The sequence below is a fragment of the Pseudomonas sp. lyk4-R2A-8 genome, assembly GCF_030209095.1.
Lineage (GTDB): Bacteria > Pseudomonadota > Gammaproteobacteria > Pseudomonadales > Pseudomonadaceae > Aquipseudomonas > Aquipseudomonas quebecensis.
The window spans coordinates 1-55146 of record NZ_JARVSS010000021.1 but is presented as its reverse complement, the minus strand read 5'-3'; the positions used below and the strand labels follow the sequence as shown (position 1 = coordinate 55146).

58 protein-coding genes, 1 tRNA gene and 1 pseudogene (1 of these 60 only partly in view) are annotated in these 55146 nt (G+C 61.1%); 33 read left to right on the top strand and 27 right to left on the bottom strand.

From position 1 onward, the window contains the following. Positions 1 to 1731 carry the 3' portion of a xanthine dehydrogenase family protein molybdopterin-binding subunit gene (locus tag QRN10_RS19490; RefSeq protein ID WP_285428932.1) on the top strand. 507 nt of this gene lie to the left of the window's left edge, so 1731 of the gene's 2238 nt are visible here — the last part of the coding sequence; its start codon lies beyond the left edge, outside the window; it ends in the stop codon at positions 1729 to 1731. Positions 1732 to 1747: 16 nt separating this feature from the next. After that, a complete protein-coding gene (locus tag QRN10_RS19485; protein WP_285428931.1) occupies positions 1748 to 3091 on the top strand; it encodes a c-type cytochrome in 1344 nt (447 codons plus the stop codon). Between the two features lie 76 nt (positions 3092 to 3167). Here QRN10_RS19485 and QRN10_RS19480 read toward each other — a convergent pair whose 3' ends face one another. Further along, complete coding sequence (locus QRN10_RS19480) at positions 3168 to 3659, bottom strand: CinA family protein (protein ID WP_253506585.1); 492 nt, start codon at positions 3657 to 3659, stop codon at positions 3168 to 3170. Positions 3660 to 3750: 91 nt separating this feature from the next. After that, a complete protein-coding gene (locus QRN10_RS19475) occupies positions 3751 to 3972 on the bottom strand; it encodes a PLD nuclease N-terminal domain-containing protein (protein ID WP_181080784.1) in 222 nt (73 codons plus the stop codon). Between the two features lie 344 nt (positions 3973 to 4316). Here QRN10_RS19475 and QRN10_RS19470 point away from each other — a divergent pair. The 3 genes and pseudogenes from QRN10_RS19470 to QRN10_RS19460 form a co-directional block, all read left to right on the top strand. Beyond that, positions 4317 to 4469, top strand: a pseudogene (locus QRN10_RS19470) (con-10 family general stress protein); the annotation flags it as partial. Between the two features lie 165 nt (positions 4470 to 4634). After that, positions 4635 to 4985, top strand: a complete 351-nt coding sequence (locus QRN10_RS19465; RefSeq protein WP_181080782.1) for a con-10 family general stress protein — start codon at positions 4635 to 4637, stop codon at positions 4983 to 4985. Positions 4986 to 5117: 132 nt separating this feature from the next. Beyond that, entirely contained in the window at positions 5118 to 5990 is an 873-nt protein-coding gene (locus QRN10_RS19460; protein ID WP_285428930.1) for a manganese catalase family protein, read from the top strand. Between the two features lie 21 nt (positions 5991 to 6011). Here the strand turns inward: QRN10_RS19460 and QRN10_RS19455 are convergent, their stop codons facing one another. Next, positions 6012 to 6587, bottom strand: coding sequence for a TetR family transcriptional regulator (locus QRN10_RS19455; RefSeq protein ID WP_285428929.1), 576 nt, complete (start codon positions 6585 to 6587; stop codon positions 6012 to 6014). 136 nt (positions 6588 to 6723) lie between these two features. On the opposite strand from QRN10_RS19455, the gene QRN10_RS19450 reads away from it, so the two are divergent. After that, a complete protein-coding gene (locus QRN10_RS19450; RefSeq protein WP_285428928.1) occupies positions 6724 to 7512 on the top strand; it encodes an SDR family NAD(P)-dependent oxidoreductase in 789 nt (262 codons plus the stop codon). A gap of 21 nt (positions 7513 to 7533) precedes the next feature. On the opposite strand, the gene QRN10_RS19445 is transcribed toward QRN10_RS19450, so the two are convergent. Both QRN10_RS19445 and QRN10_RS19440 read right to left on the bottom strand, forming a co-directional pair. Next, complete coding sequence (locus QRN10_RS19445; protein WP_253506567.1) at positions 7534 to 7815, bottom strand: hypothetical protein; 282 nt, start codon at positions 7813 to 7815, stop codon at positions 7534 to 7536. 44 nt (positions 7816 to 7859) lie between these two features. Beyond that, positions 7860 to 8009 carry a hypothetical protein gene (locus QRN10_RS19440; protein ID WP_181080777.1) on the bottom strand — a complete coding sequence of 50 codons (150 nt, stop codon included), beginning with the start codon at positions 8007 to 8009 and terminating at the stop codon, positions 7860 to 7862. Here QRN10_RS19440 and QRN10_RS19435 point away from each other — a divergent pair. Together QRN10_RS19435 and QRN10_RS19430 are read left to right on the top strand one after the other, a co-directional pair. Next, on the top strand, positions 8008 to 8163 hold the full coding sequence (locus tag QRN10_RS19435; RefSeq protein ID WP_181080776.1) for a hypothetical protein: 156 nt from the start codon (positions 8008 to 8010) through the stop codon (positions 8161 to 8163). The two genes, QRN10_RS19440 and QRN10_RS19435, sit on opposite strands and share 2 nt — an antisense overlap. 57 nt (positions 8164 to 8220) lie before the next feature. After that, positions 8221 to 8457, top strand: coding sequence for a hypothetical protein (locus QRN10_RS19430; RefSeq protein ID WP_181080775.1), 237 nt, complete (start codon positions 8221 to 8223; stop codon positions 8455 to 8457). A gap of 10 nt (positions 8458 to 8467) precedes the next feature. Here the strand turns inward: QRN10_RS19430 and QRN10_RS19425 are convergent, their stop codons facing one another. After that, positions 8468 to 8713: a hypothetical protein gene (locus tag QRN10_RS19425; RefSeq protein ID WP_253506557.1), complete on the bottom strand. Its 246-nt coding sequence runs from the start codon at positions 8711 to 8713 to the stop codon at positions 8468 to 8470. Positions 8714 to 8759: 46 nt separating this feature from the next. Beyond that, complete coding sequence (locus QRN10_RS19420; RefSeq protein ID WP_285428927.1) at positions 8760 to 9692, bottom strand: ZIP family metal transporter; 933 nt, start codon at positions 9690 to 9692, stop codon at positions 8760 to 8762. 215 nt (positions 9693 to 9907) lie between these two features. Between QRN10_RS19420 and QRN10_RS19415 the strand changes: the two genes are divergently transcribed. The 3 genes from QRN10_RS19415 to QRN10_RS19405 are packed head-to-tail and all read left to right on the top strand — an operon-like array spanning position 9908 to position 11846. Continuing rightward, positions 9908 to 10672: an OBAP family protein gene (locus QRN10_RS19415; RefSeq protein WP_181080772.1), complete on the top strand. Its 765-nt coding sequence runs from the start codon at positions 9908 to 9910 to the stop codon at positions 10670 to 10672. A 24-nt stretch (positions 10673 to 10696) separates the two neighbouring features. Continuing rightward, positions 10697 to 11494 (top strand): exodeoxyribonuclease III, encoded by a 798-nt coding sequence (xth, locus tag QRN10_RS19410; RefSeq protein WP_285428926.1) that lies wholly within the window; start codon positions 10697 to 10699, stop codon positions 11492 to 11494. After that, positions 11487 to 11846: a hypothetical protein gene (locus tag QRN10_RS19405; protein ID WP_181080770.1), complete on the top strand. Its 360-nt coding sequence runs from the start codon at positions 11487 to 11489 to the stop codon at positions 11844 to 11846. Before xth ends, QRN10_RS19405 begins: the two co-directional genes overlap by 8 nt. Before the next feature lie 28 nt (positions 11847 to 11874). Here QRN10_RS19405 and QRN10_RS19400 read toward each other — a convergent pair whose 3' ends face one another. Continuing rightward, positions 11875 to 13206 (bottom strand): APC family permease, encoded by a 1332-nt coding sequence (locus QRN10_RS19400; protein WP_181080769.1) that lies wholly within the window; start codon positions 13204 to 13206, stop codon positions 11875 to 11877. 129 nt (positions 13207 to 13335) lie between these two features. After that, positions 13336 to 13845 carry a ferritin-like domain-containing protein gene (locus QRN10_RS19395; protein WP_253506544.1) on the bottom strand — a complete coding sequence of 170 codons (510 nt, stop codon included), beginning with the start codon at positions 13843 to 13845 and terminating at the stop codon, positions 13336 to 13338. Positions 13846 to 14154: 309 nt separating this feature from the next. Between QRN10_RS19395 and QRN10_RS19390 the strand changes: the two genes are divergently transcribed. After that, the gene (locus QRN10_RS19390; RefSeq protein ID WP_285428951.1) at positions 14155 to 14298 is read left to right on the top strand and encodes a DUF2256 domain-containing protein; all 144 of its coding nucleotides are present in this window, start codon (positions 14155 to 14157) and stop codon (positions 14296 to 14298) included. Positions 14299 to 14375: 77 nt separating this feature from the next. Further along, entirely contained in the window at positions 14376 to 14813 is a 438-nt protein-coding gene (locus tag QRN10_RS19385; protein ID WP_285428925.1) for a thiol-disulfide oxidoreductase DCC family protein, read from the top strand. Between the two features lie 186 nt (positions 14814 to 14999). Here QRN10_RS19385 and QRN10_RS19380 read toward each other — a convergent pair. The 5 genes from QRN10_RS19380 to QRN10_RS19360 all read right to left on the bottom strand — a co-directional run bounded on the left by QRN10_RS19380 (position 15000) and on the right by QRN10_RS19360 (position 18715). Further along, positions 15000 to 15075: transfer RNA gene (locus QRN10_RS19380), tRNA-Gly, on the bottom strand. A 63-nt stretch (positions 15076 to 15138) separates the two neighbouring features. Continuing rightward, positions 15139 to 15699 (bottom strand): CDP-diacylglycerol--glycerol-3-phosphate 3-phosphatidyltransferase, encoded by a 561-nt coding sequence (gene pgsA / locus QRN10_RS19375; protein WP_181080766.1) that lies wholly within the window; start codon positions 15697 to 15699, stop codon positions 15139 to 15141. A gap of 32 nt (positions 15700 to 15731) precedes the next feature. After that, a complete protein-coding gene (gene uvrC, locus QRN10_RS19370) occupies positions 15732 to 17555 on the bottom strand; it encodes an excinuclease ABC subunit UvrC (protein WP_181080765.1) in 1824 nt (607 codons plus the stop codon). 1 nt (position 17556) lies between these two features. Continuing rightward, positions 17557 to 18198, bottom strand: coding sequence for a response regulator transcription factor GacA (gacA, locus tag QRN10_RS19365; protein ID WP_010566015.1), 642 nt, complete (start codon positions 18196 to 18198; stop codon positions 17557 to 17559). 151 nt (positions 18199 to 18349) lie between these two features. Beyond that, positions 18350 to 18715, bottom strand: a complete 366-nt coding sequence (locus QRN10_RS19360; RefSeq protein ID WP_266248825.1) for a helix-turn-helix domain-containing protein — start codon at positions 18713 to 18715, stop codon at positions 18350 to 18352. Positions 18716 to 18797: 82 nt separating this feature from the next. Here QRN10_RS19360 and QRN10_RS19355 point away from each other — a divergent pair, with 82 nt between their 5' ends. Continuing rightward, entirely contained in the window at positions 18798 to 19037 is a 240-nt protein-coding gene (locus tag QRN10_RS19355) for a DNA-binding protein (RefSeq protein ID WP_253506533.1), read from the top strand. Between the two features lie 35 nt (positions 19038 to 19072). On the opposite strand, the gene QRN10_RS19350 is transcribed toward QRN10_RS19355, so the two are convergent. Further along, entirely contained in the window at positions 19073 to 19504 is a 432-nt protein-coding gene (locus QRN10_RS19350) for a GNAT family N-acetyltransferase (RefSeq protein ID WP_253506529.1), read from the bottom strand. After that, positions 19504 to 20253 carry a carbon-nitrogen hydrolase family protein gene (locus tag QRN10_RS19345; protein ID WP_285428924.1) on the bottom strand — a complete coding sequence of 250 codons (750 nt, stop codon included), beginning with the start codon at positions 20251 to 20253 and terminating at the stop codon, positions 19504 to 19506. Before QRN10_RS19345 ends, QRN10_RS19350 begins: the two co-directional genes overlap by 1 nt. Before the next feature lie 419 nt (positions 20254 to 20672). Here QRN10_RS19345 and QRN10_RS19340 point away from each other — a divergent pair, with 419 nt between their 5' ends. Together QRN10_RS19340 and QRN10_RS19335 are read left to right on the top strand one after the other, a co-directional pair. Continuing rightward, complete coding sequence (locus QRN10_RS19340; RefSeq protein ID WP_253506521.1) at positions 20673 to 20825, top strand: hypothetical protein; 153 nt, start codon at positions 20673 to 20675, stop codon at positions 20823 to 20825. A 46-nt stretch (positions 20826 to 20871) separates the two neighbouring features. Further along, positions 20872 to 21942 (top strand): 3-deoxy-7-phosphoheptulonate synthase, encoded by a 1071-nt coding sequence (locus QRN10_RS19335; RefSeq protein ID WP_285428923.1) that lies wholly within the window; start codon positions 20872 to 20874, stop codon positions 21940 to 21942. Positions 21943 to 22029: 87 nt separating this feature from the next. On the opposite strand, the gene QRN10_RS19330 is transcribed toward QRN10_RS19335, so the two are convergent. The 6 genes from QRN10_RS19330 to QRN10_RS19305 all read right to left on the bottom strand — a co-directional run bounded on the left by QRN10_RS19330 (position 22030) and on the right by QRN10_RS19305 (position 31422). Further along, a complete protein-coding gene (locus tag QRN10_RS19330; RefSeq protein WP_253511816.1) occupies positions 22030 to 22452 on the bottom strand; it encodes an ANTAR domain-containing protein in 423 nt (140 codons plus the stop codon). 135 nt (positions 22453 to 22587) lie between these two features. Further along, positions 22588 to 26202: a transporter substrate-binding domain-containing protein gene (locus QRN10_RS19325; protein ID WP_266248821.1), complete on the bottom strand. Its 3615-nt coding sequence runs from the start codon at positions 26200 to 26202 to the stop codon at positions 22588 to 22590. A 1-nt stretch (position 26203) separates the two neighbouring features. Next, positions 26204 to 26833, bottom strand: coding sequence for a response regulator transcription factor (locus QRN10_RS19320; RefSeq protein ID WP_181080758.1), 630 nt, complete (start codon positions 26831 to 26833; stop codon positions 26204 to 26206). A 297-nt stretch (positions 26834 to 27130) separates the two neighbouring features. Then, entirely contained in the window at positions 27131 to 27847 is a 717-nt protein-coding gene (locus QRN10_RS19315) for an MgtC/SapB family protein (RefSeq protein ID WP_266248819.1), read from the bottom strand. A gap of 16 nt (positions 27848 to 27863) precedes the next feature. Then, entirely contained in the window at positions 27864 to 30569 is a 2706-nt protein-coding gene (mgtA, locus tag QRN10_RS19310) for a magnesium-translocating P-type ATPase (protein ID WP_285428922.1), read from the bottom strand. A 508-nt stretch (positions 30570 to 31077) separates the two neighbouring features. Further along, entirely contained in the window at positions 31078 to 31422 is a 345-nt protein-coding gene (locus QRN10_RS19305; RefSeq protein WP_266248815.1) for an FKBP-type peptidyl-prolyl cis-trans isomerase, read from the bottom strand. A gap of 394 nt (positions 31423 to 31816) precedes the next feature. On the opposite strand from QRN10_RS19305, the gene QRN10_RS19300 reads away from it, so the two are divergent. The 5 genes from QRN10_RS19300 to QRN10_RS19280 all read left to right on the top strand — a co-directional run bounded on the left by QRN10_RS19300 (position 31817) and on the right by QRN10_RS19280 (position 36431). Continuing rightward, positions 31817 to 32062: a DUF6124 family protein gene (locus tag QRN10_RS19300; protein ID WP_181080754.1), complete on the top strand. Its 246-nt coding sequence runs from the start codon at positions 31817 to 31819 to the stop codon at positions 32060 to 32062. Between the two features lie 235 nt (positions 32063 to 32297). Continuing rightward, the gene (locus tag QRN10_RS19295) at positions 32298 to 33185 is read left to right on the top strand and encodes a nitrilase family protein (protein WP_181080753.1); all 888 of its coding nucleotides are present in this window, start codon (positions 32298 to 32300) and stop codon (positions 33183 to 33185) included. A gap of 14 nt (positions 33186 to 33199) precedes the next feature. Further along, positions 33200 to 34369 carry a hypothetical protein gene (locus tag QRN10_RS19290; RefSeq protein ID WP_181080752.1) on the top strand — a complete coding sequence of 390 codons (1170 nt, stop codon included), beginning with the start codon at positions 33200 to 33202 and terminating at the stop codon, positions 34367 to 34369. Positions 34370 to 34531: 162 nt separating this feature from the next. After that, on the top strand, positions 34532 to 36028 hold the full coding sequence (locus tag QRN10_RS19285; RefSeq protein ID WP_181080751.1) for a helix-turn-helix transcriptional regulator: 1497 nt from the start codon (positions 34532 to 34534) through the stop codon (positions 36026 to 36028). A 133-nt stretch (positions 36029 to 36161) separates the two neighbouring features. Then, positions 36162 to 36431 carry a DUF1652 domain-containing protein gene (locus QRN10_RS19280; protein ID WP_181080750.1) on the top strand — a complete coding sequence of 90 codons (270 nt, stop codon included), beginning with the start codon at positions 36162 to 36164 and terminating at the stop codon, positions 36429 to 36431. Positions 36432 to 36512: 81 nt separating this feature from the next. Here the strand turns inward: QRN10_RS19280 and QRN10_RS19275 are convergent, their stop codons facing one another. Next, positions 36513 to 36821, bottom strand: coding sequence for an RcnB family protein (locus tag QRN10_RS19275; RefSeq protein ID WP_181080749.1), 309 nt, complete (start codon positions 36819 to 36821; stop codon positions 36513 to 36515). A 59-nt stretch (positions 36822 to 36880) separates the two neighbouring features. Continuing rightward, positions 36881 to 37771: a terpene synthase family protein gene (locus QRN10_RS19270; RefSeq protein ID WP_266248809.1), complete on the bottom strand. Its 891-nt coding sequence runs from the start codon at positions 37769 to 37771 to the stop codon at positions 36881 to 36883. A gap of 369 nt (positions 37772 to 38140) precedes the next feature. Between QRN10_RS19270 and QRN10_RS19265 the strand changes: the two genes are divergently transcribed. Together QRN10_RS19265 and QRN10_RS19260 are read left to right on the top strand one after the other, a co-directional pair. Beyond that, entirely contained in the window at positions 38141 to 38698 is a 558-nt protein-coding gene (locus QRN10_RS19265) for a helix-turn-helix domain-containing protein (RefSeq protein ID WP_285428919.1), read from the top strand. Positions 38699 to 38709: 11 nt separating this feature from the next. Beyond that, positions 38710 to 40056, top strand: coding sequence for a glutamine synthetase family protein (locus QRN10_RS19260; protein ID WP_181080746.1), 1347 nt, complete (start codon positions 38710 to 38712; stop codon positions 40054 to 40056). 163 nt (positions 40057 to 40219) lie between these two features. On the opposite strand, the gene QRN10_RS19255 is transcribed toward QRN10_RS19260, so the two are convergent. After that, positions 40220 to 41113 carry a LysR family transcriptional regulator gene (locus tag QRN10_RS19255; RefSeq protein WP_181080745.1) on the bottom strand — a complete coding sequence of 298 codons (894 nt, stop codon included), beginning with the start codon at positions 41111 to 41113 and terminating at the stop codon, positions 40220 to 40222. A 129-nt stretch (positions 41114 to 41242) separates the two neighbouring features. On the opposite strand from QRN10_RS19255, the gene QRN10_RS19250 reads away from it, so the two are divergent. From QRN10_RS19250 to QRN10_RS19225, 6 genes are all read left to right on the top strand, one after another. Then, on the top strand, positions 41243 to 42889 hold the full coding sequence (locus tag QRN10_RS19250) for a GMC family oxidoreductase (protein ID WP_285428918.1): 1647 nt from the start codon (positions 41243 to 41245) through the stop codon (positions 42887 to 42889). A 65-nt stretch (positions 42890 to 42954) separates the two neighbouring features. Next, a complete protein-coding gene (locus QRN10_RS19245; RefSeq protein ID WP_181080743.1) occupies positions 42955 to 44577 on the top strand; it encodes an MFS transporter in 1623 nt (540 codons plus the stop codon). 172 nt (positions 44578 to 44749) lie between these two features. Then, positions 44750 to 46699 (top strand): DNA topoisomerase III, encoded by a 1950-nt coding sequence (locus tag QRN10_RS19240; RefSeq protein ID WP_285428917.1) that lies wholly within the window; start codon positions 44750 to 44752, stop codon positions 46697 to 46699. 135 nt (positions 46700 to 46834) lie between these two features. Then, entirely contained in the window at positions 46835 to 47275 is a 441-nt protein-coding gene (locus QRN10_RS19235) for a CBS domain-containing protein (RefSeq protein WP_181080740.1), read from the top strand. 8 nt (positions 47276 to 47283) lie between these two features. Beyond that, positions 47284 to 48129 carry an NAD-dependent protein deacetylase gene (locus QRN10_RS19230; protein WP_181080739.1) on the top strand — a complete coding sequence of 282 codons (846 nt, stop codon included), beginning with the start codon at positions 47284 to 47286 and terminating at the stop codon, positions 48127 to 48129. A 485-nt stretch (positions 48130 to 48614) separates the two neighbouring features. Then, positions 48615 to 48944 carry a hypothetical protein gene (locus QRN10_RS19225; RefSeq protein WP_034097212.1) on the top strand — a complete coding sequence of 110 codons (330 nt, stop codon included), beginning with the start codon at positions 48615 to 48617 and terminating at the stop codon, positions 48942 to 48944. Between the two features lie 120 nt (positions 48945 to 49064). Here the strand turns inward: QRN10_RS19225 and QRN10_RS19220 are convergent, their stop codons facing one another. After that, the gene (locus tag QRN10_RS19220; RefSeq protein WP_181080738.1) at positions 49065 to 49967 is read right to left on the bottom strand and encodes a LysR family transcriptional regulator; all 903 of its coding nucleotides are present in this window, start codon (positions 49965 to 49967) and stop codon (positions 49065 to 49067) included. A gap of 133 nt (positions 49968 to 50100) precedes the next feature. Here QRN10_RS19220 and QRN10_RS19215 point away from each other — a divergent pair, with 133 nt between their 5' ends. The 4 genes from QRN10_RS19215 to QRN10_RS19200 all read left to right on the top strand — a co-directional run bounded on the left by QRN10_RS19215 (position 50101) and on the right by QRN10_RS19200 (position 53679). Further along, positions 50101 to 50799: a CoA transferase subunit A gene (locus QRN10_RS19215; RefSeq protein WP_034097208.1), complete on the top strand. Its 699-nt coding sequence runs from the start codon at positions 50101 to 50103 to the stop codon at positions 50797 to 50799. 34 nt (positions 50800 to 50833) lie between these two features. Continuing rightward, positions 50834 to 51493 carry a CoA transferase subunit B gene (locus tag QRN10_RS19210; RefSeq protein WP_034097206.1) on the top strand — a complete coding sequence of 220 codons (660 nt, stop codon included), beginning with the start codon at positions 50834 to 50836 and terminating at the stop codon, positions 51491 to 51493. An 11-nt stretch (positions 51494 to 51504) separates the two neighbouring features. Continuing rightward, on the top strand, positions 51505 to 52686 hold the full coding sequence (locus QRN10_RS19205; protein WP_285428916.1) for an acetyl-CoA C-acetyltransferase: 1182 nt from the start codon (positions 51505 to 51507) through the stop codon (positions 52684 to 52686). A gap of 192 nt (positions 52687 to 52878) precedes the next feature. Beyond that, positions 52879 to 53679: a DUF4349 domain-containing protein gene (locus tag QRN10_RS19200; RefSeq protein ID WP_285428915.1), complete on the top strand. Its 801-nt coding sequence runs from the start codon at positions 52879 to 52881 to the stop codon at positions 53677 to 53679. A gap of 21 nt (positions 53680 to 53700) precedes the next feature. Here QRN10_RS19200 and QRN10_RS19195 read toward each other — a convergent pair whose 3' ends face one another. Further along, positions 53701 to 54786, bottom strand: coding sequence for a DUF1615 domain-containing protein (locus QRN10_RS19195; protein WP_285428914.1), 1086 nt, complete (start codon positions 54784 to 54786; stop codon positions 53701 to 53703). Positions 54787 to 55146: the final 360 nt, after the last annotated feature.

Here is a 55146-nt window from a genome sequence, read left to right as displayed (position 1 = left end):
GTGGTGCACGCCGCGTCCGGCCGCTCGCTGGGTTACGGCGAGCTGGCCAGCCGCGCTCTGGACATGCCGGTGCCCGATCCGGCCAGCGTCACCCTGCGCGACCCGAGCCAGTTCCGCTGGATCGGCAAACCGGTCAAGCGCGTCGACGCCTACGACAAGTCCACCGGCAAGGCCCTGTACAGCATCGACCTGAAAGTCGACGGCATGCTCCATGCCGCCGTGCAGCATGCGCCGCGCCTGGGTATGACCGTCGGCAGCCTGCGCAACCAGGCTCAGGTCGAGACCATGAAGGGCGTGCATTCCGTGCATCAATTGCCCGGCGCGGTGGCGGTGGTGGCCGAGCGCTGGTGGCATGCCAAACGCGCGGTGGAAGCGATCCAGGTGGACTGGCAGGAACCGACCGCCGATTCCACCGTGCGGGCGATGCCGGCGGATTTTTCCAGCGACGCTTACCGTGATTTCCTCGCGGCCCAGCAAGGCCCGGCCCGGGACGATGAAAACGAAGGCGATGTGGCCGGTGCGCTGTCGAGCGCCAAAACCGAGGTCGAAGCGACGTACCACAACCAATACGTCAACCACGCGCAACTGGAGCCGCCATCGGCACTGGCGCGCTTCAACCCGGACGGTTCGCTGGACATCTGGCTGCCCAACCAGGCGCCGGACATGTTCCGCGCCGACATCGCCAAACGCACCGGCCTGGCGCCCGAGCGCATCAACCTGCATTCACCGCTGTTGGGCGGTTTTTTCGGTCGGCACTTCCTGTACGACTCAGCCAGCCCTTACCCGCAGGCCATTGCCCTGGCCAAGGCGGTGGGTCGCCCGATCAAGCTGATCTGGAGTCGTGAAGAAGAATTCCTGCGCGATGTCTTGCGCCCGGTGGCGGTGGTCAAGTTCCGCGCCGCGCTGGACGCTGACGGCCTGCCCGTGGCCATCGAAGCGGTGAGCGCCACCGAAGGCCCCACCGAAGCCATTGCCGGCAAACAGGGCGACAAACTCGACCCCACCGCCCTTGAAGGGCTGTCGGGCAAGAGTTATGCGATCCCCAACAAGCGCATCGCACAGATCTACGTCAAAGGCCCGGCCATGCTTGGCTACTGGCGGTCGGTGGGCAATTCGCTCAACGACTTTTTCTATGAAGCGTTCCTTGATGAGCTGGCCGACAAAGGCGGTCGCGACCCGTACGAGCTGCGCCTGCACCTGCTGCGCGACAACCCGCGGCTGACCACGCTGCTCAAGGCGGCGGCTGAGTTGTCCGGCGGCTGGAAGCGCGGCCCTTATACCGCCGAAGACGGCACCCGCCGCGCGCGGGGCGTGGCCATGGCCTCGCCGTTTGGCTCGCATGCGGCAGTGATCGCCGAGGTGTCGATCGATAAAGGCCAGGTCAAGGTGCATCACATCTGGGAAGCCATTGACCCCGGCAGCATCGTCAATCCGGCCATCGTAGAGGCGCAGGTCAACGGCGCCGTGGCCCTGGGCCTGTCGCAAACCTTGCTGGAAGAAGCGGTGTACGTGGACGGCAAGCCACGGGCGCGCAACTACGACCTTTACCCGATCCTGCCACCTTCGCGGATGGCCCAGGTGCATGTGAAGATCGTCGAGAGCGGCGAAAAAATGGGCGGCATCGGCGAACCACCCCTGCCGGCCGTGGCGCCGGCGGTAGTCAACGCCGTGGCGCAACTGACCGGCCAGCGCGTGCGCAGCCTGCCATTGAGCCGACACACTTTCAGCTGACCGACCGAGACCGCCCATGAACAACCGATTCGCAAGAACCCTCGGCTGGTTGGCCGTGCCCTGCCTGGTCGCCGCCGGCGCGCTGGCGTGGTACGTCACCCGTCAGCCTGTTACCGCGTTCGAACAGCCGCAAGCTGCCGAGTTCGACCCTGCGCTGGTCAGTCGTGGCGAGTACGTCGCGCGCCTGAGCGACTGCGTGGCCTGTCACAGCCTGCCCGGCAAGGCGCCGTTCGCCGGCGGCCTGGAAATGGCCACGCCACTGGGCAATATCCACGCCACCAATGTGACGCCGGACCCCACCCACGGCATCGGCCGCTACAGCCTCGCCGACTTCGACCGCGCGGTACGCCACGGCGTAGCGCCCGGCGGGCGGCGTCTGTACCCGGCCATGCCCTACCCCTCCTATGCCAAGCTCAGTGACGATGATGTGCGGGCGCTCTACGCATTCTTTATGAAGGGCATACAACCGGCGAACCAGGCCAACATCCCCAGCGACATCCCCTGGCCACTGAACATGCGCTGGCCGATTGCGCTGTGGAACGGGCTGTTCGCGCCGAACGCCACGTATGCGACTAAGCCCGCGCAGGACGCGCTGTGGAACCGGGGTGCCTACATCGTCCAGGGTCCCGGCCATTGCGGCAGCTGCCACACGCCGCGCGGCCTGGCCTTCAACGAAAAGGCCCTGGACGAAGCCGGTACGCCGTTCCTCGCCGGCGCGCTGCTCGACGGCTGGTACGCTCCCAGCCTGCGCCAGGACCCCAATACCGGCCTGGGCCGCTGGAGCGAGGCGCAGATCGTGCAGTTCCTCAAGACCGGTCGCAACCAGCACGCGGTGGTGTACGGTTCGATGACGGAAGCGTTCAACAACTCGACTCAGTTCATGAACGACGACGACCTGGCCGCCATCGCCCGCTACCTCAAGTCCTTGCCTGGCGACCCACAGCGCGACGGTGCACCCTGGGCTTACCAGGCCGTTGCCGCCAACGCCCGCACGGACGCTCCCGGCGCCCACACCTATGCCACCCGCTGCGCGTCCTGCCATGGCGCAGACGGCAAAGGCCAGCCCGACTGGATGCCGCCGCTGGCGGGGGCCACCTCAGCCTTGGCCACAGAAACCGCCTCGGCCATTAACATCACCCTCAACGGCGCCCAGCGCGTAGTAGCCGCCGGCGTTCCGGACGCCTATCGCATGCCGGCCTTGCGCGAGCAACTGTCCGACCAGGACATCGCCGAAGTGCTGACCTACGTGCGCAGCACCTGGGGCAACCACGGCAGCGCGGTCGAGGCCAAGGACGTGGGCAAACTGCGCGAGCACACCGATCCGGCGAGCAGCACGCCGATCATCCTGCAGATGCGCTGACCTGCGGCGTCAATGAAACGAGCGGGCAGCTCTGCAGGCGCAGAGCTTGCCCGCCAGGGAAGCAGCACGGCCGCGCCTAACGGCCTGCCGCCTCATCCAGAAAACGCATCACGCCTTTCAACGCATATTCAGCGGCGAGTACCTGCACCTGTTCGCGCGAACCGATGAAGCGTTCCTTGCGGCTGAATACCTTGACTGCGCCATTGAGGTGATACGCCCAGGCAAAACACACGGTGCCCGGCGGGATGCCATCGATGCTGTCAGGTCCCAGCAGCCCAGTGGTGGCGACGGCCACCTGCGCAGGGCTATCGCGCAAGGCGCCCTGGGCCATTTCGCGGGCCACTTCGCAGCTGGTGAGGTTGAACGTCGCGATGGTGTAGGCACTGACACCCAACAAGCGTTGCTTGGCTTCTTCGGAATACACCACGTACCCGCACTCGATACACGCACCACTGCCCTCTACTTGCGACAGCAGCGAAATGATCTTGCCGGCCGTGCACGACTCGGCGGTGGTGAGCAGCAGGCGATGTTGTTTCAGGCAATCAACAGTGGCTGCGGCGATTGACATGCACTTCCCTCCTCTGGATAGACAGCGTGCGCTACTCCTTGGAAAGCGAGCGCCGGGTAAAAATTCGGTACCGGACCGCTCCCTATCGGACTCAGCCCTTGCTGTGTTCCGGTGATGATGGCCCTTTGGTTATGCCACGCGGCCCGGCGACGCTCCAGATCACCGCGCCGACAAACGGCAGCAGGATCACCAATGCGGTCCATCCCAGCTTGGTGCGCGAGGTTTTGCTGCTGCGCCAGACACTGTTGATGATCCACAGGTCGAGCAACACCAGGATCACGGCCAGCCCTGCCCAGAAGTAAGTAGTTTGCATACGACACCTCCTAGAGTGAGTGATGCACTGTTAGGCTGCACGCCAAGTCCAGAGGTTCACTTTGCTGATAAGCGAAGCGGCAACTAAGCGAAGCGGCAAACAGCTAGCAAGTTAATATCAAGCACTGCACTTCAGCGCGCCAAAACTTATACGAAGCGGTGTTAACAACCGGCATTTTGTATAAGTTTTTCCCACTCATTACCGTTCATCGCCATTTTAAAAATTTCTTCAAGCATTTCCGCCACTGGCGTTATCGGAATAAGTGTCCGTTGTTGCAATGGGCATTCACATACCTAACTTGATTAATGTGGAGATGCATCATGCCTACCAGTAATAAAAACCCCGGCAACTTCGCCAACGACCACGAACGCGCATCCGAAGCAGGCCGCAAAGGCGGCCAGGCGTCTGGCGGCAATTTTGCCAACGACCGCGAGAAAGCCTCGGAGGCTGGGCGTAAAGGCGGCCAGCACAGCCACGGCGGCGGCCGCAAGTCGTAAATGCGCCAGGATCAAAGCGCTATGTAATCGCAACTTTCGTGACACTTTTAAGCAATGTTCGCGCATCTCAGCTCGACGCAGGTTGTGCGTGAGGCCGTGCAGCGCAGATAACTTAAGCGCTTCAGTGAAAGTTGCGTCACCCTTATAAACATGAGGTAAGCGACAATGAGCACTCAAGATAAACAAGGCCAAATGAGCGTCAGCGAAGCGGGCAAAAAAGGTGGCGAGGCAACTTCCGCCAGCCACGATAAGGAGTTTTATCAAGAGATTGGCAGTAAAGGCGGCCAGAACAGTGGCGGCAACTTCAAGAATGATCCTGAGCGCGCCGCCGAAGCCGGCAGCAAAGGGGGTCAGAACAGTGGTGGAAACTTCAAGAACGATCCCGGACGCGCCGCCGAGGCGGGCAGCAAAGGTGGGCAAAGCAGTGGAGGAAACTTTGCCAACGACCGCGAAAAAGCCTCGGAAGCCGGGCGCAAAGGCGGCGAGCACAGCCATGGTGGCGGGCGCAACAGTTGAGGCGCCGATGCAGGGGAGCGGCACCGCTCCCCTGTTTTTTAACGCTGCTGATGGCTCACGCCCACAGCGCCAGACCTTCCCATACGGGGCCTGGATGTACGCGTTGCCGTTCATTGCCTGAGGAGATGTGTGATGTTTTTACATAACAAGCGACTTCAATACACCGTCCGTGTCGCCGAACCCAACCCGGGCCTGGCGAACCTGCTGCTGGAACAATTCGGCGGTGCCCAGGGAGAGTTGGCAGCGGCTTCGCGCTACTTCACCCAGGCGCTGGCCGAGGACGATCCAGGTCGCAAAGACCTGCTGATGGACATTGCCACCGAGGAGCTCAGCCATCTGGAGGTCATCGGTTCGATCATCGTCATGCTCAACAAAGGCGCCAAGGGCCGCATCGCCGAAGGCGTCGAAGAAGAAGGTGAGCTGTACCGCTCACTCAATGGCGCGGGCAATGACTCTCATATCACCAGCCTGTTGTACGGCGCCGGTTCACCCTTGACCAACTCGGCGGGCGTACCGTGGACGGCGGCTTATATCGACACCATCGGCGAACCCACGGCCGACATGCGTTCCAATATTGCCGCCGAAGCGCGGGCCAAGATTGTGTATGAGCGGTTGATGAACGTCACGGACGACCCTGGCGTGAAAGAAGCACTGGGTTTTCTGATGACGCGGGAAATCGCCCATCAACTGTCCTTCGAAAAAGCCTTGCATGCGATTCAACCCAACTTTCCCCAGGGCAAGCTGCCGGGCATGCCTGAGTTCAGTCACGTCTACTTCAATATGTCGCAAGGCACGGAGGATAAACGCGGCCCATGGAACGAAGGGGACGCGTGGGAGTTTGTGGAAAACCCGCTCCCGGCCGTGGACGGCGGCGACGGCCTTGCCAGCGTGCAACTGAGCGCCGAAGACGTAGCCCGGCTGGATCAAATGAAAGCCCGCACCCTGTCCGACCCGCTCAGCGACCCGGTGACGGGCGCAGATTTGGGTGCCTCGAAGCAGCCGTAACAACAGCTACGAGGGCAGGCCTCACTGCGGCCTGTCCTCGCCTCCCAGGATCGCGGCGCGACACGCGGCCAGGATTTCATCGGCCAACGCCGAGTCGTCCGGGCATGCACGGGACATGATCAACCCACCCAGCACCTGTGCCATCAATGCAAGCGTGCCGGCACGCGAAGCGGTCGGGTCCTGCGCTTCTGCCTCTGCTTTGGCCGCATGCAACACACCCAGTTGGGCTTCGATGCCGGCGGCAAATGCAACGCGAACCTCGTCTTCCTTACGTGCGGCATCACCGCACAGCGCCGCCAGCGTGCAACCTGTGGCGCGCTGATCGCGGTGCTCGCGCGACAGGTACACGTTTACGAACGCCTCGGTCGAAGCCCCCGCCGTGCGCGCAGCCGACTGCGCCAGGCCACAGGCTGATGCTTGTGCCATGAGGTCGGCCTTGGACTCGAAGTGTTTGTAGAACCCGCCCTGGGTAAAACCTGCCGCCGCCATCAGGTCAGCGATGCCCACACCGTCATACCCACGCTCGCGAAACAGCGCCGAGGCCGTTTCCACGATGTGCGCGCGATTGGCCTGAGCCTGTTGTTTAGAGACTTTCATGGTCCACCTGAATCTTTTACGTACGTGCCGCAAGCATACATTGATGTCGACCAACATCAAAACATTGACATTTTAGATTTCGATCGTAATCATTAAGCCCTCTCCATCACCCGCGACACTCTTCAGGAAACTCACCATGACCACGCTCCCCACTGTTCTGATCACTGGCGCCTCCTCCGGCATCGGCGCCACCTATGCCAGGCGCTTCGCCCGTCGTGGCCATGACTTGGTGCTGGTCGCTCGCGACAACGCGCGCCTGGAGGCATTGGCCGTACAGTTACGCGAGGAAAACGACGTGGCCGTGGAGGTGTTCCAGGCCGACCTGACCCTGGCCGCCGACCTCGCGTCGGTGGAAACCCGCCTGCGCGACGATGCACGCATCGGCATCCTGATCAATAACGCGGGCATGGCGCAGTCCGGTGGCTTTGTTCAACAGAGCGCCGAAGCCGTCGATCAACTGATCGCCCTCAACGTCGTGGCGCTGACACGCCTGGCTGCCGCCGTGGCGCCGCGCTTTGCGCAGGCCGGCAGCGGTTCGATCATCAACCTGGGCTCGGTGGTGGGTTTTGCGCCCGAGTTCGGCATGTCGGTGTACGGCGCGACAAAGGCATTCGTGCTGTTCCTGTCCCAGGGACTGAGCGTGGAATTGGCGGCCAAGGGCGTGTACATCCAGGCCGTCCTGCCCGCCGCCACTCGCACCGAAATCTGGGAACGCGCCGGCATCGATATTAATGCGCTGCCGGAAGTGATGGACGTGGATGAGCTGGTGGACGCGGCCCTGCTGGGTTTCGACCGTCGCGAGCCGGTGACCATTCCGCCATTGCACGTCGAAGGCCGATGGGACCAACTGGACCAGGCGCGCCAGGGGCTGCTCGCGGATATCCGCCAGGCGCACGCCGCCGAGCGTTATCAGGCGCAGGCCTGAGTCGTATAGCCTGACCGGGGCTTATGCTTGAGCCTCGGCGTCGATGCGCAGATCAATCGCCACGGTATCGAGACGGTCACGTTGCAGGGTCGCCAGACTCTGCAACGTTTTTGCGTGGACGGCGTCCGCGGCGTCCTTGAGTCGTTGCCACTCTTCAAGGCTGATGACGTCGCGCAGCACTAGCTCATCGGCTCGGCTGATCAAGGTCTGGTGGAAGTCATCGGGATGATCCAGGCGATAGCTGTCGTCCTCGAGCAGCAAGTGCCAGCCTCGAATTGCCATTGCCTTGTCGGTTTTCTCCATCGTTACAGGCCCCCTTCATGCCAGCCAGCACCGTGCCTCGCACATCACTTATGCTCATCCGCCTTGCCTTCCTGCATCTGCACGGAGGACTTGGTGGAGCTGCTATTGCCTTTTGTGGCGTTGTCCGAATTGTCGAAGCAGCCGTGCAGCAGGAACAGGCTGCACAAGCCCAGGCACATCGATAACTTTTTCATGATCGTTCACCAGGTAATGAAACAAATGGCCCCGACGCCAGCGCGTTGCCTGCGCCAGCCCTTGTTTAGTCTGGCCGGGAGCACCGGCTATACGTTCAACAAATTCGGCACAGGCCTGACGAGCGGTGACGGCAACACGGCGTTGAAAATCTGAATTATTTGCCCGATGCGCCCTCTGTTTTTCAAACCGCAGGTAGTTGAAGGAGGGGTCTTGAGTGAGCTGAATTGGGTCCAATGGCCTGCCATGGTGGTGACGGTAATCGCGGCCTGGCTGATTGGATCGCAACGACCGGCGCGACGAATGACGGGTTTCTGCTGCTTTATCGCGAGTAACGTGCTGTGGGTAATCTGGGGCGCGTACGCGCAGGCCTACGCGCTGATCGTGCTGCAAATCTGCCTGTGCCTGATGAACCTGCGCGGATTCAGGAAGAACTTTCTGAATCGCTAGCAAGCACGCTTCACCCCGCGTTCCGGCTGCGCTGGTTTTTTCGAAATCCTCGCGCGTTCATGCCCAAAAGAATGCCCTCCAGCAGGATCAGCGCGAACGCCTGGGTGTGCCAGCCCCACACGATCCACAAGGCATTACTGAGGATGAACCCCCAGAAGGCAAGCATGCGGCGACGCGGTCGTTGCGAGCCGATAAACCAGGCCGAAATCACCGTCACCACCATGGCAGGCCACTGCACCCAATCCATCAAATCCAAACAAACCTCCTTTGGTAAACCTGCTCGTCGGTGAATAAAACGGGGCTCAGCCCAAGGCTGTATCGAGAAACATCATGACCGCGAAACCCAGCATCAACCCGAGGGTGGCCGGAGTTTCGTGGCCGTTGCGGTGGGTTTCCGGAATCACTTCGTGGGAGACGACGAAGATCATCGCGCCTGCCGCCAGCCCCAATGCAATCGGATAACCCAGGGCAAACCCGCTGGAAATCCCCAGCCCCACCACGGCGCCCAGCGGTTCCATCAGCCCCGAACCCACCGCGATCAGCATCGCACGCAGCGCCGAGACGCCGGTGACCCGTAGCGCCAGAGCGACCGCCAGGCCCTCGGGAATGTCCTGGATGGCGATGGCGGTGGTCAGTGGCATGCCGACGTGCAAGTCGCCATCGGCAAAGCTGACACCGATGGCCATGCCTTCCGGCAGGTTGTGCAGGGTGATGGCGAGCACGAACAGCCAGACACGATTGAAACGTTCAGTCTGCGGGCCTTTACGCCCACTTTTCGAATGCTCGTGGGGCACGAAACGATCCAGGCCGACCATCAGCGCCACGCCCAACGCCAGCCCCAACACCACGGTGCAAGCAGCCGACAACTGATGGCCGGTAATCGATTGTGCGGCCTCTATACCGGGCAGAATCAGTGAAAACGAGCTGGCCGCGAGCATCATGCCGGCCGCGAAACCCAGCATGACATCCTGGGTCCGCGCGCTGATCTGACGCAGCACGATGGCCGCAATGGCGCCCAGGGCCGTGGCAGCGAAACCGCTGAACCCGCCCAGCAGGGCGTAGTGCAAATGGGTCGTGTCGCCCTCGACGACGGCGTTGTAGCCGCTGGCCAGCAACCACAGCGTCACCGCGACTGTGCAGGACCAGAACAATGCGCCGGTCCATCCCAGGCTTGAGGCCCGGTGCAGCCAGCGACGCGACGGTGCTGGAGCGGATGACGTAGAGGGGTCGGGCATCAGTGACTCCATGGGGGTGCTCTTGCAGACCGGGCGATTGAATCAACTGTCTTAGGATTTGAGTGTTTGCGTTGAAGTTCCAACGTTTTGACCTACGTGCTCGGCAAGCACGGGTATGGCACCTGTCGTCGGCCCATCGAGCGATAAAAACAAACTTTCCCGGCACGCAAGCTATCCATAGGAGGCATTCGATCACCAACAGAAGGGACTCCAGCATGGGTGCAATTCATACAATCCCTGGCGTCAGAGCGGCCTGCGCTACGGCAGTGGCGTTGCTGCTCGGCGCCTGCGCCGCCGACAATTCAGCCTCCAACGTGGTTGCACCGGGCGATGCGCCCTCGCCCACCACGCGCTCTTTAGAGGCCGGTGCGGCGCTGTTGCAATCACGCCCGCCGGTTGAAGCGTTGAACGCGTACCTCGACGGTTTCCATTTCTACAACGGCCACATGGACGCCCAAATGGAGGCGCACCACTACTGCGCGATTCTTAATGAAGAAGTGATTCAGTGCGTGATTTACGACGGCAATCGCAAGGATGCCAAGTTGATGGGGGTGGAATACATCATCAGCGAGCGCCTGTTCAGCGGCCTGCCCAAGGCCGAACAGGCGCTGTGGCACAGCCATGTGCACGAGGTGAAATCCGGCCAGTTGATCGCGCCTGGAATTCCCGAGGTGGCCGAGCATGCCTTGATGGAAAAGCTCGTGCACACCTACGGCAAGACTTGGCACACCTGGCACACCGACCTCAATAAAGACCTGCCTCTGGGCGTGCCCCAATTGATGATGGGCTTCACGGCCGATGGCCAGGCCAACCCGCAACAGGTGGCCGAGCGCGATCGTCGGTTCGGCATCGACAGCGCGCAGAAGCGCAAGGCCCGTGCCGACATACCGACCCCCACTGTGGCGCCGGGCGCGGATGCGTGGCGCCATGGCAACGTGTTCCAGATTGCGGACCCGACCAACACGCCCCATCAGCACTGAATTTACCGATTGAGGAACCGCCCCATGCCCTCGCTCAAGATCGCCACATTCAATGTCAACGGCATCGGCGCGCGCCTGCCGAACCTGTTGCGCTGGCTGGAGAAAGAACGCCCGGACATTGTCTGCCTGCAGGAACTGAAAGCGGCGGACAAAGCGTTCCCCGCCAAGGCTCTGGAAACGGCGGGCTATGGGTCTGTGCACCACGGTCAGGCCTCCTGGAACGGTGTCGCCATTCTGGCCCGCGACGCCGAACCGCTGCTGATTCATCGAGGCCTGCCGGGCGCCGAGGACGACACCCAGTCGCGCTATCTGGAAGCGGCGGTATTGGGGGTGGTGGTCGGCTGCCTGTACCTGCCTAACGGCAATCCGCAGCCCGGGCCGAAATTCGACTACAAACTGCAATGGTTCGAACGGCTGATCCAGCACGCGCAGCGCCTGCAGGCCAGCGAACACCCGGTGGTGCTGGCGGGTGACTACAACGTGGTGCCCACCGACCTGGACATTTACAGTACACGCTCCTGGCTCAAGGACGCCCTCCTGCAGCCGGAAAGCCGTGCGTGTTACCAAAAGCTGCTGGAGCAAGGCTGGATCGACTCGATACGGCATCTGTATCCGGACGAACGCGTGTACACGTTCTGGGACTATTTCCGCCAGCATTGGCAGAAAAATTCCGGGCTGCGTATCGACCACCTATTGCTGAACCCGATACTCACGCCGCGCCTGCGCAATGCGGGCGTGGATGCATGGGTACGCAACGAAGAACATGCCAGCGACCATGCGCCCGTGTGGGTCGAGATCGCGCCTGAAACGCGCCATGGGTAAGCGTACCGTCCCGCTCCAGGCCTCCTCCCGCTACCCGACCACGCCCGATGGCCGCTATTTCGTAATCAGAGGCATTCTGTGGCGCTGCAGCAATCCGCAGTTGCCGGAAACGGTCCGCCAGGATCTGGTCAAGCAACTGATGACTGCGCGTCGCCAGGTAAAAGCCGCCAAGGCGAGCGGCGATGACGACGCGCTAAAAGACGCGCGCTCCAAGGTGCAGCGGGCCAAGGTTGGCTTGGGTGAGCGCGGCCCGGTGTGGTGGGATGACGGGGCTGATGACTTTAACCGGCACAAGGTCGCGAATACGCCCTACGCCGCGTGGCACGCCGCATTAACCACCGCCACGGTCTAGCGCATGCGCAAGACCGTGGCGGCGGCCTTTAACTCGGCGCCGCCACGGGGGTCGCCAGGCGGTTACAGCCATACAGCACGACACCCAGCAGCATCAGCGCGCCACCGCGCAGCCAAGTGTCGAGGCTCTGCTGGCTGAGCAGAATCAGGCACGACACGATGGCCAGCACCGGCACCCAGGTCGGGACGCGGAAGTGATCCTTATCGACAGGGTCGCGGCGCAGCACCAGCACCGCCAGGTTGGTGCTGAGGAACACGAACAGTAGCAACAGCACCACGGTTTCGGCCAGGGCTGCGAGGGTACCGGTAAGGGTCAGCGCCATGGCCACCCCGGTGGTGGCGATGATTGCAAACAGCGGCGTCCGGCGTTTGGACAGCACCCGCGACAGCGGAGTCGGCAACAGCCCCATGCGCGCCATGCCATAGGCCAGGCGACTGGCCATGATCATGGTCAACAGTGCGCCGTTGGCCACCGCCACCAAGGCAATAAAGGCGAACAACTGCGGCGGAATATCCAGGCCCGAGGCCCGTACCACTTCCAGCAACGGCGCCGAGGTCGCCATCAGTTGATCCATCGGCAGCACCACGGAGGCGGCCACACCGACCGCCATATACACGACACCGGCGGTGATCAGCGCACCGAACAGCGCACGCGGGTAGACCGTGCGTACGCCACGGATTTCTTCCGCCAGGTTGGCCGATGTCTCAAAGCCAACGAACGAATAGAACGCCAATAACGCGGCCCCCAGCACCGCGAGCATCGGGTTGACGCCGGCTTTGAATTCCACGGCACGCCCAAGGTTCGCCTCACCCGCGTGGAAACACCACACCGCAGCGACCACCACCAGTAACAATCCGGAGAGCTCGATGCAGGTCATCACCATATTCGCGCCCAATGACTCCTTGATTCCGCGTGCATTGAGCAGGGCAATGACCGTCAGGAACACCAGAGCAGCCAGGGTCGGTGGAACCTTGAGAAACGCCGCCAGGTAGTCGCCGGTAAATGCCAGGGAAAGCCCCGCCGCACTGGTGACCGCAGCCGCCAGCATGCTGAAGCCCACCAGGAACGAAACCAGCGGCGACTTGAACGCCTTCTCGGCAAACACCGACGCTGCGCCGGCATGGGGGTACTTGGTTACCAGTTCCGCATACGAGCCGGCCGTGAGCATGGCGAAGAACAATGCCACCAGCAATGGCACCCAAATCGCACCGCCTACCTGACCTGCGATAGTGCCGGCCAGCGCATACACGCCGGCACCGAGGACATCGCCAAGGATGAACAAAAACAGCATTGGCCCGGTCACGGCGCGGCGCAGCGACGGTTTGGCGGATGAAGCGGGGCTGAAACTGGATTCGGTCATGGGCGGCTCTGCAGGCAAGTTGTCTAACAATGGAAGCGACCAGCGCGGACAAAGTTCATTTAACTCACACCTGGCCAACCGTTTGGTGAGCAGGTGCCCTGCTTTACGCGCCGAGCACCTGGAACAGGGTTACTTCTTGGCTTCTTTATCCGGGTCTGCGGAGCGTTCCAGAAATGCCTGGGTCAGTTGCGGCAAATGCTCCAGCAACCACTGAGCCATGGCGATCTCCTGGGGCAGAATCTGCTCGCACGCCGCCTGAGTCTCGGCGTCTCCGGCCTCTCGCGCTGCCGCAATCAGCACGGTATAGGAGGCGATCTCCATGTTCTCGAAGACATAGCCGGCCATCGCCCCCTTGATCACCTCGTCGCTCATCAAAGAGCCACCAACGGCCTGCCCGAAGGCCATCAGCTTGCCTCCCATGTCTTTGAGCGTCGAAGCTGAACCACCCAGGCGGGTCAGGCACTGGTCAATGAGTGCCTGCTGGCCGAGGGTTTCCTGGATATGTTGGTCGATACGTGCCTTGAGCTGCGGGTAATGCTCCAGGCGTTCGGATTGCGCCTTGAGCATCTTTTCGGCCTGCTGCTCCATCGCGTGGGCATCGCGCAACCAGTCAAGTACGTTTTCTTGTGGTGTCGCCATGGTGTTAATCCTCCTGAATATGAGAAAAAAGCAGGCGAGCTGGCCAAGCCGGAACTCATCGGAACGGGCCCCTTGTACTGATGCTCGCCTCCCCTGCATGTGAAGCGAAAATGCACTGTAAAATTTCAAAACCAACGCGCGTATGGCGACCAGTGGTCATGCCCTTGCCGCCAAGCGAAACGGAACCTGAGCCTGCTCTGGACAATGGGGATTGCGCCGCCAATGGAGGCCGACTCGACGAAGCACTGGAAGAACGTTTCCGGCCAGCGACCCCATCACGCCTTGAGCGTTTGCACCGAGGGCATGCTTGTGAAAAAGAGTGAACTGCCAGTCAAGACCTGCGTGACGTGTGGCCTGCCGTTCACTTGGAGAAAGAAATGGGCGCGGTGCTGGGAACAGGTGCGTTACTGCTCGCAGCGCTGCCGACGTGGCAAGAGCCGAGTCCGCCCATGACATGAAAGGCGCGAAGCCTCTTGTCATCGGACGGTTTCACGCCTAGGGTGTTAAAAACTTATACAGGCAACGACCCTATGTACAAGAATGAGCAATGGCCGCTGACCCTTTATTTTGATGGCGATTGCCCACTCTGCGCGCGAGAAATCAAGCTGCTACGCCGCCGAGCCTCTCGTGCGCGGCTGTTGTTCGTAGATATCAGTGACCCTGCCTTTGACGCGCAATCGCTGGGCGTGAGCCTGGACGCAATGGGCGCCGCCCTGCAGGCCCGGTTCAGCGATGGCACCTGGGTCAGCGGCCTGGACGCGACACTCTGGAGCTGGCGCGCGGCCGGGATGGGAATCTGGGCCGCACCGCTGTCATGGCGTCCGCTTCGGCCGTTGTTCAATCTCGGCTATCGTATGTTCGCCCGCTCGCGCCCATATCTGGCGTGGCTGCCGCACCCGGATGGCAGCCGCCGCTGCCAGGACGGCCGCTGCGCCAAGCACGGGCGCACACTCAGTGGCACCCTCTGAATCCATCAAGCCAGGAAATAAATAGCCACCCACCGCCCTCGCGACGGCAGTTTCTTTACTGATGGGCCGTCGGTGGCAGCAGGACGGGCGAGGTGATGGTGGTGATGTATTGCCGGTGAGGTCGGGTGGTGAGCCTAAATTCCAAGCAAAAAAAAGCCACTCATTGAGTGGCTTTTTCTTTGCGTTTGGAGCGGGAAACGAGACTCGAACTCGCGACCCCGACCTTGGCAAGGTCGTGCTCTACCAACTGAGCTATTCCCGCGTCTTGGTGGTGCGCATTCTATAGAATCTCCCGCACCCGTCAACCCCTTGATTCAAAAAAGTTTTATTTCTTTTCAACGGTGGTGCGCAGATGAGGCCAGGCGGCGCGTAGGTACTGGAGCATTGACCACAGCGTCAGGCCGGCGGCGATGAGCAATAATGCGTAGCCCAGCAGGACCCAGAACGTGAAGTCCGACGGGTTCGCCAGCAGGATCACCAGGGCGAGCATCTGTGCGGCGGTTTTCCACTTGCCCATGTTCGATACAGCAACATGGGCGCGGGCGCCGATTTCGGCCATCCATTCGCGCAGTGCCGACACCACGATCTCGCGACCGATGATTACCGCGGCTGGCAGCGTAAGCCAGAGGTTGCCATGTTCCTGCACCAGCAGGACCAGGGCGACGGCCACCATGAGCTTATCGGCCACGGGGTCTAGGAATGCGCCAAACGGCGTGCTCTGCTCCAGGCGGCGTGCCAGGTAACCGTCGAGCCAGTCGGTCGCGGCCGCGAACGCGAACACCGAACTTGAGGCCACATAGCTCCACTGGTACGGCAAATAAAACAACAAAATGAAAATCGGGATGAGCAGGACGCGTAGAACGGTGATCAGATTAGGGATATTCATCGGCACAACTGGCTACGAGGTGGAAAGGCATTCTATTCGCTGTGCAGATTCGCATAAATCAACTCAGCGAGCTTTTTACTGATACCGGGTGCTTTGGCTATCTCGTCAATGCTGGCACGGGACAGCTCCTGCAAGCCACCAAAATGTTTGAGCAAGTCGCGGCGTCGCGTCGGCCCCACCCCCGCTACCCCTTCCAGGGTTGAGGTTCGCCGGGTTTTACCACGACGGGCGCGATGGCCGGTAATGGCGAAACGGTGGGCTTCATCGCGGATCTGTTGAATCAAATGCAAGGCAGGCGAGTCGCCCTTCAAGGTGAACTCATGGGCGGCATCATTCAAGTACAACGTTTCGAAGCCTGCCTTGCGCGTGGTGCCCTTCGCCACGCCCAGCAGGATCAGGTCGGGCACCGCCAGTTCGTTGAGTACGTCACGGGCCATCGATAGCTGCCCCTTACCACCGTCCACCAGCAGGATGTCCGGGAGCTTGCCCTCGCCGTCCTTCAATTTGCTGAAGCGCCGGGTAAGCGCCTGGTGCATGGCGGCGTAGTCGTCGCCTGCGGTGACGCCTTCGATGTTGTAACGCCGGTAATCGGATTTGATCGGCCCTTCCGGACCGAATACCACGCAGGAAGCCACCGTGGCCTCACCGCTGGAGTGACTGATGTCATAGCATTCAAGACGTTGCGGCGGCTCGTCCAGGTTGAGCACTTCAGCCAGAGCGTCGAAGCGCGCGGCGACGTGCTGTCGATTGGCCAGGCGCGCGCTCAGGGCCTGCTCGGCATTGGTCACGGCCAGTTGTTGCCAGCGCGCACGGGTGCCGCGCACGCGGTGGCTGATGTCCAATTCGCGGCCGCGCAGTTCGTGAATCGCCTCGATCAAGGCCGGGAAGTCTTCATGCACTACGTTGACGATCAACTCCGAAGGCAGGTCGCGCTCCGGACTGCTGACATAGTACTGGCCAAGGAACGCCGCCATGACTTCGGCCACCTCCTCGTCGATACCCGTCTGCGGGAAGAAGTTCTTGCTGCCCAATACGCGCCCGCCGCGCACGCTGATCAGGTGCACGCAGGCGCCGCCCGGATTGACGAACGCGGCGATCACATCGACATCACCGCTGCCGCCTTCCATGCTCTGCTGGTCCTGCACGCGACGCAGCAGCGAGATCTGGTCGCGCAGTTCAGCCGCGCGCTCGAAATCCAGGGTGCTGGCAGCCTGCTCCATGGCGCCGGACAACTCATCGGTCAGCGCATTGCTGCGACCTTCGAGGAACATCACCGAATGGCGTACATCTTCGGCATACTCCGCAGGATCAACGAGTCCCACGCAGGGCGCTTTGCAACGTTTGATCTGGTATTGCAGGCAGGGCCGTGTGCGATTCTTGAAAAAGCTGTCTTCGCACTGACGCACAAAGAAAGTCTTTTGCAGCAGGCTCAGACTTTCACGAATCGCGCCCGCGCTGGGATAAGGCCCGAAGTACTTGCCCTTCTGCTTCTTTGCTCCACGATGAATACTCAGCCGTGGGAAATTGCCGTCGGAAAGAAATACGTACGGATAGGATTTATCGTCACGAAGCAGGATGTTATAGGGCGGCCGCCACTCTTTGATCAGCGTCTGCTCAAGCAGCAGCGCCTCGGTTTCATTAGCGGTGATGGTGGTTTCGACCTGGGCGATACGGGCTACCAGGGCAGCAGTTTTCGGCGCGAGGCCGCTCTTGCGAAAGTAGCTCGCCAGGCGGTTCTTCAGGTTCTTGGCTTTACCCACATAAAGCAGGCGCGCCTCGCTGTCGAACATGCGGTATACGCCGGGGCGGCCGCTGCAGGTCGAGAGAAAGGCACTGGGATCAAACGGCGTGGTCATGTCAGGCGCTGGCGTCCACCATGCCGTGGCGCACCGCGAGCAGGGTCAATTCAACATCACTGCTGATGGCGAGCTTCTCGAAAATACGATAGCGGTAGGTGTTCACGGTCTTGGGCGACAGGCACAGCTTGTCGGAAATCGCCTGCACTTTCTGGCAACCGACGATCATCAGGGCGATCTGGATTTCCCGCTCGGACAAGGCATCGAAGGGCGAGTCGCTGGTGGGCTGGAACGATTTGATCGCCAACTGCTGGGCAATCTGCGGGCTGATATAACGCTGGCCGGCAAACACCAGGCGAATGGCCTGCACCATCTCGGCAAGGCCGGCCCCCTTGGTCAGGTAACCGGCCGCCCCCGCCTGCAGCAAACGCGTGGGGAAGGGATCTTCCTCGCACACCGTAACCACCACGACCTTGATATCAGGATGGCTGCGTAATAATTTGGTGGTCGCGCCCAGGCCGCCGATGCCGGGCATCTTGACGTCCATCAAAACCACATCGGGCTTCAACTCCCGGGCCTTGATCAGGGACTCTTCCCCTGACTCGGCCTGACCGACTACTTGCAGGCCGTCGATGTCAGCCAGCATTCGTGTAATGCCTGTACGAACGAGATCATGGTCATCGACTACTAGCACCCTAATCAAGCAGACACCTCGCGATATGGTCTTATAGGTTGCTGAACACCTTAGCAAAAAACCAAGGCGCAGACCTAGCTGCACGCGTCATATATATGGAGTTTGAATAAGCAGACGCCATCCGCCTAGGGGCGGATGGCCGGATTTGCTGGGCGAAAGGTCAGGATTCCGAAGGCTGAACCTTGAGTTTTCCGCTCACTGAGGCGCAATGTTCGGCCAGGGTGGAGGTGAGGCGACGAATTGCATCCTGATCCTCCTTGAACATCGCACGGTAGTCACCCAATACTTTCTCTTCAATCTGGCTCAGATTGTCGAGCTGGATCGGCGTGGCCGTGCCGGTCAACACATAAAGCACATCCACGCCCTTTGCGGCGACGCGTGACAAATAGTCGGCCTTAGGCGCCCGCCCGCCGTTTTCGTATTTACCCTGCGCGTTGGCTTCGACGCCTCCTATTTCACCGAAAACTTTCTGCGACAGGCCAAGTCGCTCTCTTTCTTGCCTCAAACGCGAACCGATTCCACTCATTTGGATGTATGATCCTAGTTGGCACACCCCAAGAGGTGACACTCTCATCTCTTCGTCAAACGAACTTGAACGGTTTTGAACTATGCCCGGAATCCGCACTGCTGCACAAGCCAAAGCCTGGCTGGAACATCAAGGAAAGTCAGTTCAAGCATTCGCCCGTGAACATGGCGTCGATCCGGCAACCACCTATCAAGTGCTCGCTGGGCGCAAAAAGGGACGACGTGGAGAAGCCCATAAGGTAGCGGTCCTTCTGGGCATGAAAGAAGGGATCATCCTTTCCGAGGCTGATGGCCAAAAAAAGGGCCAGGAAGTTGTCTCCTGAGACCAGTATGCGCTTATTAGACTGTTGCGCATGATTTAGCTTGGGCGGCAAACCCGCTCCATGCGCCAGAAGCAGTCCTCCTCACCGACGATGTTAAAACCCATACGCTCGTAGAGCCTGCGCGCCGGGTTGGTCTTGAACACAGTCAATCGCAAAAGCCCGCGCGATTGCGCTTTGACGGCCATCTGCTGCAACACCCAACTGCCAGCGCCAAGCCCGCGAAACGTCTCGAGCATATGCAATTCGCGAATATAGAGCGCCTTGCTGTCGCGACTCAGGCTGATAAAGCCGAGCACCGCCGCGTCCTGGCAAATCAGCCAGTTCTCTCGTCCGCCCCACGCCACGTCGAAGCCATCGCTGGACCACAGTAACCCGTACTGCACGTAGTAATGGCGCATTGCCTCATACGTCAGGGTTCGGGCGAAGGCTCGGTCGAGGTCGGTGGCCGCGCGCAGGCTGAACGTCATCAAAACACGACCACTTGACCGGCCCATACGCCGTTGTCACGACGCGCCACTAATAACGCCTCACCCACACCGGGCACAGCGGCGAGCAGTTGACCGTCGGCGGCCCATACCGCGCTGCGCCCGGCGCTGGCCCAGCCGCCCGACGGGCCGCCGTGATTGGCCATCAACACCAGCAAGCCATGCTCGGCGGCGTAGCCTTGAAGCTGCGCGCAGTCTTTGGCATACCCGCCCTCGCTGATCAGCACTGCGGCGGCATACACACTCGCGCCCGCGTGAGCGGCGGCGCGCGGATGGCTGGCATGGGTAAAATCTGCGCACACCGCTAACGCAATCTGCTCGCCGCCGAGCTTCAAGGCTTCGCCGCCCGGCCCCGCGACGAATGCCACCTCTTCGCCAGGATGCAGATGCTGCTTTGCATAGACCGCCAGCGAACCGTCCGCCCCCAGCACCAGCGCGCCAATCATCACGTCGGCGTCGGGGCTCGGTCGGATCGGCATCCCCACCACGGCAGTCAAGCGCAGATCCCTGGCCTTCTCACGCAATGGCCTCAACTGCACGGCGTCTGGCGTGATCGCCAGGCGCTCCGCGAGTGACAGTTCATAGCCGGTCAGCGACAGCTCCGGAAACACCAACAGCTGCGCGCCCTGCTGCGCTGCCGCCTGCATGAACGCCAAGTGTCGCTGAATATTGGCAGGCACATCGCCGGGGATGGAAATCGTTTGAGCGGCAGCAAGGGTCAAGGCGGTCATGAGGATGTCCGGGCATTGCGTATCAACATGTAAACAGCATATCGGCACTCGCCCCATAGTCGTAAGTCCCTTTACGCAATAGAAATTACCGATTGAATCCAACCGCGCGCCTCGAGTAAGCTCGCTCCATCTTTTGGAGACACAACATGCTGCGCCTTTCCCACACTCAGATTTGCCCTGCCGCAAGCGCCCAGCGCTCGCTGTCGGCTACCTGTGTGAGCGGTTCGAGCGCAGCTGTCAGCTTTTATTTTGGGTATTGGTTTAGCCACTGGCGCGCCTGATACCTGAAATCGGCGGCCACTACTCAAGGGGTCGCCTGCCAGAGAAATCTAACCCCCGGTCGGCTCCCCGACCGGGGGTTTTGTTTTTCCAGGCCTACATTTTTTGCTTGATCACCAACACTTAACAGGAATCGCACCATGAACGACGCCACCTATTACCGCTACGACACCTTCACTGCATGGCGATTTAGCCAGCTCCGCTCGGGACAGCCTGCCGCCTCCGATCGGTCGCCCATGGGTGGCAAACCTACACACATCGCCGATACGGCCAATTGTCGAACACCCCAGTAGGGCTGAGCGCGGGAATCGCCCGCCGCTTGCCCAGGAAGCCTTGAATATGAACTCCTCCGTCACCGCCCTGCCCGTTTCCAGCCTGATCAGCGCCAATGAAGCCCTGACCCTGCGCCTGCCCAGTGCCCTTGAGCTCAAGCACCAGTTGCCGCTCAGCCCATTCCTTGTCGAACAAGTCCACGCCCATCGCCAGGCCGTGCGATCCATCCTTAATGGCGACGATTCACGTCTGCTGGTGATCGTCGGCCCGTGCTCGATCCACGATTCCGAGTCGGCCATGGAATACGCACGCAAGTTGAAGAAACTCGCCCTTGAAGTCAGCGATCAAATGCTGCTGGTGATCCGTGCCTATGTCGAGAAACCGCGCACCACCATCGGCTGGAAAGGACTGGCGTATGACCCTCATCTGGATGGCAGCGATGACATGGCCGCAGGCCTCACGCTGTCGCGCCAGTTGATGCGGGAAATGCTGCGCCTGGGCCTGCCGGTCGCCACCGAGCTGCTGCAGCCCATGGCCGCCGGCTACTTCGATGACCTGCTCAGTTGGGTAGCGATTGGCGCGCGCACCACCGAATCGCAGATTCACCGCGAGATGGCCAGCGGCCTGGACATGCCCGTGGGCTTCAAGAACGGCACCGATGGCGGTGTCGCGATTGCCTGTGACGCCATGCGTTCGGCGGCCCACCCCCATCGTCACTTCGGCGTCGACGGCCAGGGGCACCCGGCGATCATCCAGACGCCAGGCAACCCCGACACCCACCTGGTACTGCGCGGCGGCCACCGTGGCCCCAACTACGATGCGCAAAGCGTGGCGCAGGTCAAACACGACCTGGCCAAATCCAAGGTAGCGGCACAGGTGATGGTCGATTGCAGCCATGCCAACAGTGGTAAGGACCCACTGCGTCAGCCGGCGGTGTTCAACGATGTACTGGAGCAACGTTTACAGGGCGATACGTCGCTGATCGGCATGATGCTCGAAAGCCACCTGTTCGAAGGCTGCCAACCCTTGGGCGCGTCGATGCGCTACGGCGTGTCGGTCACCGACGGTTGCCTGGGCTGGGACACTACCGAGCATCTGTTGCGCAGCGCAGCACAACGCTTGCGCCAGACCCGCTGACTCAACCGAACTTGCTCGCGGGCATAACTCGCGGGCAAGTGCGTATTGCAGCCGTATCCTGCGCCGTGCAGCGCTGCGCAGTGGGAACTAGATGCCAGCCACCGGCTGGCGGGATAGCTCGCGCAGCCACGGCAACACTCGCAGGCCGGTGGCGGCCGCGGGTGGGTCGATGATATCCATGAAGTGTTCGAGGTTGACGTTGTCCGGCACGCCCGGCAGGCGCACCAGTACCGTGGGCGCGGCACCGGCAGGCGCGCATGGGTCCAGGTGGTCGTACACCAGTACATGACGCACCTGCGGTTGCGGCTCGCACGCCTGCACCAGCAGCCCCGCATTGATGATCAGCACATCAAACGGCTCGGCCGGGATAGCCGTGAGTATCTGGACCTCGTCAAAGGTTTGTACCGGGACAATCCGGTGGTACCCCAACTGATTGAGCATTTTCTCGATGTACAGTCGTTGCAGGTGCTGTTCATCGGCAATCAGGATAGTCAGTGCTTTGTTCGGCATGGCGACCCCCATGGGCAGGCAGCGCTCGTCGTTGAGCCTGGCCCATTCTCCAGACATATTCCGACGACAAAATCAGGCATGTTCCCGGTTCGCGTAGGAGTTATCCCAAATCCACCGAATGGCGCTGACTCGCAGTCATACCTGATTGCAGTAACGCTCGAGGCTGTGCTGCAAAGCGTCGATGGCTGCGCCCAATGCGTCGACCGCCGTGCCCAGGGCATCGCGCGCCTGGCATTCGCAGGCGTTCTCCAGCGCCTCGGCACAGGCGATGAGGGCCTGGGCCTTGACCATGCGCGCGCCCCCTTTGACCCGATGGGCAAGGTCATGCAGCTTGGAAAAATCCGCCTGCTGGCAAAGGCTTGGCAGCTCGGCGCGATCCTCTTTGAGGCTGTCGAGCAATGGCCCGAGCAATTCCCGCAGCTCATCGATGTCACCGCCCGTAAGTGCGGTCAGTGCACTTAAGTCGTACAGCGCGTCGAGGTCGCCCCCCGTGGCACAGGCCGTCCGGGACGCCAAGGCCGCGCGCAGGTCCTCCAGGCCGGTCGGCTTGAACAGGCAGCCGTCCATGCCGGCCTGGCGGCAACGCTCGACCTCGTCGGGCTGGGCATTGGCAGTGAAGCCCAGCACCAGGCACGGCACCAGGCCGCGCTGGCGCTCCTGCGCGCGGATATCGCGCGCCAGCGCATAGCCATCCTTAAGCGGCATGTTGCAATCAGTAATCACCCCATCGAAATGCCCGGCCTGCCACACCGCAAGCCCCTGGACGCCGTTATCGGCCGTCACAATACGATGCCCCAGAAAGCTCAACTGCCGCGCCAGCAACAAGCGGTTGGCCGGGTAGTCGTCCACCACCAGGATGCTCAGCGCACGGGCCGGTGGGATGTGCGCCACGGGTGAAGAAACCGGTGCGGCAGTGGTGAGTGCCACGGTCACCGTCACATCCACCCGTGTGCCTTTGCCCAACATGCTGCTCAGGTGCAACTGACCGCCCATCATCTCGCACAGGTTGCGACTGATCACCAGGCCCAGGCCCGAACCGCTGCGCGCCGACTGCTCGTGATTGCCGCCCTGGATGAACGGATTGAACAAACGCTGCTGGTCCTCGGCGCTGATGCCGATGCCTGTGTCTTCCACCCACAACCGCAGGTTCAAGTGGCCGTCAGCAGCCGCGGTACCCTGCGCCCCCAGGCGCACCTCGCCACGGGGGGTGAACTTGATCGCGTTGCCCAGCAGGTTCGACACCACCTGCTTGAAACGCAGCGGATCAATCAGCACCGCGCAATCGATCAAGGGGTCGAGCTCAACGTGCAGCAGCAGACCCTTGTCACGCGCCAGCCCCTCGAACACCCGTGCCACCGAGGTCAGCAATTCGTGCAGGTTGGCCGGGCCAAGGGCCAGGGATAAATGGCCGGATTCAATGCGCGCAATATCGAGAATATCGCCGATCAGCTCCAGCATGCTGCGCGACGCCACCGACGCCACCTGCAGCGCATCGAGGTCGGCCCGGCCCTGCTCGGCGTTCTTCAACGCCAGTTCGATCATGCCGATCACGGCGTTCATGGGCGTGCGGATTTCATGACTCATGGTTGCCAGGAACGTGGTCTTGGCACGGTTGGCGGCGTCGGCGTCCTCCTTGGCCTCCTGCAACTGACCCAGCAAGCGCTGGCGCTCGCTCACGTCGACCCAGCCGGCGATCATGCCCACGACTTTTTCGTCACCGTCACGGTACGGCAGCATCCACTGATAAATAGTCAACACGTCGCCGCTGGGCACCTTGAGCACCCGGTCGTGGACCTGCGGCTCGCCGCGCTCCATCAAATGCAGGTAATCGGCGTGGAACGACTGAGCCTGCGGTGGGTTGCCGGTGTCGGTTTCCACCACGGTCTTGCCGATCACGTCCTCCAGTTTAAAACCGAACACATCCAGGTAGGCATTGTTGCAGGCCATCAGCCGTCCCTGGCGATCACGCACGTAAATTGGATGCGGCGTGCCGTCGATCAGCACGCTCATGAACCGCATCTGGTCGCTCAAGGCCCGTTCGGCCTGGGCGCGCTTGCGGATCAGGTTACGCAGGTAGAACACCCAGCCCAGCGTCACCAGCAGCAGCAAAGCGGCCAGGCCGAAGCCTTGGATAATCACACTGCGATGACGGCTCCAGTAACTGTCTTCGAGGATGATTTCGTTGCGCCAATGGTTGGTCAGCTCATCCATCTCTTCCGGGGTAATACTCAACAGCGCCTTGTCGAGAATCGAATACAGTTCCAGCTGGCCACGATTGACGCCGAACGTAATGCGCGCAGGCTCGGTGCCGACAGTGCTGGTGATACGCAGACGGTCACGGTAATGGCGCGCAATCATATAGCGCGCGCTGATCAGCGATACCGCCGCAGCGTCCACGCTGCCGTTGGCCACCAGCGCCAGGGCCTGCTCGGGGTTCTCCACGTCGACAAAGCCGATCCGCGGGTAGTTGCGGCTGATCTGCGCAGCCAGGCCGTCGCCGGCGATCAGCGCCAGACGCTTGTCCGGCATGTCTTCCAGGGTAACCAAGGGTTCATTGCCCGAGGCCACCACCAGCACATAGGGGTTGGACAAATAGGGTCGCGTAAAGCGAATCTTCTCGGACCGCTCCACGCTCGGTGTGACGACCGCCAGCATGTCCACACGCCCGGTACCGGCCTCGTCGATCTGCCGCGGCAGCGAGCTGCCCCGCTCCATATCGAACTTCAAGCCGGTGCGCAGGCTGATGCGCGTCAGCACCTCGGCGCTCAAGCCTTCGAATTGCCCCTGCTCGTTGAAAAACGACAGCGGTACGAATTTGTCCAGGACCGCCACTTTGACCCGTGGGTGTTTTTCCAGCCAGCGCTGCTCGCTTTCGCTCAAGCGCAGCCGGTCGGCTTCCAGGAAGCCGCTGCCGCCCGCGCTCCAGCGCCGCAGGATTTCCATCTGCTGGTTGGCGGGCACGGCGGCCAGGGCGGTGTTGACGATATTGAGCAGCCGCGCGTCGCCCTTGGCGAAGGCAAACCCGAACGGGTTGACCTCCAGCGCGGAAAAGTCCGCCAGGCGTACGTTATTCAGATGGTTCTTGTTGATCAGGTAGCGCGCGCTGATAGCGTCGCCGAGGTAAACATCCGCCTGGCCGAACGCGACCGCGCCGATGGCTTCGAAGGTCGAGGCAAACAGCATTAACTGCGCATGCGGGTAAAAAGCCTGGACCGCGGCGGGTTGCATATAGTGGTAGAGCATCGCCACGCGCTTGCCCGCCAGGTCGGCACTGAGCGCGTGGCTGTCGCCGGCGCGCGTAACCAGGGCCGGCTGATCATTGGCATAGGACCGCGACAGCACCAATTGCGGGTCGGCCGCCTCGTAGCCGTTGGCCGATCCGACGAAGTCCACGGCGCCGGTCTTGAGGGCTTCAATCACTTCATCGCGGGTATCGTAGCGACGCACCTCGACACTGACGTTCAGTGCCATGGCGATCAGCGAGGCATAGTCCGCCGTGATGCCTTCCAGCTCGTGCTTGTTGTTGCTCAGGTCAAACGGCGCGTAATCCGGCCCGGACACTCCCATGACCAACGTGCGCCGCTCGCGCAACCAGCGCCAGTCAGATTCGTCCAGGGGCACGGAAGGGTTTTCGAGGGTGGAGTGACCCAGCAGCCGCAGGTGGTGCGGCTCGTCCAGGGCCATCGTCGTCAGAGGCAACAGCCCTGTCAGCAGGATGGCCGTGAATGTGACCAGCCGGGACGTGTTCATCTCAGATCAGGTGGTTGCGCTGGGCGAACTTGGACAAATGCACCACCGAAGACATGCGCAGTTTCTCCTTGAGGCGGGTCTTGTAAGTGCTGATGGTCTTGTGGCTCAGCAGCATGTCCTCGGCGATCTCCTTATTGCCCAGACCCAACGCCAGCTTTTGCAGCACGGCCAGCTCGCGGTCCGACAACGAGTCCACCAGCTCCTGCTCGGAAGACTGCAGATCGTCGCGACGTACCGAACTGGTAGGCAGGCTGGGAAAGCAACTGTAGCCGGAGCGGATCGCCCTGATGGCTTTTTGCAGTTCATCAAGCTCACCCGTCTTGGAGACGAACCCCATTGCACCGGCGCGCATGCAGCGCGTTGAGAAGAACACTGCCAGGTATGAGGTCAGCACCAGGATCTTGCAGGGCAGCTCCAGGGCCTTGATCCGACTGATCACCTCCAACCCACCAAGCTTGGGCATCGCAAGATCGAGAATAATCAAGTCCGGGCGTTCCTCGCGCGCGATCTGCATGGCATCGGCGCCATTGCCCGCCTGATAGATCTTGTCGAAGCCTTCCTGCCTCAACAGATATTTGACGGTGGCACGTATAAAAGGATGATCGTCCACAATTAAAGCTTTGTTGCTCATAAGACTCCCCTGGGAGATCAGTACGCTTACATATCACGCGGGGCCTATCTACCTGTGAAAAGTAACAGTTCCGACAGACGGTACTGATTGCTCAGCGCCCCCTTCAGGCCATTCAGGCCCCTCCTTTGAAACACAGTGACAACGTAGAGCTGCGCCTTGAATGGCTGGGCAGGCGCAAGCGCGCAACCATAGCAATGGAGCGTGTGTGCAAATGAAGGGTTAGTCCCGAATGCTTGTAGGATTTTTCCTCGCTACGGCCGGGTCGACCTTGCGCGCGAAAGCGTAGGCCCCAAGGCCCTATTCGGTGGTGCTGGGGCTCCAGAACGCCTGCACCACCAGGGTGGACAGGGAGATACGCGCCACCAGTGCATCCAACTCATCGCCGTCCACCGATGTCACGGCCAGGGTGGCCTCGATCTCGACTTCCTCCGGGCCAAACGGGCGCACATCCACGTCGCTGGCCGGGTAGTTGCAGCGCGCCAGCTCGGCTTCGAGCAGAGCCAGCACAGCCTTTTGCTGGGTACGCCGGGCGATGACGTAAAGGATATTGGTGACCTCCGCCGACACCACATCCAGCGGCTGGCGGTTGATGTTGTTGACGATCGGCCGTAGCAACGTGTTGGCCGCCAGCACGAACAAGGTCCCCAGCAGCGCCTCGAGAATCAGGTCGGCGCCGGCGCAGGCTCCCACCGCCGCCGACGCCCAGAGCGTGGCGGCGGTGTTGAGCCCGCGCACGTTACCCTCCTCGCGCATGATCACCCCGGCGCCCAGGAAACCGATGCCCGATACCACGTACGCCACCACGCGCACGGCACCGTCCGCACCACCGAGGCGGTTGGCCATATCGACGAAAATCGCCGCGCCCACCGCCACCAGCACATTGGTGCGCAGCCCCGCCGTGCGCTGGCGGTACTGGCGCTCGAAGCCGATCAGGCCCCCGAGGATAAACGCAGCGGTCAGGCTGACCAGGGTATCGACCAGGGAGTCGAGGTTGACGTTGTTGATTGCCTGCATGGTAAATCGTCCCGTTTCACTGCCAGCCGAACTTACGGATGTAGTAGCCCTTCACCGCCTGGGTCAGCCCCATGTACGCCAGCAGAATCACCGGTAGGAACACAAAGTACAGCGACGGCAGCGCCTGCAATTTGAAGTAATGCGCCAGCGGCCCCATCGGCAGGAAGATGCCCACCGCCATGATCACGCCCGTCATCACCATCAACGGCATCGCCGCGCGGCTTTGCAGGAACGGGATCTTCGGGGTGCGGATCATATGCACGATCAGTGTCTGGGTCAGCAGGCCCACCACGAACCAGCCGGACTGGAACAGCGTCTGATGGTCCGGTGTGTTGGCATCGAACACATACCACATGAGTGCAAACGTGGTGATGTCGAAGATCGAACTGATCGGCCCGAAAAACAGCATGAAACGTCCCACATCCCCTGGCTGCCAACGTTGCGGCTTGGCCAGCATGTCCGCGTCGACGTTGTCGAACGGAATGGCGATCTGCGAAATGTCATACAGCAGGTTCTGCACCAGCAGGTGCATCGGCAGCATCGGCAGGAACGGAATAAACGCGCTGGCCACCAGCACCGAGAACACGTTGCCGAAGTTGGAGCTGGCGGTCATCTTGATGTACTTGAGCATGTTGGCGAAGGTGCGCCGGCCTTCCAGCACGCCCTCCTCCAGTATCATCAGGCTCTTTTCCAGCAGGATGATGTCGGCCGCTTCCTTGGCGATGTCCACCGCGCTGTCCACCGAAATGCCGATATCCGCGGTGCGCAGTGCCGGCGCATCGTTGATGCCGTCGCCCATAAAGCCCACCACATGCCCGTTGGCCTTGAGCAGGCGCACGATGCGTTCCTTGTGAGCCGGGGTGAGCTTGGCGAACACATTGGTGGTCTCCACCGCCGCGGCCAATTCGGCGTCCGTCATCGCTTCGATGTCGTTACCCATCAGCAGGCCCTGTTGCTCCAGGCCCACTTCGCGGCAGATCTTGGCGGTGACCAGTTCGTTATCGCCGGTCAGCACTTTGACCGCGACACCGTGGGCCTTGAGCGCCTTGAGCGCCGGCGCGGTGCTCTCCTTGGGCGGATCGAGAAAGGCCACGTAACCGATCAGCGTCAGGTTGTTTTCATCGGCCAGGCTGTAGGTATCGCGCCCCGCCGCCATCGGTTGCGCGGCCACGGCCACCACGCGCAGGCCTTCTTCATTGAACGCGGCGGTGACCTGGCGGATGCGCGCCAGCAGTTCATCGGTCAGCGCTTCATTGGTCTCGCCATGACGCACGCTGTTGCACACCGACAGGATCTCTTCCACGGCGCCCTTGCAGATCAGCAGGTGCGGCAAGCCTTGCTCGGCCACCACCACCGACATGCGCCGACGGTTGAAGTCGAAGGGAATCTCATCGACTTTCTGGAACGCCGTGCCCACCTTCAGCTCACGGTGCACTTCCACGTGTTCGAGCACCGCCACGTCCAGCAGGTTTTTCAGGCCGGTCTGGTAGTAGCTGTTGAGGTAGGCCATTTCCAAGACGTCGTCGGACTCTTCGCCCCACACGTCGACATGGCGTGCCAGGAAAATCTTGTCCTGGGTCAGGGTGCCGGTCTTGTCGGTGCACAGTACATCCATCGCGCCGAAGTTCTGGATTGCGTCCAGGCGCTTGACGATGACTTTTTTGCGCGACAGAAACACCGCGCCCTTGGCCAGGGTGGAAGTGACGATCATCGGCAGCATTTCCGGGGTCAGGCCCACGGCAATCGACAATGCGAACAGCAGCGCTTCGGTCCAGTCGCCTTTGGTGAAGCCGTTGATAAACAGCACCAGCGGCGCCATCACGAACATGAAGCGGATCAGCAACCAACTGACCTTGTTCACCCCATGCTGGAACGAAGTGGTGGCGCGATCGGTGGCGGTGACCCGTTGGGCCAGCGCGCCGAAATAGGTGCTGTTGCCGGTGGTGAGGATCACCGCCGTGGCCGCGCCGGACACCACGTTGGTGCCCATGAACAGAATGTTTTCCAGGTCCAGCGGGTTACGGGTCGCGGCGTCCTGCTGGTGGGCGAATTTCTCCACCGGCATCGATTCGCCGGTCATCGCCGCCTGGCTGACAAACAGGTCCTTGGCGCTGAGCACGCGGCAATCGGCGGGGATCATGTCACCGGCCGACAGTACGATCACATCGCCCGGCACCAGCTGCTTGATCGGCAGTTCGATGCGCTTGCCGTCATCCCGGCGCAGCACCGTGGCGGTGTTGCTGACCATGGCTTTCAACGCATCGGCGGCCTTGTTGGACTTGGCTTCCTGCCAGAAGCGCAGCAGGGTCGAGAGCACCACCATGGAGAAGATCACCGTGGCGGCTTTCATGTCCTCGGTCAGCCAGGAGATCACCGCCAACAGGGTCAGCAGCAGGTTGAACGGGTTCTTATAGCAATGCCACAGGTGCACCCACCATGGCAGCGGTTGCTCATGCTCGACCTCGTTGAGGCCGTATTGCACACGCAGGGCGTCGGCTTCGGCGGTGGTCAGGCCGTCGGTGTGGCTGCCCAGCGTGCCGAGCAACGGCACGGCGCTGCTGTTGGCCGCCCCCACCAGGGTTTGCGCCAAAGTCGGTGGCACTTCGCGGCTGACGCTGGCGTCGGTCACGGTTTCGAGCATGGCCAGGCGACGGAAGTGCCGGGCTATGTGCCGGGTCCGCAGGAAGCCGGCGAAGAACTCTTTAAGCAGAGCGAGGTTCATGATTGTTACTCCTGCGCGAGGAAACCGTCGTGCAGGTACGGCCCGTCCGCACCGCGCCCTGGAACAGGCACAGCCAAACATGGCCCGCCCGCCGTAAGAGGCAGGCGCGTCCGTGGCAGCCCGAGGTGAGTCGGGTGCTGGTCAGCGTCGAAGAGAGAGGATCGAGGCACAGCCGGAATGGGCTGCGGCCGGGATGCCGCTTCTCGCGTTAATGGCGAGACAACGGCATCGAAAGAATGCGCGTTACCTTGCCAAGTATGTGCCGGTTACCGGAACCGGCCGACTACTGTCACTCGAACAAGTACCCACTGAGGGTCTCCGCAATTGATGAAAACGCGCGAAGCTTACGCCCCGATTTCTGCCGAGTAAACCGTAGGAAAGTTTCCGCATGATGAATAAGAAAGTTCTTCAGGATGGGTTCAGGAAGCGTCCCCTGGGCAGCGGACAATCGCAATCCAGAGATATCCGGTCGGTCTCGCTTTCCCAACCTCCCTTAGGTGAGTAGGCGTCAATCATCCCGCGTCAGCACTTCCAGCAACTCGATCTCAAAGTACAAATCACTGTTGGGCTTGATATGCGCACCCATCGAACGCTCGCCATACGCAAGGTGCGCCGGCACGAACAATTTACGCACCCCACCCACCTGCATCCCCATCAGGCCCTGATCCCAACCCTTGATCACACGCCCGGTGCCGATCACGCACTGGAAGGGCTTGCCGCGTTCCCAGGAGGAATCGAACACGGTGCCGTCCGCCAGCGTGCCGGTGTATTGAGTGGTGATCAGCGCGCCTTTGACCGCGGCCTTGCCGGAGCCTGGGCGGATGTCAGTGATCTGGAGTTCGTTGGAGTTCATGGAGGGCTCGTTGCTGGGACAAAGGCTGGGTTTTCCCAGAATTGAGGGCGATTGGCAAGTGTAGGAAGTGTCGCAGTCGTGACATTTCCCTTTAATTTGCAGGACGTTTCCGAGAGAATCCCAGCCGCTTGCGCCGCTCAAATCACGTGGCTAGTCTTCGCCGGTCACTGCCAATTCAGTGACTCGGGTTTGGTAGACCACGAATGATTAGGCGCAAAGCGCCCCCTTCTGTAAGGCGCTTTTTTTCGGCCCTGCGTTATGGTGGCCGTGCGCAGGGCACCTTCGGGTGCGCCGGGTCCTAATCACCGGTCTACCAATCTGCGTACGGTCACCGCCTTAAAATCGTTTGGTAGCGATGGTGGTGGCTTTCCAACTTAGATTAGGAGTTGAACCCATGGACAAACTTGTCCCCGCCCCACCGGCCTCAGAACCGCCATTTTTCACCACAACCCCGGACCTCAGTTTCGAAGATGCCCTGGCCCACGCCAGCAGCGTACTGCGTTGCGCAGCCGTGGCGGCACAGACGGCGGGCGAGCAACTGGATGGCACATCGAGGACGCTGGTGCTTTCGGTCATGCACTTGATAGACATGGCGAGCGTGATGGTGGATCGATCGCTGGAGTATGTACAACCGCGCTGAAACAACGCCAGCCCCAGTGGCCCGGGAGCATGTTCCATGCCTCCTGGGGCTGGCAGCAAAACTGCGACGCGCAGCGCCGCAACTCGTTGAAAATTACTACCAGAGATCTAAGAAAACAGAGAAAAGAAATGGGCTACAACGTGACAGGAATCACCTGACTTCCATTTAATTATCGGCCCGCCTCTTACTGAACATTCAACCACTTCCGGTTGCATAACAATAAGAGGTTTACCTCATGAACTCTCCAATAAGCCCCGCCCGCGTCGCCGTCATTCAGTTCGACCCACAGGTTGGAATAGCCAATCGAGAAGACAACCTGCGTCAAAGCCTCGCGCTCGCAGCCGAAGCGGCAAACGGTGGCGCCAATCTGATCGTGCTGCCGGAATTGTCCAATTGCGGATATTTCTTCAGCAGCCGGCAGGACGCATTCGATCACGCAGAGCCTGTGCCGAACGGACCAAGCGTTCGCGAATGGACGGACTTTGCCTGCAGGCACCAGGTGTACCTGGCAGCCGGTCTGAACGAGATAGACGGCAGTCAGCTGTTCAACACAGCAGTGTTGCTGGGACCCGATGGGTTCATAGGCAAGTACCGCAAAGCCCATCTATGGAACCTGGAAAAGCTCTGGTTCACACCCGGCGACACCGGGTTTCCGGTGTTTGAAACGCCCATAGGCCGCATCGGCCTGTTGATCTGCTGGGACATCTGGTTCCCGGAAGTGCCACGTATCCTCAGCCAACAAGGCGCCGATATTATCTGCAGCCTGAACAACTGGGTGTGGACGCCGCCGCCGCTGTTCGATGAAGCCGGCAAGTGCATGGCCTCGTACCTGACCATGACCGCCGCGCATGTGAACAACGTGTTTATCGCCGCCGCCAGCCGCATTGGCCAAGAGCGGGATGCACGCTACCTCGGCTGCTCGTTGATTGCCGGAACCAATGGCTGGCCGATCGGTGAAGTGGCGTCGGCCAATCGCCAGGAAATTCTATTTGCCGACATCGACGTCACCAGCGCCCGCAGCGCGCCGATCTGGAACAGCCTCAATGACCTGCAACGCGACCGACGCAATGATCTATACGATCAGATGCTGGGCTATGCCCATCATCCTGCCCTGCCTCGCTGAGCGGAGGGCCATTCATGGAGCCTTTACTGACCAAGAAGACGTCCGCGCGTTCACGCCTGGATATAACGGTCCTGACCCTGGGACTCATTGCGACCTTGTTGATGCTCTGGGTGGTCTCCAACCACCAGGGCTCATGGCCTGGCTACCGCGACATGGTCACGGCCCTGCCGCATCCGGCGGCGTGGTTGCGCTGGGTCACAGGCGATATCAGCGAGGTCGCGTTCTACAAGCATGAGCTGGCATCACTGGGCCTGCTGAGCGGCGCTTATCTGGCCTGGTGGGCAAGCCGACAGGGCAAAGCCTGGCAGGGCTTTTCCATCTCTTATGGCACTGGCTTATGGCCCTGGCTGGTGACCAGCTCATTGATCGGCCTATTGCTCAGTAACCTGCTGTGGGGCTGGAGTGTCACGGCAGACACTTGGCAGCCGACCTTCGCGGCGTTTGTTTCATTGCCGGCAGCGATGGTGCTGATGTTTGGCGGTGGCTGGAAGGTCACCCTCAACGGCGCAGTGCTGGGCGCGCTGCTGGTTACGCCCATGTGCCTGCTGATCGTGAACCTGGTGTGCGTACCGATGGGCCTGCCCGCTGTAATCGGCAACGTGCTGGGCATGGCAATCGGGAGCGTCCTTGCATTCATACTGTGCCATCGGGTGCCCTCGCTGGTGCGTTCGAACTGCATCGCCCCAGAGAGGCCGGCCCCTGTTGCGCCTGCTCGCTATGGTGTGGTCTGGAGCGTGCGTCGAGTGCTGGCCGACTTTTCCGAAGCGCCATTTTTCGGCAATGAACTGGCCAGTCTCGGTCTGTTGGCGGGTGCGTTGCTCGCCTATGCGCTCAACCCGATAAGTCCGGCGTATGGCTCGGGCCTGCTCTTGTACATGATCGGCGCACAGGCAATGACATCGGCAGCTGGGGTGGTGATATGGCGCCGGCAATGGATACGGCACGGCTGGTATCCCACCTACGTTCCGCTGGTGTCAGTGGTCCCGGCGGCTGTGCTGACCCATGGCGGAAGCTGGACGGTAATGGGAGCCAGTGCACTGCTTGGCGCACTGGTCGCACCACCGCTGGCCTTTGCGATTGCGTCGAGGCTACCCGGGCATTTTCACCCCTATATCGGCAACGTGATCTCAATGGCGTTGAGTACGCTGATGATCGTGCCCATCGTCGGCTGGTTGGCGAGTTGACATGTGCGTGGTCAGGGCATGCCCCTCACCACGCTCATTAAACGCTCGTAGGCCAAACGCACCAGTGCGCCAGGTGCATTCGTACCGCCCTCTCATGCATTTTCTTCGCACTATCGCGCACCAAGGCTGTCGGAATTTCATGCGCATTATTCAGGAGACAGCATGAGCCAGGACGTCCTTGCCAAAGAAACCAACCGCCGCCAATTGCAGCAAATCATCTCCGGGTTATCCGACGGTGTGATTCTGGCCGAGGTCGACCAGACCATCCTGTGGGCCAATGAGGCGGCGTTGACCATGCATGGCGTCGGCGACGTGATGGGGCTGGGCGCCAATGGGCAACAGTACGCCGAGCGTTTTTCTCTGCGCTACCGCAATAACCATCCATTGCAGGACGACAGCTACCCGTTGGCCCGTGCGGCGGCCGGTGACGAATTCAGCGACGTGATTGTGGAAGTCACGCCTACCGCCGCCCCGGACAAAACCTGGGTGCACCGCCTGCGCAGCCTGGTGATCACCGACTCACGGGGCGAACCTGAACTGCTCGTGCTGATCCTCAGCAACGCCACCCAATGGGCCAGTGCCGAGCAACGCTTCGAAAAAACGTTCAACGCCAACCCCGCGCCGGCGGTGATCTGCCGCTTGAGCGACCTGCGCTATATCAAGGTCAACCAGGGTTTTCTGGAGATGACCGGCTACAGCCGCGATCAGGTGATCGGCCGCTCGGTGTATGAGCTGGACGTGCTGGAACAGGCCGAGCGCAAAGACCTGGCCATTCAGCGCCTGGGCGAAGGCGCGACCATCCCGCAGATGGAAGCTGAACTGAAGCTCCCCAAAGGCGGCAGCAAGTTGGTGGTGGTCGCCGGCCAACCGCTGGACATGAACGAAGAAGATTGCATGCTGTTTTCCTTCATGGATCTTGAGCCTCGACGCAAGGCGGAGATCGCTCTGCGCCAGAGCGAAGAACGCTTCGCCAAGTCGTTTCGACTGACGCCGGTGCCGACCCTGGTGTGCAACGCCGATAATCGCCATGTGGTGGACGTCAACGAAGCCTTCATGAGCATCACTGGCTATATCAGCGAAGAGCTGATCGGAAGATCCATCGAAGAGATCGGCTTCATCGATAGCAATGCGACGTCCGAGCAATTGTTCGCCACCTTGGAAAAGGCCGGCAACCTGGACGGCCAAGACCTCAAGGTGCGTAAGAAAGGTAATGAGGTGATCGATTGCGTGGTCTCGGCCGACACCGTGGTCATCCAGGACGTGCCCTGCTACCTGCTGGTAATGATGAACATCACCGAGCGCAAGCGCTCGGAATTGGAGCTGGTAGCGGCCATCGAGGAAGTGATGCAGGACGCGTCGTGGTTCAGCCAGACGCTCATCGAAAAACTGGCCAACGCCAAAAGCGTCAACAGCCCCAACCTGCCAACGGTGAGCTTCACCGACCTCACCGCCCGCGAGCGCGATGTGCTGGGCCTGATCTGCGAAGGCTTGGCTGACAAAGAGATCGCCTCTCGCCTGAAACTGGCACCCAACACCGTGCGTAATCATGTGGCCACGGTGTACTCCAAGCTGGGGGTGCACAGCCGCAGTGCGGCAATAGTATGGGCGCGGGAACGCGGGCTGTTTGCAGGGGATCTACGGGTAAAAAACAAACGCTGACAGTGCAAATGCACCAGTGCCACTAGTGCGAATTCGCCTTATTGCCTGCGCCGACAATCCTTAACCTTCAGCCGGTAGGTACAGGGTGCTCTGACCTTGTGCCGTCGCTTTTTCATGCCTTGAAGGAAACTGCATGTTCACCCTCGCTCAACTGCGAAATTGCATCGAAGAAGGCCTGTCGCCACTGACCTGCGAATTTACCCTGTGTCGGGATGCCTCATTGACCCTCAAGGTCTATGACGCCGAAACCGGCCGAGTGGACCTGGTAGTGACCGGGATCAGCACCAACCGGCTGCAGACCCAAGAGCAAGTGAAAAAGATGGTGGAAGAGCTGCGCTACGAGTTGCAAAGCAACAATGTGGGCAAGCTCACGCTGGACGACCTTCCGTTATCGACCACGTAATAAAACCCGCTCTCCTGCGGCAGGTAACACGGCCGTTGCGGCCGGTTACCTTTATCCGAGGCACTTGACGTTACCAGAGGGTTACTTCTTGACGGGGGTAATCTCGAGGATCGTACCGTTGGTGGTTTTGAGCAGCACAAACTTGTCGCCCACACGCGTCCATTGGCTTTCTTCCTCTGGCTGCTTGAGGCCGCGTTTTTTCCAGTCGGTGACCGCCGACTCCTTGCGCATCAGCATATCCGGCGCGCGATCGCCCTCTTTCAAATCACGGGCGTTAATGTTGGAAGGTTGCACGGTTTCCTGCGGAGTATCACCGGCCTGCGCGACAAAGCTGGCGGTGGACAGGCTGGCGGCGACCAGCAGGCAGGCGGTTAGAATTTTGGATTTCATGGGTGCTCCTTCAATGAATGATGCGTACCCAGGTTCAGACCCCTGGCGCGCGCAATCATTCACCGCATGAAATCCGCTTGATATCGCGCACTGTGCTTGTGCCACTCCAGGTTCCCCGCGATCCAGGCTTTGAGCCCGTTGAGATAACGCTTCAATAACGGACTTGCCTCTTTGAGCAGTACACGCTCCGCCGCTTCGTATTCCAGCATCACGCCGTCATGGATATCAGCAATCCTGTCTATCGCCTCTTGAAGCGAGCACTGGTGTTGTGCCGCAAGCAGATACGGCAGTTTGAACGTACCCACCTCGTTCAAATGCTCCTTATAGGCCGAGTACAAATCGTTGACTAATGTGGTCGCTAGCGCCGCCAGCGCAGTGACTCGGTGGACCTGCGGCTGCGAATACAGATTAGCCGGGACTTCATAGCCACCGATGGCGTCAATCAATACCAGGCACGGCCAGAAGCTGTTGATATGCCGACTGGCAAGGTACTCAGCGACGGTCGGCCGGGAGTCATAAACACGCCACGCCCCCTCGGCGGCCATTGCCACAAACATCGCGATACTGATTTGACGCACCCTGGCGACTTGGGACGGCGTGCAAAACTGGCCGACGCGCTGCATATAGGCGCGCAGCCCCACCAGTACCGGATCGCCGTTGAGCTGGATCTCCAGTTGGGCGTCGAAGGGCGTGGGCAGGTAAGCGGGGTCCATGGCGGCAATCGCGAACGATAAACGCGGGGCGACCTGACCGGGGTCGCAACCCAGTGAGCGGTCATCGCAGTAATGGTCGTCGACGGCAAACAGCGCCGCCAGGCACTGGCCTTGCAACAACAGGCGGTCGGGATCGTCGGTGTCCACATGACACAACATGGCATAGCGACCGAAATCCGAGGCGCGGATGTTGTCCCACTTGCCAGGGAAAATGCCGATGTGTTCAATCCATTCCATCAGTCGTTCATTCACCACCCGCCCCAATGCGTTATCTATGCGCATGGGAGATGGGCAACGAAGCGCACGCACCTTTAAAGGCGGAATAACCGACGGTGGGGCAGCCGAAAATGGGTCCATAGCAATATGCCTGATCGTTGTGACTGGGCGATACCGCTGACCCGACTGCGTGAGTGATGTCTAGGAAAATTAGCCAAGAACTTAACGTTTCGCCATGTCGAGGTTAGAACAGGTGGCTCTCTCTGCCTATTTACCTGATTGACGGGCACTTCATCACGGGCCTCGCCACCGGGATCGCCCACCGATGTGTCGATTGCCATCGTGAAATTAATGCTGTAATTTTTCATGAAATTTTACGAAATAAATTTCATGACCCCACAAGAAGAACTCGCCACCCTTGCCGCGCTGATCCATGACTTGCGCAAGCACAAGAAGCTCACCCTCGCCCAGCTGGCGCAGAAAATCGAGCGCTCGGTAGGCTTTCTCTCTCAGGTCGAACGCGGTTTGTCGCGCCCGACCGTGGCCGACCTGACCGCCATCAGCCACGCCCTCGACGTGCCCACCACCTACTTCTACAGCCAGCCCAAGCCCAAGGCGATTGAGTGGGTAACCCGCCCCAGCGAGCGGCGCACGGTGTATTACGCCAATGGCATCACCGACATCCTGGTGTCGCCGAGCATGAGCGGCGCTTTTTCCATCCTCGACAGTCTGCTGGCGCCGGGCGCCAACAGCGGTGAACAGACCATGAGCGACCGCGCCGAACAGGCCGGTTTTGTGCTGGAAGGCGAATTGACGCTGTGGGTAGACGGTGAAAACGACGCGGTCACGCTCGGCCCCGGCGACAGCTTTCACCTGGCCAGTTTCGCCCATTGCCGCTACGCCAACCTCACCGACCTGCCCGCCCGCGTGCTGTGGGTTTACAACTAGGAGCATTACCCGTGAAAAGCCAATCCGCCACGCTGCTGGCCGAAGTACGGACCTTTCGCCAGCATCATCCGGACGTGCGTTATGTCGACTTGATCGCCCTGGACATTCCCGGGCATTTCTATGGCAAACGCTACCCGATCGAGATGCTCGAAAAGGTCGCCGCCGGCAGCCCGTTGAAGCTGCCGCAGAATGCCGTGCTGCTCGGCGCTCAAGGCGGCCTGTTCAAGATTGGCGACTACTGCTTCCACGATGGCGACCCGGACGCGAATCGGCGTCTGGTGCCGGGCACGCTCAAGCCGGTGAGCTGGGAATCGCAGCCCCTGGGCCAGATGCTGATCACCTCCGACGGCACCGAAGCCCCTATCGAATTCGAACCCCGCGAAGTGCTGGCCAAGGTGCTGCAGCGCCTGCACCACAAGGGCATCCATCCGGTGGTGGCGTTCGAACTGGAGTTTTATCTGTTCGACAAAACCCTCGATCATGGCCTACCGCAATTTGCCCGTGACCCGCTGAGCGACGACGCCGACGACCAGCCCACCCTGCACATTGATCGACTGTCGCGCTTCTCAGGCGTCCTGGACGACATGGCGCAGACGGCCAAGGACCAGGGCATCGACATCACGGTGATTACCGCCGAACTCGGCCCCGGCCAGTTCGAAATCAATTTCGGCCACCTCGACGACGGCCTGCGCGCCGCCGACTGGGCCGCGCTGTTCTGCCGCAGCACGCGCGGCGTGGCCCTCAAGCACGGTTACCGCGCCAGCTTCATGGCCAAGCCGTACTTGCAATACCCTGGCAGCGGCATGCACGTGCACGTCAGCCTGTATGACGGCGCGGGCAACAACCTGCTGGCGGCGCATCAGCAGCAACCGCTGCGCCACGCGGTGGCCGGGTGCCTGGAATTGCTGCCCCATTGCATGCCGATCTTCTCGCCCAACCACAATGCCTTCCGCCGCCTGGGCGGCACCGTCAACGCCGCCACCCGCGCCTGCTGGGGTTTCGAGGACCGCGATGCGTGCGTTCGCATCCCCGACTCCGACCCGCGCAACCTGCGGATCGAACACCGTCTGGCCAGCGCCGATGCGAACCCGTATTTGGTGCTGGCGGCGATCCTCGCCGGCCTGGAACATGGCCTCGACGCCCAGCGCGAGCCCATCGCCCCGCTGAACGAAGACCGCAACAGCGGCGCCGACTTCCCATTGGACATGCTCGACGCCGTACGCACCATGCAGCAGCACGCCAGCGTGCGCGATAAGCTGGGCGCCGAATTTGTCGACGTGTATTGCGAGAACAAGCGCCAGGATCATCTGGCCTTTCAACAAGAAATCAACGCGCGGGAATACCGCTGGTTTCTTTAACCTCGGCTCACCACAGGGGGAACGGCGCACACAGTGGTTGTGGTGAGGGGGCTTGTCGAATCGTCGCACCGCCCGCGCTGGGCCGCGAAGCGGCCCCAATACAGGCGCTGAGATTTTGTGTTGGGTCAGCGTTCAGTTTCAGGGCCGCTTCGCAGTCCGGCGCTCAATTGGACTCACCGAGCAACAGCTTTTGCTCCCGCGCGCACAGCTCCACCACGTAATCCCACAACACCCGCAGCCGCACCGACTTGTGCAACTCGCGACGCGAGCTGATCCAGTAGCTGCGCTGAATCCGCTCCCCCGGCAGCAACGGCACCAATTGCGGGTCGGACGCCGCCATAAAGCACGGCAACACTGCAATCCCCAGCCCCGAGCGCGCGGCGTGGTGTTGGGCAATGACACTGGTGCTGTGGAACACCACTTTGGGGTTGCGGCAAAAGCTGCTGAGCAGTTTGAGTTCCTGGCTGAACAGCAGGTCATCGACGTAATCGATCCAGGCATGGGTGGCGAGGTCTTCGCGTTTTTCGATGGGCGGGTGGCGGTCCAGATAGGCGCGACTGGCGTAGAGGGCCAGGCGGTAGTCGGTGAGTTTGCGGGTAACGAGTTGGTCGACGCTGGGGCGTTCGAGGTGGATGCTGATCTCCGCTTCGCGGTTGAGGATGCTGACGAAGCGCGGCACAGCCACCAGTTCCACTTCCAGCCCCGGATAACGTTCGAACAGGCCGCCCATGCGTCCGGCGAGGAACATCACACCCAGGCCTTCAGCCACACCGAGGCGGATCTTGCCCAGGGGCGCGGCGGTGTGGGTGAGTTCGTCTTCGGCCAGCAGCGCGACGTTTTCCATGGCTTCGGCGTGCTTGAGCAGGGCTTCGCCGGAAGGGGTCAACTCGTAACCGTGGGCGTGCTGCACGAACAGTGCGGTGCCCAGGCTCTTCTCGATGGCCTCGATATGCCGCGCCACCGTGGCGTGGGTGGTCTTCAGGCGCTGGGCGGCGGTGAGCAGACGACCGCTGCGTTGCAATTCGAGAAAAAACCGCAAGTCATTCCAGTCGAACATGTCGCCTCCTGTGCGTGGGCCGTCGCAGCGCTGTTTATAAACGCACAGCAGCTGGGTAAAAACTAACATTTTTAAGACGAAAACTAACAACTAGGATGGGGGCAATAAGAAAAACAAGCGAGACTTCAGATGCCCACTGCAGCTGCTGAATATGATTACGTCGTAGTAGGCGCCGGCCCCGCCGGTTGCCTGCTGGCCAATCGACTGTCCGCCAACCCCGCCCACCGCGTACTGCTGTTGGAAGCCGGCGGCCGCGACAACTATCCCTTGATCCACATCCCCGTCGGCTATCTGTTCTGCATCGGAAACCCGCGCACCGACTGGTGCTTCAAAACCGAAGCCCAGCCGGGCCTGCAGGGGCGCGCGTTGAGCTATCCGCGAGGCAAAGTGCTGGGCGGTTGCTCCTCCATCAACGGCATGATCTACATGCGCGGCCAGGCCCGTGACTACGATGGCTGGGCCGCCGAAGGCAACGCCGGCTGGGCGTGGAAGGACGTACTGCCGCTGTTCAAGCACAGCGAAAACCACTTTGCCGGTGGCTCGGAATTTCACAGTAATGGCGGCGAATGGCGCGTCGAACAGCAACGACTGTCGTGGCCGATCCTGGATGCTTTTCGCGAAGCGGCAGCGCAAAGCGGCATCGCTAATGTCAGCGATTTCAACCAGGGCGATAACGAAGGCTGCGGCTACTTCCAGGTCAATCAGAAGGCCGGGGTGCGCTGGAATGCGGCCAAGGCGTTCCTCAAACCCGTCCGCCAACGCCCCAATCTCACCGTGATCACCGAAGTGGAAGTCGACCGTGTGCTGCTGGAAAACGGGCGTGCCTCTCAAGTGGCCGGGCGCCGGCTCGGCCAGCCCGTGAGTTGGAAAGCCCGCCGGGAGATCATCCTGTGCGCCGGTTCGGTGGGCTCGCCGGGCATCCTGCAACGTTCGGGAATCGGGCCGTCCAAAGTGCTCAACCCCTTGGGCATCAATGTGCTGCACGAATTGCCCGGCGTGGGCGGCAACCTGCAGGATCACTTGCAGCTGCGGCTGATCTACAAACTGGAAAACGCGCGCACCCTCAACCAGATCGCCGGCACCGTGTGGGGCAAGATGGGCATGGGCCTGCGTTACCTGTACGACCGCAGCGGCCCGTTGTCGATGGCGCCCAGTCAGCTCGGCGCGTTTGCGCGCTCGGGGCCGGAGCAGGCCTCGGCCAACCTCGAATATCATGTGCAGCCGTTGTCCCTGGAGCGCTTCGGCGAACCGTTGCACGGCTTTCCCGCGTTCACCGCCTCGGTGTGCGATCTGCGCCCGCACAGCCGTGGCCGGGTCGATATCCGCTCGGCCAACCCGGCGGACGCGCCACTGATCCAGCCCAACTACCTCAGCCACCCCGAAGACCTGCGCGTGGCCGCCGATGCCATCCGCCTGACGCGGCGCATCGTCGCGGCGCCGGCCTTGAGCCAGTTCAAACCGGTGGAATACTTGCCGGGCGAGTCGCTGCAAACCCAAGAGCAACTGCACGAAGCCGCCGCGCGCATCGGCACGACGATTTTCCACCCGGTGGGCACTTGCCGCATGGGCAGCGATAAAGACGCGGTGGTCGACGCCCAATTGCGCGTGCATGGCATCCCCGGCCTGCGTGTCGCCGATGCCTCGATCATGCCGCGCATCACTTCAGGCAATACCTGCTCACCCACGCTGATGATCGCGGAAAAAGCCGCGCAGCTGATCCTTTCGCCGAACACAAGGAGCTTCGCACCGGAGAAAGAACCGGTTCACGCAATCTGAATAGCGGCGCCACACCCGGCGCCGACAGTGGAACAACAATAAATAATCACTGTGAGGGCTACCCGATGTCAGACCACGCTCAACCCCTGGGCTCGGCAATAAACGCGAGCACCGGCAACGATTCCAAAAAAGTCATCTTCGCCTCGTCCCTGGGGACGGTGTTCGAGTGGTATGACTTTTTCCTCTACGGCGCCCTCGCGGCGGTGATCAGCAAACAGTTCTTTGCCGGGGTCAACGACACCACGGCGTTTATCTTTGCCTTGATGGCCTTCGCGGCCGGCTTTGTGGTGAGGCCGTTCGGCGCACTGGTGTTCGGCCGCCTGGGCGACATGATCGGGCGCAAATACACGTTCCTGGTGACCATCATCCTGATGGGCGTGGCGACCTTCTGCGTCGGGCTGTTGCCCAACTACGCCAGCATCGGCATTGCCGCGCCGATCATCCTGATCGTGCTGCGCATGCTGCAGGGCCTGGCGCTGGGCGGTGAATACGGCGGTGCCGCCACGTATGTCGCCGAGCACGCACCGGTCGGCAAGCGCGGGTTCCACACCAGCTGGATCCAGTCCACCGCCACCATCGGCCTGCTGCTTTCACTGTTGGTGGTACTGGCATGCCGCTATTTCACCGGAGACCAGTTCGAAGTCTGGGGCTGGCGGATTCCGTTCCTGTTTTCCATCGTGCTGCTGGGCATCTCCACCTGGATCCGCATGAGCCTGCATGAGTCGCCGGCCTTTCTGAAAATGAAAGAGGAAGGCAAGGCCAGCAAGGCGCCGATCCGCGAGTCGTTCGGTAAATGGGAAAACCTCAAAGTGGTGCTGATCGCGCTGTTCAGCATCAACGGCGGGCAGGCCGTGACCTTCTACGCGGCGCAGTTCTACGTGCTGTTCTTCCTCACCCAGTTCCTGCGGATGGACCCGGCCCTGGCCAACATGCTGCTGATTATCAGCGTGGTAATTGGCGCGCCGTTCTTCATCCTGTTCGGCTGGCTGTCGGACAAAATCGGGCGCAAACCGGTGCTGATGCTCGGCCTGCTGCTTGCCACTGCGCTGTATTTCCCGATCTTCAAGGGCCTGGCGCACTACACCAACCCGGCGATGGACCAGGCCAGCCGCCAGGCGCCGATCACCGTGCTGGCCGACCCGGCCACCTGCACCTTCCAATTCGACCCGGTGGGCAAGGCGCGGTTTGACAGCCCATGCGACAAGGTCAAGACCTTTCTGGTCAAACAAGGCCTGCCTTACACCAGCGCCGCCGCGCCGGCCGGCAGCCCGGTACAGGTGAGCGTGGGCGATGTGCGCATCGACGGTTTTGACGAAGCGGCCCTGCGTGGCGCCGTGACCCTGGCCGGTTACCCGTCTTCGGCGGATGCGGCGCAGGTCAACAAAGTCATGGTGGTGGCGCTGATCGTGCTGCTGATCCTGATCGCGGCCATGTGCTACGGCCCGCTGGCGGCGTTGATGGTGGAGCTTTTCCCGACACGCATCCGCTACACCTCGATGTCCCTGCCCTACCACATCGGTAACGGTTGGTTCGGCGGGTTCCTGCCGACCGTATCGTTTGCGCTGGTGGTATACACCGGCGATATCTTCTACGGCCTGTGGTACCCGGTGGTGGTGACGGGGGTGAGCCTGATTGTCGGGTTGTTCTGCCTTAAGGAAACGCGACATGTGGATATCGATAGCAACTGAATAAGCGGCAAGCGGCAAGCTTCAAGCTGCAAGTAAAAGCCAATCGGCTCTTTCTTGCCGCTTGCAGCTTGCCGCTTGAAACCCCCAGCTGTACATCCATACAGATAATGGTTGCTCAAATCCATCCGACTGAGCATCCTGCAAAGCATCAACCCGATCTGATGTGATGACCATGCGGCTGTACCTTTGTGAAAAACCCTCCCAGGCCAAGGACATTGCGGCGGTGCTCGGTGCCGGTCGTCGTGGCGATGGGTGTTGGCTGGGCAATGGGGTCACCGTCACCTGGTGCATTGGGCACCTGCTGGAAACCGCCCCGCCCGATGCCTACGACGCCAAGTACAAGCGCTGGGTGCTGGCCGACCTGCCGATCGTGCCGGACAAATGGAAGATGCTGGTCAAACCCAAGACCGCCAGCCAGTTCAAGGCGGTCAAGCGCTTGCTGGGGGAAGCCCAGGAACTGGTGATCGCCACCGACGCCGACCGTGAGGGCGAGATGATCGCCCGCGAGCTGGTGGAGCATTGCCGCTATCGGGGGCCGATCCAGCGGTTGTGGTTGTCGGCGCTGGACGACGCTTCGATTCGCAAGGCGCTGGCCGCCCTCAAGCCCGGCGCAGACACCTTCAGCCTGTACCACTCGGCCCTGGGCCGCTCCCGCGCCGACTGGCTGATCGGCATGAACATGAGTCGTCTGTTCACGCTGCTGGGGCGTCAGTCCGGTTATCAAGGCGTGTTGCCGGTAGGCCGGGTGCAAACGCCCACCTTGCGCCTGGTGGTGGACCGCGACCGCAGCATCGCCGATTTCGTCCCGGTGGCTTACTGGGCCATCGATGTGGACCTGCGCCACGCACACATGACCTTCACGGCCCAATGGCGCGCCGCCGAGGATGCCTGCGACGACCAGGGCCGCTGTCTCAACCCGCAACTGGCGCAGGCCGCCGCCGATGCCATGGGCAACGCCACCAGCGCGCGCCTGGTAAAGCTGCGCACCGAACGCATGCGCGAGGTGGCGCCCTTGCCTTTCGACCTGGGCACTCTGCAGGAAATCTGCTCGAAGAAACTCGGCCTCGGCGCACAGGAAACGCTGGACATTGCCCAATCCCTCTACGAAACCCACAAGGTCATCACCTACCCGCGCAGCGATTGCGGCTACTTGCCGCTGAGCCAGCACGGCGAGGCACCGAAGATTCTCTCCGCGCTGGGACGTGCCGATACGGCGGTCGGCGACCTGATGCCGCATATCGATCCCCAGCGGCGCTCGCGGGCATGGAACGATGCCAAAGTCAGCGCCCACCACGGCATCATTCCCACCGGGGCCGGCAAGGATGTGGGCCAGCTCAGCGGCAAGCACCGCGCGGTGTACACCTTGATTCGCGCACGCTATCTGGCGCAGTTCCTGCCCAACCACGAATACGATCGCACTCAGGCGGATTTCGACTGCGCCGGTTTTGCCCTGCGCGCGGTGGGCAAAGTGGTGATCGAGCCAGGCTGGAAACGCGCCCTGCCCGAAGCACTCGCACCCACCAAGGGCCGCGAAGCGCCAGCGCCCCAGGCCCTACCGGCGCTGGTGCAGGGCCAGGATTACGCAGTAGCCAAGGTCACGCTCAAGGACCTGTGGACCCAGCCACCCAAACCCTTTACCGAAGGCGACCTGATCAAGGCGATGAAAAACGTGGCCAAACTGGTGGAGGACCCGCTGCTCAAGCAAAAGCTCAAGGACACCACCGGCATCGGCACCGAAGCCACTCGCGCCGGTATTATCCAGGGGCTGCTCGACCGCGGTTACCTGGTCAAGAACGGCAAGGCGCTGGCCGCCACGCCAGCGGCATTCAGCCTGATCGACGCGGTGCCCCGCGCCATCGCCGACCCCGGCACCACCGCCATCTGGGAACAAGCGTTGGACATGGTGCAAAGCGGTGAAATGAGTCTGGAGGAATTCGTCGCCAAACAGGCGGCCTGGATGAGCAAGCAGGTGGCGCGTTGCAATGGCCTGCGCATGACCATCACCGGCCCGGCCAGCCCGGCAGGCCGAGGAGCGACGCCGTGGAAAAACAAACGCAAGGCAGCCGCTCGCAAGACATCGACCAGCCCAAAACGGGCAAAAAAACCGGTAAATAGCGGATAAACACCAAAAAAAGCGGGCCAGTGACGTTTTTCGACAGGTTTAACGCCGCATTGGTCCTTGCTAGCACGCAGGCCGTCTAGGATTCTGTAGGGGTTGCACTGAATTCCTGATAACAACAACACCGGAGTGGCCGCCATGAAAACCGTTGCACAGCTGCTGAAAGCCAAAGACCAGAAAAACCAGGACGTCCACACCATCCAATGGGATCACACTGTGTTTGAAGCCCTGATGCGGATGTCGGAAAAAAACGTGGGGGCATTACCGGTCGTCCGAGACAACGAAGTGGTGGGCATCATCAGCGAGCGTGACTACGCGCGCAAAATCATGCTTAAGGGCCTGTCGTCGCTGACCACCAAGGTGCACGAGGTGATGAGCGCGCCGGTGATCACGGTGGATACCCATAAACGCGTCGAAGAATGCATGAACATCATGACCGACAGTCACCTGCGTCACCTGCCCGTGGTCGAAGACGGCAAATTGCTGGGCCTGCTCTCTATCGGTGATCTGGTCAAGGAGGCCATCGCCGAGCAGGCTGACCTGATCAGGCAACTGGAGCAGTACATCCGCGGCGAATAGGAGAAACCATGCTCGAATCCCTGGCGCATCAGCAGGACCACCTCGACACCCTGTATCGGGCCATGGCCGATCGGCGCTTTCTGGTGTTGACCGGTGCAGGCATCAGCACGCCCTCAGGCATCCCGGACTACCGCGACCGCGAAGGCGTGCGCCGAGGCAAGGCGCCGATGATGTACCAGGAATTCCTGGCCACCCCGCAGGCGCGGCGGCGTTACTGGGCGCGCGCCATGCTGGGCTGGCCGCGCGTACGCGTCGCACAACCGAATGCAGCGCATCGGGCGCTGGCGACGCTACAACAACGCCGGCGCATCAGCGGGTTGATTACGCAAAATGTCGACGCCCTGCACGATCAGGCCGGCAGCCAGGAAGTGATCGAACTGCACGGCAGCCTGCACCGCGTGCTGTGCCTGGACTGCCAGCAGCGCAGCCAGCGCGATGCGATCCAGCATCTGATGGAAACCCAGAATCCCTACCTGGCGGGCGTCGATGCCGTACAGGCGCCCGATGGCGACACGCTGCTCGACCCAGCCTTCGAAGCGCGCTTTGAGGTGCCCCACTGCCCGCATTGCAACGGCGAACGGTTGAAACCGGACGTGGTGTTTTTCGGTGAGAACGTCGCCCCGCCTACTGCCGCCAAGGCAATGGCGGCGGTGGAACAGGCTGAAGGATTGCTGGTGGTGGGCTCCTCGCTGATGGCCTATTCGGCGTTTCGCTTGTGCAAGGCCATGGTCGAGCAAGGCAAACCGGTCATCGCCATCAACCTGGGTAAGACCCGAGGCGATGAGTTGTTGCAGGTAAAGATCGAAGGCTCGTGCGAGCAGCTTCTCCCCTTGCTGGCGGACCGTTTGCAGTAGCTCCCCTTCTCCACCGCAGCGACCGACCAGCGCAAAAAATGACGCTTGAGTCACGCCCCTGCCGTATCTCCCCGTCCCCACGACGAATTATGTAGTGAGCAAAAATAATCACTACATAACCGTTGACGTAACCTTTTTGTCCTTGCATGATCAAGGCGTCTCCCGGATCGGGAGCGTTGGTAACAAGCGTTTTGAAAGAGCTCGTCTGACCGCCGAGCTGTTTTTTCCGGATGTGCACTGCCCACAAGGCAGATTGATGAAGCTGACCGACCTCGAAAGAGCACGGTACAAGAAGCTCGAATGCTCCTTGTCTTCGTTATGAAAGCATTGCGTAGCAGTTCATCAGCAAGACTACATGCATCAGGTTCAAGACCCTGCCCGTATTCGGCAGACAGTTACTGACGCCCGGTTATTGAAGCCGGAGACAACTAAGCAGTTTTAACGGAACCAACTGATAGATCGCCAACTGGTCAAGGGGCTTACACATGAATCTGAACAACCAACCAACTATCGATGAATTGGCTGAGATGTTCGCAGCGCAGAAAGACACACTCGACGACCATATCCTGTGGATTGGCAAATCGGGCGAAGTCAAGATCGACTGCCTGGCGCCCCACACCGAAGAAGCCGAGTTCGACCGTAACAACCGTGAACTGGCGGCGCGCTTGAAGATGTATCGCCGCGGCCAGGGTTATGTCGGCAAGAAGGCCGCTGCCGATCGCAACTTTATCGAACAAGTATTCGACACACTTAACAATGCCTGGGAGTCTTTCAAAGACAGCTCTCAAGTAAAAGTGATTGATCGCTACTACTAGAAACACCTCGTTCAATGTGGGAGCTGGTTTGCCTGCGATAGCCATTAACGTTCAACAACAGTGTTGAAGTTAAAGTGTTATAACAGGCAAGCCATCTCCCACACTTGTTTGCGCCGCGGGTCAAAACGTTGGAAATCGGCCCTTGCCCGCCTCATCGCGAAAAATATCGAACATCACTTGTGCCGCCGCCGACAATTCATGCCCTGGCTTGGTCAGCACACCAATCGGTCGTTCGATCACCGGATCACGCAAGGTAATGCAATGCGCGCCAGCCTCCTCCATCTGCCTGGCGCACAACGCCGGCACGGCACTGACGCCCAAGCCGCTGGCTACCATTTTGCCCACAGTCGCCAATTGATGGCTTTCCAGTGCGACCGGCAGTTTCATCCGTAGCGCACCCAAATGCTCCTCCAGCATCACCCGGACCGTGGACGGCCGTTGCAAGGTGATGAAGGGGTGTTCCAGCAAGGTTTCCCAACCGATCTCGTCGCACTGCGCCAGCGGCGAATCCCCCGGCACGACCGCAATGAAACGATCCAGATACAACGGAGTAAAAGCCAGCGACGATCCTTCAGACGGCTCGAACGCCACGCCCAGCTCAACCTGGCGATCGCGCACCATCTCCAATACCTGCTCGTTGATCAAGTCGTGCACCGTCACGTTCACCTGTGGGTAACGCGCGCGGAATATCTTCAGGATCGGTGGCAACAGGTTGCCAGCAAACGACGGCATCGCCGCCACTGTGACGCGCCCGCGCTGCAACGTGAAGCGTTGGCGCAACTCATCCTCGGCGTTATCCCAATCGGCCATCAGTCGGCGCGCCAGGGGCAGCAGCGATTCACCCTCCGGGGTCAACGCCACGTTGCGTGTATTGCGGCTGAACAATCGCCCGCCCAAACCCTCTTCCAGGCCTTTGATGGTCAGGCTCAGCGCCGACTGGGAGAGGTGCAGACGCTCGCAGGCGGCAGCGAAACTCAGGCTCTGTGCCACGGCGAGGAAGGCACGCAGCTGTTTCACGGTCATGACGGTTCTCCGAGCGACGCTTCGACTATGCTGTTTTCTAAATCAATCAACCTTAAAAAACAACTTAACAAATCAATTCATCAGCGCAACACTCGGGCCATTGGCTGGCCCACAAACAATAAAAGAGGTGCATATGGCAGGTTTCGATAAACGCGTGGCGTCCTATGAAGAGGCGCTGGCAGGCCTGGAAGATGGCATGACGGTACTCGCCGGCGGCTTCGGCTTGTGCGGCATCCCGGAAAATCTCATTGCCGAAATCAAGCGCAAAGGCACCCGTGAGCTGACCGTGGTCTCCAACAACTGCGGCGTCGACGGTTTTGGCCTGGGCGTGCTGCTGGAAGAAAAACAGATTCGCAAAGTGATCGCGTCCTACGTCGGTGAAAACGCGCTGTTCGAGAAGCAGTTGCTCAGCGGCGAAATCGAAGTGGTGCTGACGCCCCAAGGCACTCTCGCCGAAAAAATGCGCGCAGGCGGTGCCGGTATCCCGGCGTTCTTTACCGCCACCGGCGTCGGCACCCCAGTGGCTGAAGGCAAGGAAACCCGCGAGTTCAACGGTCGCCCTTACCTGATGGAAGAATCCATCACCGGCGACTTCGCCATCGTCAAAGGCTGGAAAGCCGACCACTTCGGTAACGTGATCTACCGCCACACCGCTCAGAACTTCAACCCGCTGGCCGCTACCGCCGGCAAGATCACCGTGGTCGAAGTCGAGGAAATCGTCGAACCGGGCGAGCTGGACCCGGCGCAGATCCATACTCCTGGCATCTACGTCGATCGGATCATCTGCGGCACCTTCGAGAAGCGCATCGAACAGCGCACCGTGCGCAAATAATCCGCCTCCAGCCCGAACAATAAGGACACACAAAATGGCTCTTACCCGCGAACAAATGGCCCAGCGCGTCGCCCGCGAGATGCAGGACGGCTTTTACGTCAACCTCGGTATCGGCATTCCGACCCTGGTGGCCAACTACATCCCAGATGGCATGGAAGTCATGCTGCAATCGGAAAACGGCCTGCTCGGCATGGGTCCGTTTCCGACCGAAGACACCATCGACGCCGACATGATCAACGCCGGCAAACAGACCGTCACCGCGCGCATCGGTGCGTCGATTTTCTCTTCCGCCGAATCCTTCGCGATGATTCGCGGCGGCCATGTCGACCTCACCGTGCTCGGCGCGTTTGAAGTGGACGTGCAGGGAAACATCGCGTCGTGGATGATCCCCGGCAAACTGGTCAAGGGCATGGGCGGCGCCATGGACCTGGTGGCCGGCGCGGAAAACATCATTGTGATCATGACCCACGCGTCCAAGGACGGTGAATCCAAGTTGCTCGATCGTTGCAGCCTGCCGCTGACCGGTGCCCACTGCATCAAGCGCGTGCTAACGGACCTGGCGTACCTGGAAATCGAAAATGGCGCTTTTGTCCTCAAGGAACGCGCACCTGGCGTCAGCGTTGAAGAGATTGTGAGCAAGACCGCCGGTAAACTGATCGTCCCGGACCACGTTCCAGAAATGCACTTCCAGTGAGGACAGATTCCATGCAAGACGTCGTGATTGTTGCTGCCACCCGCACCGCCGTGGGCAGCTTTCAAGGTTCGCTGGCCAGCATCCCGGCTCCGGAACTGGGCGCTGCCGTGATCCGTCGCCTGTTGGAGCAGACCGGCCTGGACCCGGCCGAGGTCGATGAAGTGATCCTCGGCCAAGTGCTCACCGCAGGTTCGGGCCAGAACCCGGCACGCCAGGCCTCGATACTCGCCGGCCTGCCCCACGCGGTGCCGAGCCTGACCTTGAACAAGGTCTGCGGCTCGGGCCTCAAGGCGCTGCATCTCGGTGCCCAGGCCATCCGCTGCGGCGACGCCGACGTCATCATCGCCGGCGGCATGGAGAACATGAGCCTGGCCCCCTACGTACTGCCTGCCGCGCGCACGGGCTTGCGCATGGGCCACGCCAAGATGATCGACAGCATGATCACCGACGGCCTGTGGGACGCGTTCAACGATTATCACATGGGCATTACCGCCGAGAATCTGGTGGACAAATACGGTATCAGCCGCGAAGCACAGGATGCCTTTGCCGCCGCCTCGCAGCAAAAGGCCACTGCCGCCATCGAGGCCGGGCGGTTTGTCGATGAGATCACTCCGATCCTGATCCCTCAGCGCAAGGGCGACCCGATTACCTTCGCCGTGGATGAGCAACCGCGCGCCGGCACCACGGCCGAGTCCCTGGCCAAGCTCAAGCCGGCCTTCAAGAAAGACGGCAGCGTTACGGCGGGCAACGCCTCCAGTCTCAACGACGGCGCCGCTGCGGTGCTGTTGATGAGTGCCGACAAAGCCAAGGCCCTGGGGTTGCCGGTGTTGGCCCGAATCGCCAGCTACGCCAATGCGGGCGTGGACCCGGCGATCATGGGCATCGGTCCGGTCTCGGCCACCCGCCGTTGCCTGGACAAGGCCGGTTGGCAGCTCAGCGACTTGGATCTGATCGAAGCCAACGAAGCCTTCGCCGCGCAATCCCTGGCGGTGGGCAAGGAGCTGGAGTGGGATGCGGACAAGGTCAACGTCAACGGCGGCGCCATCGCCATCGGCCACCCGATTGGCGCCTCGGGTTGCCGTGTGCTGGTGACCCTGCTGCACGAAATGATCAAGCTCGATGCCAGGAAAGGCCTGGCGACCCTGTGCATCGGTGGCGGCCAAGGCGTAGCCCTGGCGCTCGAACGCAGCTGATAAAAGCGCAGCGCAGCTCACGTGTGGGAGGGGCTGCCCCTCCCACATTAGATCGTCATGGCTGGTCAGGGTGAGGCACTGCGAACTCCGCATTCCAAGCCATCACCGTCAGCCCTATTGCACGAGGCTTTGCGTTAATACGCCGGACCCGCTTTAATCGCCGCCAACGTCTCCGCCCCCCAAGGAACCGCAATGCGCCATCTGGACGGCAACCCTCGCCCGCTTCGCGTCCCGTTATTGATTCTGCTGGCTGGCCTGGTACTGGTCGGCTGCTCGCCCAAGGAGCATTCCCGCGCCGCCGCCATCAATGGCGAACAAGGCCGGGCCGGGGCACAACTGGCCTACGAACATGAATTGACCCTGGCCTTGCCCGGCGCCCTGCTCGCGCCGCGCATGCAGGCCACCCGTGAGGCTTGTGAATCCGCACGGTTCGGCGCCTGCAATATCCTCGGCATTACCGAAGACGGCAATGGCGGGGCAATCATCCTGCGGATCGCGCCGACCGGTGTGGAACCGATGGTCAGGCTGGCCGCCGAAGGTGGAACGCTCGGACAGCGCGTCACCACGGCCGAAGATCTGGCTGACGCGGTGGCTGATGTAGGTCGCCGCCGGGATCGCCTGCAAGCCCAGCAACAGCGCCTCGATGAACTGGCCCAGCGCAAAGACATCAGCGTCAGCGACCTGATCGCCTTGAGCAAGGAACAGGCGAGCATTGAAAACGAACTGCAGGCACTCGCCCAGGTTGCCGCCGGCCAGCAGCGCCGCCTGGACACCAACCGCGTCACTCTCAACTTCCGCTCTTACGACGGCGCGAACCAGTCGTCACGCTTGAGTCGAATGTTCAGCAACCTGGGCACTAACCTGGTGGACGGCACCGCAGACGCCCTGGAGCGCGCCAGCTATGTGCTGCCGTTCTTGATCCTGGCATTCCCGGTGGTATGGCTGTGGGTGTGGCTGTGGCGCCGGGTTGTGGTGAAGCGCAAAAACACCTGACGGGATTGAAATGACCAGCCCTCAGCGCTTCATGCAGCGCTGATAACGCTCATCCACGCGCTTGGCAAACCACGCCGTGGTCAGGTTGCGAGTGATCTTCGGGCTTTTGAGCACAATCCCCGGCAGAATCGCGCGCGGCATGGGTTTGCCCGCGGCCTTGTCGGCAAGCGCAAACACACGTTGGTACAGGGTGGTTTCCTCGAAATCCAACTGTTCACCTTGCTCCAGTTGGCTGCGGATGCTGGGGTTGCGCATGTCCAGCTTCGCGCCCAACGAACGCACCGCCAGCTCAGTGGTGCCGGGCAGCAATGAGCCGTAGCGTATCAAATCCCCATCCAGTGCCAGTTCGATCCCCGAAGCCCGACTGACCGCCGCCTGGAACGCCGCATTGCGGCTGGCGTACCACCCGGCGTTAAAGTCGGCGAAGCGGTACAGCGGCTGATCATAGTTCACCGGGTAGCCCAGCAAATGGGCAATGCCAAAGTACATGCCGCCGCGACGGGTGAACACTTCACGTCGGATCGAACCGTCCACGGTGTAGGGATAATTCCGCGCCTGTTTCTGCGCAAAGTCGATGCTCACCTGCATCGGTCCGGCCGTGTGAACCGGGTTGAAACCGCCGAACAGCGTCTTGCCCAACGGCACCATGCTGATGAAGTCATCGAAGATACCGCTCAGGTCTTTCTCCGTGCGCGCGGCGCTCAGGCGCTCGGCGTAGCTCTTGCCGGTGGGCGAATTCAGTTGCAATGCGCTGCGCACCACAAAGGCCGGCACATGCACCTTGCCGGCACGGCGCAAGATTTCATCCTGGGCGATTTTGCCCATATTGGGCACCGGCGGGTCGACCTGGAAGGTGGACTCCTGCTCGGTCACCGCCAGCACCGCGCAGATATTTTCGGTGCTCGGGTAAATTTTCTGGGTATCAAAGGCCGTGTAGATATCCTGGGCCCAGCCATTGCGGTCCGTAACGTTGGCCGGCAGCAACCGCACGATCTGCGCCTTGACCTCGGCTTCGCTGCGTTCCGGTTGCTGCGGACCTCGGGCGGTGGAGCAACCCGCCAGTACCAGCAAGGGCAAAAGGCAGAGGATCAGGCGGCTTGAATACATGAAGATTCCTTGAGTGACGGCGGGCCGTGAGTTGCACGTTTCGACAGGTAAGTCTAACCAGGGTTCGTGGGTTCGGTAGGCTAGCCCGTTACGACCGGATGTGACAGCTGCCGAAACATCCCACGCAAGCGCCGGATAAGCTCTACTCCCCTGCCCCATAAACCTCTGCAAAGTCCCTCGCCTGATCACACAGTGCGAGGGATTGCAGATGGTTTTTTTCGTTATGGCCCTGATTGATAGGGCCGCCTCATGATGGGCGCGACCAGCGAAGCCATTGGCTTTCTGGTACTCGCCGCCCTGGATGCAAAGACCCGCGACGTCGAGTCCGTGCTCAGGGATTTTCGCGGATGCCTCAATAGT

Excerpts from the sequence above, each read along its gene's own strand:
- mgtA (WP_285428922.1), bottom strand. The coding sequence starts at position 30,569 with ATGAACCTCGCTCTGCTTAAAGAGTTCTTCGCCGGCTTCCTGCGGACC.
- QRN10_RS19270 (WP_266248809.1), bottom strand. The coding sequence starts at position 37,771 with ATGGAATGGATTGAACACATCGGCATTTTCCCTGGCAAGTGGGACAAC.
- QRN10_RS19290 (WP_181080752.1), top strand. The coding sequence starts at position 33,200 with ATGGAGCCTTTACTGACCAAGAAGACGTCCGCGCGTTCACGCCTGGAT.
- QRN10_RS19400 (WP_181080769.1), bottom strand. The coding sequence starts at position 13,206 with ATGACCGAATCCAGTTTCAGCCCCGCTTCATCCGCCAAACCGTCGCTG.
- QRN10_RS19465 (WP_181080782.1), top strand. The coding sequence starts at position 4,635 with ATGAGCACTCAAGATAAACAAGGCCAAATGAGCGTCAGCGAAGCGGGC.
- QRN10_RS19215 (WP_034097208.1), top strand. The coding sequence starts at position 50,101 with ATGGCAGGTTTCGATAAACGCGTGGCGTCCTATGAAGAGGCGCTGGCA.
- QRN10_RS19205 (WP_285428916.1), top strand. The coding sequence starts at position 51,505 with ATGCAAGACGTCGTGATTGTTGCTGCCACCCGCACCGCCGTGGGCAGC.
- QRN10_RS19265 (WP_285428919.1), top strand. The coding sequence starts at position 38,141 with ATGACCCCACAAGAAGAACTCGCCACCCTTGCCGCGCTGATCCATGAC.
- QRN10_RS19385 (WP_285428925.1), top strand. The coding sequence starts at position 14,376 with ATGTACAAGAATGAGCAATGGCCGCTGACCCTTTATTTTGATGGCGAT.
- QRN10_RS19355 (WP_253506533.1), top strand. The coding sequence starts at position 18,798 with ATGCCCGGAATCCGCACTGCTGCACAAGCCAAAGCCTGGCTGGAACAT.
- QRN10_RS19210 (WP_034097206.1), top strand. The coding sequence starts at position 50,834 with ATGGCTCTTACCCGCGAACAAATGGCCCAGCGCGTCGCCCGCGAGATG.
- QRN10_RS19320 (WP_181080758.1), bottom strand. The coding sequence starts at position 26,833 with ATGAGCAACAAAGCTTTAATTGTGGACGATCATCCTTTTATACGTGCC.
- QRN10_RS19445 (WP_253506567.1), bottom strand. The coding sequence starts at position 7,815 with ATGGAGAAAACCGACAAGGCAATGGCAATTCGAGGCTGGCACTTGCTG.
- QRN10_RS19440 (WP_181080777.1), bottom strand. The coding sequence starts at position 8,009 with ATGAAAAAGTTATCGATGTGCCTGGGCTTGTGCAGCCTGTTCCTGCTG.
- QRN10_RS19480 (WP_253506585.1), bottom strand. The coding sequence starts at position 3,659 with ATGTCAATCGCCGCAGCCACTGTTGATTGCCTGAAACAACATCGCCTG.
- QRN10_RS19285 (WP_181080751.1), top strand. The coding sequence starts at position 34,532 with ATGAGCCAGGACGTCCTTGCCAAAGAAACCAACCGCCGCCAATTGCAG.
- QRN10_RS19315 (WP_266248819.1), bottom strand. The coding sequence starts at position 27,847 with ATGCAGGCAATCAACAACGTCAACCTCGACTCCCTGGTCGATACCCTG.
- QRN10_RS19405 (WP_181080770.1), top strand. The coding sequence starts at position 11,487 with ATGGGTAAGCGTACCGTCCCGCTCCAGGCCTCCTCCCGCTACCCGACC.
- uvrC (WP_181080765.1), bottom strand. The coding sequence starts at position 17,555 with ATGACCACGCCGTTTGATCCCAGTGCCTTTCTCTCGACCTGCAGCGGC.
- QRN10_RS19325 (WP_266248821.1), bottom strand. The coding sequence starts at position 26,202 with ATGAACACGTCCCGGCTGGTCACATTCACGGCCATCCTGCTGACAGGG.
- xth (WP_285428926.1), top strand. The coding sequence starts at position 10,697 with ATGCCCTCGCTCAAGATCGCCACATTCAATGTCAACGGCATCGGCGCG.
- QRN10_RS19350 (WP_253506529.1), bottom strand. The coding sequence starts at position 19,504 with ATGACGTTCAGCCTGCGCGCGGCCACCGACCTCGACCGAGCCTTCGCC.
- QRN10_RS19240 (WP_285428917.1), top strand. The coding sequence starts at position 44,750 with ATGCGGCTGTACCTTTGTGAAAAACCCTCCCAGGCCAAGGACATTGCG.
- pgsA (WP_181080766.1), bottom strand. The coding sequence starts at position 15,699 with ATGAATATCCCTAATCTGATCACCGTTCTACGCGTCCTGCTCATCCCG.
- QRN10_RS19335 (WP_285428923.1), top strand. The coding sequence starts at position 20,872 with ATGAACTCCTCCGTCACCGCCCTGCCCGTTTCCAGCCTGATCAGCGCC.
- QRN10_RS19455 (WP_285428929.1), bottom strand. The coding sequence starts at position 6,587 with ATGAAAGTCTCTAAACAACAGGCTCAGGCCAATCGCGCGCACATCGTG.
- QRN10_RS19300 (WP_181080754.1), top strand. The coding sequence starts at position 31,817 with ATGGACAAACTTGTCCCCGCCCCACCGGCCTCAGAACCGCCATTTTTC.
- QRN10_RS19415 (WP_181080772.1), top strand. The coding sequence starts at position 9,908 with ATGGGTGCAATTCATACAATCCCTGGCGTCAGAGCGGCCTGCGCTACG.
- QRN10_RS19230 (WP_181080739.1), top strand. The coding sequence starts at position 47,284 with ATGCTCGAATCCCTGGCGCATCAGCAGGACCACCTCGACACCCTGTAT.
- QRN10_RS19395 (WP_253506544.1), bottom strand. The coding sequence starts at position 13,845 with ATGGCGACACCACAAGAAAACGTACTTGACTGGTTGCGCGATGCCCAC.
- QRN10_RS19235 (WP_181080740.1), top strand. The coding sequence starts at position 46,835 with ATGAAAACCGTTGCACAGCTGCTGAAAGCCAAAGACCAGAAAAACCAG.
- QRN10_RS19195 (WP_285428914.1), bottom strand. The coding sequence starts at position 54,786 with ATGTATTCAAGCCGCCTGATCCTCTGCCTTTTGCCCTTGCTGGTACTG.
- QRN10_RS19245 (WP_181080743.1), top strand. The coding sequence starts at position 42,955 with ATGTCAGACCACGCTCAACCCCTGGGCTCGGCAATAAACGCGAGCACC.
- QRN10_RS19345 (WP_285428924.1), bottom strand. The coding sequence starts at position 20,253 with ATGACCGCCTTGACCCTTGCTGCCGCTCAAACGATTTCCATCCCCGGC.
- QRN10_RS19225 (WP_034097212.1), top strand. The coding sequence starts at position 48,615 with ATGAATCTGAACAACCAACCAACTATCGATGAATTGGCTGAGATGTTC.
- QRN10_RS19460 (WP_285428930.1), top strand. The coding sequence starts at position 5,118 with ATGTTTTTACATAACAAGCGACTTCAATACACCGTCCGTGTCGCCGAA.
- QRN10_RS19450 (WP_285428928.1), top strand. The coding sequence starts at position 6,724 with ATGACCACGCTCCCCACTGTTCTGATCACTGGCGCCTCCTCCGGCATC.
- QRN10_RS19275 (WP_181080749.1), bottom strand. The coding sequence starts at position 36,821 with ATGAAATCCAAAATTCTAACCGCCTGCCTGCTGGTCGCCGCCAGCCTG.
- QRN10_RS19280 (WP_181080750.1), top strand. The coding sequence starts at position 36,162 with ATGTTCACCCTCGCTCAACTGCGAAATTGCATCGAAGAAGGCCTGTCG.
- QRN10_RS19330 (WP_253511816.1), bottom strand. The coding sequence starts at position 22,452 with ATGCCGAACAAAGCACTGACTATCCTGATTGCCGATGAACAGCACCTG.
- QRN10_RS19255 (WP_181080745.1), bottom strand. The coding sequence starts at position 41,113 with ATGTTCGACTGGAATGACTTGCGGTTTTTTCTCGAATTGCAACGCAGC.
- QRN10_RS19295 (WP_181080753.1), top strand. The coding sequence starts at position 32,298 with ATGAACTCTCCAATAAGCCCCGCCCGCGTCGCCGTCATTCAGTTCGAC.
- QRN10_RS19360 (WP_266248825.1), bottom strand. The coding sequence starts at position 18,715 with ATGAGTGGAATCGGTTCGCGTTTGAGGCAAGAAAGAGAGCGACTTGGC.
- QRN10_RS19420 (WP_285428927.1), bottom strand. The coding sequence starts at position 9,692 with ATGCCCGACCCCTCTACGTCATCCGCTCCAGCACCGTCGCGTCGCTGG.
- QRN10_RS19475 (WP_181080784.1), bottom strand. The coding sequence starts at position 3,972 with ATGCAAACTACTTACTTCTGGGCAGGGCTGGCCGTGATCCTGGTGTTG.
- QRN10_RS19305 (WP_266248815.1), bottom strand. The coding sequence starts at position 31,422 with ATGAACTCCAACGAACTCCAGATCACTGACATCCGCCCAGGCTCCGGC.
- QRN10_RS19435 (WP_181080776.1), top strand. The coding sequence starts at position 8,008 with ATGATCGTTCACCAGGTAATGAAACAAATGGCCCCGACGCCAGCGCGT.
- QRN10_RS19250 (WP_285428918.1), top strand. The coding sequence starts at position 41,243 with ATGCCCACTGCAGCTGCTGAATATGATTACGTCGTAGTAGGCGCCGGC.
- QRN10_RS19340 (WP_253506521.1), top strand. The coding sequence starts at position 20,673 with ATGAACGACGCCACCTATTACCGCTACGACACCTTCACTGCATGGCGA.
- QRN10_RS19485 (WP_285428931.1), top strand. The coding sequence starts at position 1,748 with ATGAACAACCGATTCGCAAGAACCCTCGGCTGGTTGGCCGTGCCCTGC.
- QRN10_RS19200 (WP_285428915.1), top strand. The coding sequence starts at position 52,879 with ATGCGCCATCTGGACGGCAACCCTCGCCCGCTTCGCGTCCCGTTATTG.
- QRN10_RS19220 (WP_181080738.1), bottom strand. The coding sequence starts at position 49,967 with ATGACCGTGAAACAGCTGCGTGCCTTCCTCGCCGTGGCACAGAGCCTG.